At 38.1% G+C, this 57,671-nt stretch carries 59 protein-coding genes (2 of these 59 cut by a window edge); 25 read left to right on the top strand and 34 right to left on the bottom strand.

Annotated elements, in window-relative coordinates:
* The 5 genes from FS608_RS21020 to FS608_RS21000 form a co-directional block, all read right to left on the bottom strand.
* A protein-coding gene (locus FS608_RS21020; RefSeq protein ID WP_144554544.1) for a CBO0543 family protein crosses the window boundary here: on the bottom strand, window positions 1–503 show its 5' portion. 61 nt of this gene lie to the left of the window's left edge; the window shows 503 of its 564 coding nt (coding positions 1–503); it begins with the start codon at window positions 501–503; its stop codon lies beyond the left edge, outside the window.
* 67 nt (window positions 504–570) lie between these two features.
* On the bottom strand, window positions 571–1,575 hold the full coding sequence (locus tag FS608_RS21015; RefSeq protein ID WP_144554543.1) for a DUF3231 family protein: 1,005 nt from the start codon (window positions 1,573–1,575) through the stop codon (window positions 571–573).
* A 158-nt stretch (window positions 1,576–1,733) separates the two neighbouring features.
* Window positions 1,734–2,825, bottom strand: coding sequence for a DUF4179 domain-containing protein (locus FS608_RS21010; RefSeq protein WP_144554542.1), 1,092 nt, complete (start codon window positions 2,823–2,825; stop codon window positions 1,734–1,736).
* Window positions 2,826–2,840: 15 nt separating this feature from the next.
* Window positions 2,841–3,350, bottom strand: coding sequence for an RNA polymerase sigma factor (locus FS608_RS21005; protein ID WP_144554541.1), 510 nt, complete (start codon window positions 3,348–3,350; stop codon window positions 2,841–2,843).
* A gap of 142 nt (window positions 3,351–3,492) precedes the next feature.
* Complete coding sequence (locus FS608_RS21000; RefSeq protein WP_144554540.1) at window positions 3,493–4,725, bottom strand: aminopeptidase; 1,233 nt, start codon at window positions 4,723–4,725, stop codon at window positions 3,493–3,495.
* 262 nt (window positions 4,726–4,987) lie between these two features.
* On the opposite strand from FS608_RS21000, the gene FS608_RS20995 reads away from it, so the two are divergent.
* The gene (locus FS608_RS20995; RefSeq protein WP_144554539.1) at window positions 4,988–5,491 is read left to right on the top strand and encodes an RrF2 family transcriptional regulator; all 504 of its coding nucleotides are present in this window, start codon (window positions 4,988–4,990) and stop codon (window positions 5,489–5,491) included.
* Window positions 5,492–5,707: 216 nt separating this feature from the next.
* On the opposite strand, the gene FS608_RS20990 is transcribed toward FS608_RS20995, so the two are convergent.
* The 3 genes from FS608_RS20990 to FS608_RS20980 form a co-directional block, all read right to left on the bottom strand.
* Window positions 5,708–6,154 carry a carboxymuconolactone decarboxylase family protein gene (locus FS608_RS20990; protein WP_144554538.1) on the bottom strand — a complete coding sequence of 149 codons (447 nt, stop codon included), beginning with the start codon at window positions 6,152–6,154 and terminating at the stop codon, window positions 5,708–5,710.
* Window positions 6,155–6,482: 328 nt separating this feature from the next.
* A complete protein-coding gene (locus FS608_RS20985) occupies window positions 6,483–7,268 on the bottom strand; it encodes an SDR family oxidoreductase (RefSeq protein ID WP_144554537.1) in 786 nt (261 codons plus the stop codon).
* A gap of 125 nt (window positions 7,269–7,393) precedes the next feature.
* On the bottom strand, window positions 7,394–8,131 hold the full coding sequence (locus FS608_RS20980) for an SDR family NAD(P)-dependent oxidoreductase (RefSeq protein WP_144554536.1): 738 nt from the start codon (window positions 8,129–8,131) through the stop codon (window positions 7,394–7,396).
* Between the two features lie 197 nt (window positions 8,132–8,328).
* Here FS608_RS20980 and FS608_RS20975 point away from each other — a divergent pair, with 197 nt between their 5' ends.
* The 5 genes from FS608_RS20975 (at window position 8,329) to FS608_RS20960 (ending at window position 10,916) form a co-directional block, all read left to right on the top strand.
* Complete coding sequence (locus FS608_RS20975) at window positions 8,329–8,937, top strand: TetR/AcrR family transcriptional regulator (protein WP_144554535.1); 609 nt, start codon at window positions 8,329–8,331, stop codon at window positions 8,935–8,937.
* Between the two features lie 194 nt (window positions 8,938–9,131).
* Window positions 9,132–9,590, top strand: a complete 459-nt coding sequence (locus FS608_RS20970) for a 2-thiouracil desulfurase family protein (protein WP_144554534.1) — start codon at window positions 9,132–9,134, stop codon at window positions 9,588–9,590.
* 29 nt (window positions 9,591–9,619) lie between these two features.
* Window positions 9,620–9,901 (top strand): dienelactone hydrolase family protein, encoded by a 282-nt coding sequence (locus FS608_RS31665; RefSeq protein WP_313958726.1) that lies wholly within the window; start codon window positions 9,620–9,622, stop codon window positions 9,899–9,901.
* A complete protein-coding gene (locus FS608_RS31660; RefSeq protein ID WP_313958725.1) occupies window positions 9,898–10,221 on the top strand; it encodes a dienelactone hydrolase family protein in 324 nt (107 codons plus the stop codon). The genes FS608_RS31665 and FS608_RS31660 overlap by 4 nt, the downstream gene beginning before the upstream one ends.
* Window positions 10,222–10,517: 296 nt before the next feature.
* The gene (locus tag FS608_RS20960; RefSeq protein ID WP_144554533.1) at window positions 10,518–10,916 is read left to right on the top strand and encodes a (deoxy)nucleoside triphosphate pyrophosphohydrolase; all 399 of its coding nucleotides are present in this window, start codon (window positions 10,518–10,520) and stop codon (window positions 10,914–10,916) included.
* Window positions 10,917–10,942: 26 nt separating this feature from the next.
* Here the strand turns inward: FS608_RS20960 and FS608_RS20955 are convergent, their stop codons facing one another.
* The gene (locus tag FS608_RS20955; RefSeq protein ID WP_144554575.1) at window positions 10,943–13,846 is read right to left on the bottom strand and encodes a DEAD/DEAH box helicase; all 2,904 of its coding nucleotides are present in this window, start codon (window positions 13,844–13,846) and stop codon (window positions 10,943–10,945) included.
* A gap of 170 nt (window positions 13,847–14,016) precedes the next feature.
* Between FS608_RS20955 and FS608_RS30450 the strand changes: the two genes are divergently transcribed.
* Window positions 14,017–14,172 (top strand): hypothetical protein, encoded by a 156-nt coding sequence (locus tag FS608_RS30450; RefSeq protein WP_186328834.1) that lies wholly within the window; start codon window positions 14,017–14,019, stop codon window positions 14,170–14,172.
* A gap of 286 nt (window positions 14,173–14,458) precedes the next feature.
* Complete coding sequence (locus FS608_RS20950) at window positions 14,459–15,361, top strand: DMT family transporter (RefSeq protein WP_144554532.1); 903 nt, start codon at window positions 14,459–14,461, stop codon at window positions 15,359–15,361.
* Window positions 15,362–15,637: 276 nt separating this feature from the next.
* Here the strand turns inward: FS608_RS20950 and FS608_RS20945 are convergent, their stop codons facing one another.
* The 3 genes from FS608_RS20945 to FS608_RS20935 all read right to left on the bottom strand — a co-directional run bounded on the left by FS608_RS20945 (window position 15,638) and on the right by FS608_RS20935 (window position 18,613).
* Window positions 15,638–16,036, bottom strand: a complete 399-nt coding sequence (locus tag FS608_RS20945) for a DoxX family protein (protein ID WP_144554531.1) — start codon at window positions 16,034–16,036, stop codon at window positions 15,638–15,640.
* Between the two features lie 79 nt (window positions 16,037–16,115).
* The gene (locus FS608_RS20940; protein WP_144554530.1) at window positions 16,116–17,951 is read right to left on the bottom strand and encodes a DHA2 family efflux MFS transporter permease subunit; all 1,836 of its coding nucleotides are present in this window, start codon (window positions 17,949–17,951) and stop codon (window positions 16,116–16,118) included.
* Between the two features lie 8 nt (window positions 17,952–17,959).
* Complete coding sequence (locus FS608_RS20935) at window positions 17,960–18,613, bottom strand: HlyD family secretion protein (RefSeq protein ID WP_144554529.1); 654 nt, start codon at window positions 18,611–18,613, stop codon at window positions 17,960–17,962.
* 281 nt (window positions 18,614–18,894) lie between these two features.
* Between FS608_RS20935 and FS608_RS20930 the strand changes: the two genes are divergently transcribed.
* Together FS608_RS20930 and FS608_RS20925 are read left to right on the top strand one after the other, a co-directional pair.
* The gene (locus FS608_RS20930) at window positions 18,895–19,515 is read left to right on the top strand and encodes a TetR/AcrR family transcriptional regulator (RefSeq protein ID WP_144554528.1); all 621 of its coding nucleotides are present in this window, start codon (window positions 18,895–18,897) and stop codon (window positions 19,513–19,515) included.
* A gap of 44 nt (window positions 19,516–19,559) precedes the next feature.
* Window positions 19,560–20,015 (top strand): CBS domain-containing protein, encoded by a 456-nt coding sequence (locus tag FS608_RS20925; protein ID WP_144554527.1) that lies wholly within the window; start codon window positions 19,560–19,562, stop codon window positions 20,013–20,015.
* A 252-nt stretch (window positions 20,016–20,267) separates the two neighbouring features.
* Here FS608_RS20925 and FS608_RS20920 read toward each other — a convergent pair whose 3' ends face one another.
* From FS608_RS20920 to FS608_RS20905, 4 genes are all read right to left on the bottom strand, one after another.
* Window positions 20,268–21,161: a DMT family transporter gene (locus FS608_RS20920; protein WP_144554526.1), complete on the bottom strand. Its 894-nt coding sequence runs from the start codon at window positions 21,159–21,161 to the stop codon at window positions 20,268–20,270.
* A 160-nt stretch (window positions 21,162–21,321) separates the two neighbouring features.
* Window positions 21,322–22,113, bottom strand: a complete 792-nt coding sequence (locus tag FS608_RS20915; protein WP_144554525.1) for a putative hydro-lyase — start codon at window positions 22,111–22,113, stop codon at window positions 21,322–21,324.
* Between the two features lie 32 nt (window positions 22,114–22,145).
* Window positions 22,146–23,384 carry an NRAMP family divalent metal transporter gene (locus tag FS608_RS20910; protein WP_144554524.1) on the bottom strand — a complete coding sequence of 413 codons (1,239 nt, stop codon included), beginning with the start codon at window positions 23,382–23,384 and terminating at the stop codon, window positions 22,146–22,148.
* A gap of 1 nt (window position 23,385) precedes the next feature.
* Window positions 23,386–24,156 carry a LamB/YcsF family protein gene (locus FS608_RS20905; protein ID WP_144554523.1) on the bottom strand — a complete coding sequence of 257 codons (771 nt, stop codon included), beginning with the start codon at window positions 24,154–24,156 and terminating at the stop codon, window positions 23,386–23,388.
* A 269-nt stretch (window positions 24,157–24,425) separates the two neighbouring features.
* Here FS608_RS20905 and pxpB point away from each other — a divergent pair, with 269 nt between their 5' ends.
* From pxpB to accC, 4 genes are read left to right on the top strand one after another with little or no spacing between them, the layout of a single operon-like run.
* Complete coding sequence (gene pxpB / locus FS608_RS20900; RefSeq protein WP_144554522.1) at window positions 24,426–25,160, top strand: 5-oxoprolinase subunit PxpB; 735 nt, start codon at window positions 24,426–24,428, stop codon at window positions 25,158–25,160.
* Window positions 25,157–26,152, top strand: a complete 996-nt coding sequence (locus FS608_RS20895) for a 5-oxoprolinase subunit C family protein (RefSeq protein WP_144554521.1) — start codon at window positions 25,157–25,159, stop codon at window positions 26,150–26,152. The genes pxpB and FS608_RS20895 overlap by 4 nt, the downstream gene beginning before the upstream one ends.
* A 14-nt stretch (window positions 26,153–26,166) precedes the next feature.
* Window positions 26,167–26,637 (top strand): acetyl-CoA carboxylase biotin carboxyl carrier protein, encoded by a 471-nt coding sequence (accB, locus tag FS608_RS20890; protein WP_260871754.1) that lies wholly within the window; start codon window positions 26,167–26,169, stop codon window positions 26,635–26,637.
* A 1-nt stretch (window position 26,638) separates the two neighbouring features.
* Complete coding sequence (accC, locus tag FS608_RS20885; protein ID WP_144554519.1) at window positions 26,639–27,994, top strand: acetyl-CoA carboxylase biotin carboxylase subunit; 1,356 nt, start codon at window positions 26,639–26,641, stop codon at window positions 27,992–27,994.
* Between the two features lie 74 nt (window positions 27,995–28,068).
* Here accC and FS608_RS20880 read toward each other — a convergent pair whose 3' ends face one another.
* Both FS608_RS20880 and FS608_RS30880 read right to left on the bottom strand, forming a co-directional pair.
* Window positions 28,069–28,824, bottom strand: coding sequence for an IclR family transcriptional regulator (locus FS608_RS20880; RefSeq protein WP_144554518.1), 756 nt, complete (start codon window positions 28,822–28,824; stop codon window positions 28,069–28,071).
* Between the two features lie 226 nt (window positions 28,825–29,050).
* Window positions 29,051–29,281, bottom strand: coding sequence for a hypothetical protein (locus FS608_RS30880; RefSeq protein WP_222127385.1), 231 nt, complete (start codon window positions 29,279–29,281; stop codon window positions 29,051–29,053).
* Between the two features lie 462 nt (window positions 29,282–29,743).
* Here FS608_RS30880 and FS608_RS20875 point away from each other — a divergent pair, with 462 nt between their 5' ends.
* The 6 genes from FS608_RS20875 to FS608_RS20850 all read left to right on the top strand — a co-directional run bounded on the left by FS608_RS20875 (window position 29,744) and on the right by FS608_RS20850 (window position 34,766).
* Window positions 29,744–31,195, top strand: a complete 1,452-nt coding sequence (locus FS608_RS20875) for a sensor histidine kinase (protein WP_144554517.1) — start codon at window positions 29,744–29,746, stop codon at window positions 31,193–31,195.
* Window positions 31,192–31,878: a response regulator transcription factor gene (locus FS608_RS20870; protein WP_144554516.1), complete on the top strand. Its 687-nt coding sequence runs from the start codon at window positions 31,192–31,194 to the stop codon at window positions 31,876–31,878. Before FS608_RS20875 ends, FS608_RS20870 begins: the two co-directional genes overlap by 4 nt.
* A 173-nt stretch (window positions 31,879–32,051) precedes the next feature.
* Entirely contained in the window at window positions 32,052–32,759 is a 708-nt protein-coding gene (locus FS608_RS20865; protein WP_144554515.1) for an ankyrin repeat domain-containing protein, read from the top strand.
* Between the two features lie 105 nt (window positions 32,760–32,864).
* A complete protein-coding gene (locus FS608_RS20860; RefSeq protein WP_144554514.1) occupies window positions 32,865–33,824 on the top strand; it encodes a DUF4822 domain-containing protein in 960 nt (319 codons plus the stop codon).
* 339 nt (window positions 33,825–34,163) lie between these two features.
* Window positions 34,164–34,580: a hypothetical protein gene (locus tag FS608_RS20855; RefSeq protein ID WP_144554513.1), complete on the top strand. Its 417-nt coding sequence runs from the start codon at window positions 34,164–34,166 to the stop codon at window positions 34,578–34,580.
* Between the two features lie 42 nt (window positions 34,581–34,622).
* Window positions 34,623–34,766, top strand: a complete 144-nt coding sequence (locus FS608_RS20850) for a Fur-regulated basic protein FbpA (protein WP_144554512.1) — start codon at window positions 34,623–34,625, stop codon at window positions 34,764–34,766.
* 95 nt (window positions 34,767–34,861) lie between these two features.
* Here FS608_RS20850 and FS608_RS20845 read toward each other — a convergent pair whose 3' ends face one another.
* Window positions 34,862–35,428: an MOSC domain-containing protein gene (locus tag FS608_RS20845; RefSeq protein WP_395947800.1), complete on the bottom strand. Its 567-nt coding sequence runs from the start codon at window positions 35,426–35,428 to the stop codon at window positions 34,862–34,864.
* Between the two features lie 157 nt (window positions 35,429–35,585).
* On the opposite strand from FS608_RS20845, the gene FS608_RS20840 reads away from it, so the two are divergent.
* A complete protein-coding gene (locus tag FS608_RS20840) occupies window positions 35,586–36,212 on the top strand; it encodes a histidine phosphatase family protein (RefSeq protein ID WP_186328833.1) in 627 nt (208 codons plus the stop codon).
* Window positions 36,213–36,364: 152 nt separating this feature from the next.
* Here FS608_RS20840 and FS608_RS20835 read toward each other — a convergent pair whose 3' ends face one another.
* Window positions 36,365–36,505 carry a hypothetical protein gene (locus FS608_RS20835; protein ID WP_395947799.1) on the bottom strand — a complete coding sequence of 47 codons (141 nt, stop codon included), beginning with the start codon at window positions 36,503–36,505 and terminating at the stop codon, window positions 36,365–36,367.
* Between the two features lie 194 nt (window positions 36,506–36,699).
* Between FS608_RS20835 and FS608_RS20830 the strand changes: the two genes are divergently transcribed.
* Entirely contained in the window at window positions 36,700–37,506 is an 807-nt protein-coding gene (locus FS608_RS20830) for a C40 family peptidase (RefSeq protein WP_144554508.1), read from the top strand.
* Window positions 37,507–37,754: 248 nt separating this feature from the next.
* On the opposite strand, the gene FS608_RS20825 is transcribed toward FS608_RS20830, so the two are convergent.
* The gene (locus FS608_RS20825; RefSeq protein ID WP_144554507.1) at window positions 37,755–38,633 is read right to left on the bottom strand and encodes a LysR family transcriptional regulator; all 879 of its coding nucleotides are present in this window, start codon (window positions 38,631–38,633) and stop codon (window positions 37,755–37,757) included.
* A 119-nt stretch (window positions 38,634–38,752) separates the two neighbouring features.
* On the opposite strand from FS608_RS20825, the gene FS608_RS20820 reads away from it, so the two are divergent.
* The gene (locus FS608_RS20820; protein ID WP_144554506.1) at window positions 38,753–40,039 is read left to right on the top strand and encodes an NCS2 family permease; all 1,287 of its coding nucleotides are present in this window, start codon (window positions 38,753–38,755) and stop codon (window positions 40,037–40,039) included.
* Window positions 40,040–40,341: 302 nt separating this feature from the next.
* Here the strand turns inward: FS608_RS20820 and FS608_RS20815 are convergent, their stop codons facing one another.
* Complete coding sequence (locus FS608_RS20815; protein ID WP_144554505.1) at window positions 40,342–41,226, bottom strand: LysR family transcriptional regulator; 885 nt, start codon at window positions 41,224–41,226, stop codon at window positions 40,342–40,344.
* A gap of 156 nt (window positions 41,227–41,382) precedes the next feature.
* Here FS608_RS20815 and FS608_RS20810 point away from each other — a divergent pair, with 156 nt between their 5' ends.
* Entirely contained in the window at window positions 41,383–42,279 is an 897-nt protein-coding gene (locus FS608_RS20810) for a PhzF family phenazine biosynthesis protein (protein WP_144554504.1), read from the top strand.
* Window positions 42,280–42,741: 462 nt separating this feature from the next.
* On the opposite strand, the gene FS608_RS20805 is transcribed toward FS608_RS20810, so the two are convergent.
* Together FS608_RS20805 and FS608_RS20800 are read right to left on the bottom strand one after the other, a co-directional pair.
* Window positions 42,742–44,817: a sigma-70 family RNA polymerase sigma factor gene (locus FS608_RS20805; RefSeq protein ID WP_144554503.1), complete on the bottom strand. Its 2,076-nt coding sequence runs from the start codon at window positions 44,815–44,817 to the stop codon at window positions 42,742–42,744.
* Window positions 44,818–45,068: 251 nt separating this feature from the next.
* Window positions 45,069–45,401, bottom strand: a complete 333-nt coding sequence (locus FS608_RS20800) for a YciI family protein (protein WP_144554502.1) — start codon at window positions 45,399–45,401, stop codon at window positions 45,069–45,071.
* 165 nt (window positions 45,402–45,566) lie between these two features.
* Here FS608_RS20800 and FS608_RS20795 point away from each other — a divergent pair, with 165 nt between their 5' ends.
* Window positions 45,567–46,637 (top strand): sulfite oxidase, encoded by a 1,071-nt coding sequence (locus tag FS608_RS20795; protein WP_144554501.1) that lies wholly within the window; start codon window positions 45,567–45,569, stop codon window positions 46,635–46,637.
* A gap of 49 nt (window positions 46,638–46,686) precedes the next feature.
* Here FS608_RS20795 and sdaAA read toward each other — a convergent pair whose 3' ends face one another.
* The 10 genes from sdaAA to FS608_RS20745 form a co-directional block, all read right to left on the bottom strand.
* The gene (gene sdaAA, locus FS608_RS20790) at window positions 46,687–47,586 is read right to left on the bottom strand and encodes an L-serine ammonia-lyase, iron-sulfur-dependent, subunit alpha (RefSeq protein ID WP_144554500.1); all 900 of its coding nucleotides are present in this window, start codon (window positions 47,584–47,586) and stop codon (window positions 46,687–46,689) included.
* Between the two features lie 55 nt (window positions 47,587–47,641).
* The gene (gene sdaAB / locus FS608_RS20785) at window positions 47,642–48,301 is read right to left on the bottom strand and encodes an L-serine ammonia-lyase, iron-sulfur-dependent subunit beta (protein ID WP_144554499.1); all 660 of its coding nucleotides are present in this window, start codon (window positions 48,299–48,301) and stop codon (window positions 47,642–47,644) included.
* Between the two features lie 124 nt (window positions 48,302–48,425).
* Window positions 48,426–49,823, bottom strand: coding sequence for an amino acid permease (locus tag FS608_RS20780; protein WP_144554498.1), 1,398 nt, complete (start codon window positions 49,821–49,823; stop codon window positions 48,426–48,428).
* A gap of 192 nt (window positions 49,824–50,015) precedes the next feature.
* Entirely contained in the window at window positions 50,016–50,996 is a 981-nt protein-coding gene (locus FS608_RS20775; protein ID WP_144554497.1) for an L-threonine 3-dehydrogenase, read from the bottom strand.
* An 80-nt stretch (window positions 50,997–51,076) separates the two neighbouring features.
* Window positions 51,077–52,267, bottom strand: coding sequence for a glycine C-acetyltransferase (locus tag FS608_RS20770; RefSeq protein ID WP_144554496.1), 1,191 nt, complete (start codon window positions 52,265–52,267; stop codon window positions 51,077–51,079).
* 459 nt (window positions 52,268–52,726) lie between these two features.
* The gene (locus FS608_RS20765; protein WP_144554495.1) at window positions 52,727–53,911 is read right to left on the bottom strand and encodes a sulfite reductase subunit alpha; all 1,185 of its coding nucleotides are present in this window, start codon (window positions 53,909–53,911) and stop codon (window positions 52,727–52,729) included.
* Window positions 53,912–54,124: 213 nt separating this feature from the next.
* Window positions 54,125–55,426 (bottom strand): MFS transporter, encoded by a 1,302-nt coding sequence (locus FS608_RS20760; RefSeq protein WP_144554494.1) that lies wholly within the window; start codon window positions 55,424–55,426, stop codon window positions 54,125–54,127.
* 98 nt (window positions 55,427–55,524) lie between these two features.
* Window positions 55,525–56,316, bottom strand: a complete 792-nt coding sequence (locus tag FS608_RS20755; protein WP_144554493.1) for a 2-keto-4-pentenoate hydratase — start codon at window positions 56,314–56,316, stop codon at window positions 55,525–55,527.
* A gap of 103 nt (window positions 56,317–56,419) precedes the next feature.
* Window positions 56,420–57,310 (bottom strand): alpha/beta fold hydrolase, encoded by an 891-nt coding sequence (locus FS608_RS20750; RefSeq protein ID WP_144554492.1) that lies wholly within the window; start codon window positions 57,308–57,310, stop codon window positions 56,420–56,422.
* A 27-nt stretch (window positions 57,311–57,337) separates the two neighbouring features.
* On the bottom strand, window positions 57,338–57,671 hold the end of the coding sequence (locus FS608_RS20745; RefSeq protein WP_144554491.1) for a DODA-type extradiol aromatic ring-opening family dioxygenase. 647 nt of this gene lie beyond the right edge of the window; the window shows 334 of its 981 coding nt (coding positions 648–981); the start codon falls outside the window, past its right edge; the stop codon is at window positions 57,338–57,340.

Genomic DNA, 57,671 nt, shown 5'->3' with positions numbered 1-57,671 from the left:
AGAGTAAAGAAAATAATAAAATCATATAGAGTGGACCAATTTTTAGCGTCATAAAAGTCGATTGCATCAAAGAAATTCATTCCTCCAAAGGCAGCAATTGCAGCGAATATGACTCCTTTTAACAAGCTATTCATTTTTGGCTTTATTTGTAGAGCGAGCATGACCCCAACTGGTGCTAAAGAGAAGTGATAAGGTAAAAAAAGAAAGGGGGCTAGAGGAATAATCACCATTGGGTAAGACCACAACCCTAGAGATAAGGCAGCAAGATCTATTGTAAGTGATAATATGATGGTCATTAAGCCTGCTAAAAGAAGGCGTCCTGTACTATCTTTTTTCCTAAATATAATCCAAACAATCCATGGTACAATAAATAGGGCCAGTCCAAACCACCATTGCCATGTTGAGAGAAAATCTTCTTTCACTATTTTAGCAAATAAAGAACTTACCTCAGTGAACTGGTTATAAGCTTTTTCTGATCGGGCGAGTCCTTCCTCAAATGCCATTTTTATAACATCTCCTTAAAACATAGTTTTAAAAAAATATACCCCTCACAAATGAGGGGAGGATATCTTATTTATCTTGTGCAAGTTCTTTCCTATTGGGAGCAAGTGGCGGCTGTTCTAACCACTTGTTTTTCACCATAATATCGAACCATTTTTTTGTCATTGCTAATGTTTTTAGAATTGTTTTTTCATAAACGACAGCTAGGTCGGTTCGCATAGCTCCTGCTAGACCTGTCCCGTAATATACTTGTGCAGTTTGAGCCAAGAAACCCATATGATACAACATTAATTTATCTGAAAAAGGAGAGTCTTTGGAGGTTGTAACCTCTGATTCCCACGACATTGGAACTGGCAAATTATCCTTGTGCAAAATTTTTGTAAGGGCTTGTATGTTTTCATCTGCCTTTTTTTCTAATTCCTCAAAGAACTTTCTTATTTCTTTCGATTCAGTGACTTGACTGAATCCAATGGAAAGAGTTTTTGCCATAATGCTCTTTTTAATGTTAAGAGAAATACTGATTATTTCTGTAGCAGATAAAAGTCTCCCTTTTCCGAAGAATCCATCAGTAAAATCATTGGTAGAAATAAATTCAGGTCCCTCGTTAGGATAAAAATAGGGATCTCTTTGGAATTTTCCTTTTTTAAGCAATAACTCAATGGTTAAATCGTACATACTTTTTGCATCATTATCACATGAACTGTAAAATTCCCGTAGGTCCTTTCTGACAGAAACACATAAAGCAGTTGTATGGCCCAACAAACCATGTAAAGTCATAATATGTAAATAATTCAAGCAGAATGTGTCAGAAAACAATCTCTCTGCACCTTTATTAAGGTCGGACTCAGTAAATCCAATGGGTACTGGAAAGCCCTCTTTCTCAATGAAGGAAACAAGCTGCTTCTTTTGCCTTTCCCATATCTCAATGGCTATTTCGAAAACTTTTTTTATTGATTCGTCTTCCAAAATAGAAATCATATACTTATTTACTATCTCGGCCATAGTTCCGTTTACATACTCCCCCCATAGTGTTCCTATTTCGGAAGATGTAAGTTTTAAATTATCAATTTTCATTTGTTCTCACCTCTTCCGTATTTTTTACTGACATAGAAATAGTTATGCATGAGGGTAAAGGTTTAACTACGGAAGCGGCAACGGAAATAGTAAAGTTCGGCAAAAAGGGTAATTATCAAAAAAAGCTGCCCCCAAATACTGTGAGACAGCTTCCCATTTTATCTTAAATTAATTTTTAAATCGCCCACTTGAAGGACACAGTTTTGGCGGTCTTTGACTGGAGCGAAGTAAAGAACGTATTGATCACGCGGTCCGTCTGCTTCCGCCTTGCTGAAGATTGGGTCGGCCATTTGGCCGGCCGAACTCAAGAATACACCCGACTTTTTGTAATCGACCGTATACCCTTTTTCTTTATCAATTTTTCTGGCATTTAAGAGTTGCAGCTGGAGTTTGCTGAACACATCGTAGTCGACACCGTTTTCGAAATGCGGTTTAATGTCCGTGCCAGTAACGACCACTCTTGTTTCAAGTGGCGAAAATTCCACTTGCTTTACATGATAGGTTTCATTTTTAAATGTAAATTCTTTACTCACTTCAAAGGTTTCGCGACCACCAACCGCTTCTTTCGAGAGCTTGAAATCAAGAGGCCAAACGGTTTCCACTCGGCTTGCCCCATTTTTTCCATCAAAGGTCAAGTCTTTCAATTTTAAATGGACTTCATCCCCTTGGAACGTGCTGATGGATTCGAACGAGAGCGCTTCTGCTACTTTGTTCGCCTTCTTATCGTAATAACGGCTGCCCCAGCCAATATTTTTCAATTTCTTTACCTTATTGTCTAACACTATGTTCATGGAAGTATAGCCTTCAAACATATCAAGGTAATAGTTTTTCAAATTAGTTTTCTTGCTTTCATAGGTAACCAAAAGCTTGGCTTCCTTGTCATCCATCAGGATACTATTAAAATGAACGGTAATATCGTGATCTTTATCATAGTAGGTTTTGTTGATTTCTTGGCCCATTCCATTTGTAAGGGCGGATTTTAATCCACTATCATCGATATGCTCGCTAGAGAAAATTTTATCGTAAACGTTTTGGATCGCCGCTCTTACTGGTGAAAAAGTCAGGGAAGATGCCGCGATCAAACAGGCTGCAGCTGTAAGTAATATCCTTCTTGGAAAAGATTTTTTCTCTCTTATGGTCATAGGATTGTCTCCTAACTGGTCGATTTTTTTATTCAACTCTTCCCATCCATCCGGGACCTGCTTTTCCAACGCAGTGTCTAAATGCTTTATGATTTTTCCATTTTCCATCCAAAAATCCCCTCCTTACTCCAGACCTTTTTTTAGTTTTTTCAAGGCCATTCGATATTTCCAGAGAACGGTTCCCAAAGGCATCTCCATGATTTTGGCGATTTCTTTATGCTTTAGCCCCGAGATATCCTTCATGATGACGATCTGCCGCTCTCCACTATCCAGGAGTGCAAGGTATTTGGATAACACGATTTTGTCGACAGGGTCCTCAGATATGTACTCCAGGCGTTCAAAATATTGGTCATCAAACCCGGTCAATTCGCGCTTTTTTTTCCGGTAAAGGTCGAGGGCCGTGTTGCGCGTGACCCGAATCAGCCATGCTCTGACATTAGTCACTTGATTATACTTTGAATGCTGGTAAAGTTTGATATACACTTCTTGCAGTACATCCTCGGCCAATTCAAAATCTCTTAAAATCGATAATGCCATCGCAAAAACATGCTTTTTATGGTCAATATATAATTGTTTAAATTCATCCCGGGGATCCACCGGGGTCTTTAATTGATGCAAACTAGTTTGATTCATCTTTGGCCTCCTTTCATATAGTAGACGGCCGACTTTTGTTTTTTATTGGTAAAAAATTTATTATGACAAAAAAAAGTGGTGCCTGACCCCCAGCGTGTTAAAGCTTTAACGCATCAGGGGTCAGGCACCTATTTCGATGTAATTAAAATGCCCAGTTCCCATTTCGGAAAATGGGTTCGATCCTTCCGTCTGGAAGCATTCCATCAATATCCATTTCACGAGAGCCAATCATAAAATCTACGTGTGTCATACTTTCATTCAAACCGACTTTCGCAAGTTCTTCTTTAGACATCGTTTTTCCTTCGTCTAAACAAAACGGAAATCCTTCGCCAATTGCTAAGTGATTTGACGCATTTTCGTCGAAAAGCGTGTTATAAAAAATGGTATTTGATTCTGAAATAGGCGACTGATGCGGAACGAGAGCTATTTCCCCAAGATACCTGCTGCCATCATCTGTTTCAATTAATTGTTTAAGAGTGTCATACCCGTTTTCACAGATGAAATCTACGATTTTACCTTCTTTAAATGTTAAGGTAAAGTTTTCGATAAGGTTTCCTGAGTAACTTAACGGTTTTGTACTTGTAACGACGCCGTTTACCCCGAATTTATTAGGAGAAGTGAACACTTCTTCTGTAGGCATATTCGCTATGAAAAGTGTCCCTTTTTCATTATGATTTCCTGCACTCATCCATTTATGTTTTTCTGGCAGTTCCACGGTTAAATCAGTGCCTGGGGCACGGTAATGTAGTGATTTGTATTTTCGTCCATTTAAATAATTAGCTTTACTATCTAAAGCTGCTATATGTTCTTTCCATGCACCAATTGTATCCTCATGGTCGATTCTGGTTGCAGAAAAAATAGCATCCCATAGCGCATTGATTCGTTCCATTTTATCAATATTCGGGAACACTTTATCGGCCCATGCCTGATTAGGATAGGCAACAATCGTCCAGGCAATTTTATCACTTAACATATAGGTTCGAAACTTGGTAAGGGCTTTACCTGATGCTTTATTAAAATTAGCGATTCGCTCTGGGTCAATTCCATTTAATAAATCAGGGTTTCTTGAATCGATCAAGATAAAGGCACCATTCTTTTCAGCTAGCTCTTCACGCTGCATGACACGGTAGGATGGGAAATCATTAAAAACCTCATCGGCTGCCGATTCATATTTCATTCGGGTTAAAGCGTCATCATTCCATTCATAAATGACTTCGCTTGCACCGATTTCATAGGCTCTTTTTGTTAGTAATTTTACAAGCTCATAACTTTCAATAGAAGCTGAAATAAATAAAATTTGCCCCTTTTGAACATTTGCTCCGATTTCAACTGCCAGAGCAGCATATTTCTCTAATTTTGCTTGAAAAGTTCTCATATCATTTCCCCTTTGTATTAAATTTCTTGCAAATACAAATAATAAAGTTCTTTTAAAATGTATAAATACCTTCAATTCTTAGACGGAATAATACCGATTTTGTTTCTTCTTTATTCAAAAAAGTTAACTCATCTTTGATTCAAGGTGTCTATTGAAATAGCCCCTCTTGTTTATTGAAGACAAATTAGCAAGTTTGACAAAAAAATTAAAGATACCTAATATTAATATTAATCTCTTTATTCAATAGGAAGCAGGTGTTTTCATGCAGTATAGTATTGGAGTTGAATATGGCCTGCATTGCCTTGTTTATTTAATTGATATTCCTCCAGATTCAAGTATAGGAATAAAGGACCTTTCTGCCTTTCAAGGCATTTCAGAGACATATCTCTCAAAAATTTTTGCCAAATTAGCCAAGGCAGGTATCGTAAATTCAGTACCAGGAGTTAAAGGCGGCTATAGATTATCAAGGTCCCCAGATGAAATTTCTTTTTGGGATGTAATTGAAGCAATAGAAGGGAAAAAGCCCATTTTTCAATGCAAAAACATAAAAGATAATGGCCTTCTGGTTCGAGATAACGAAAACTCCAGCTGCTGCTCCGAAACTTCCGCTTGCACCATTAATCTAGTCATGCTTGAGGCCGAAGAAAATATGCGCAATTTTTTACGTAAAAAGACCCTATCATGGCTGAATGAAGAGCTTGATCTTGTTTTATCGAAACAAATACGTCAAGATACACGGGCATATTTTGAGAAGAGCAACAGTTAATCATGACACCCCTTACCCCTCTTTCCCGCAAGTTAAGGGGGTCTTTATCCAATTACCGATAAATTTCAAAAAAAATGCTCCGAAAACATACATCCTATCCCGATTCATTTCCCCTCCTAAACCTATTTCACTTATCTTTTGATAATCCTATATTACAAATCAAGCGCTAATCCCTTTTTAAGGTTAGCGCCCGATTAATGTATAGACATAAAAATTCTATTTTGCTGCAGTTGCGAAATTTCCCATTGAAATCGAGAGTCGATTCCAACTATTAATTTGATTAATCAAAATAATAAGATCTACATAGTCCTTTTCACTAAAGTGAACACGTACTCGATTATAAAGCTCATCAGGTACTCGCTTAGTTGGTACTAACGTCACATGTTCAGTTAGTTCTAATGCTGCTTTTTCAGCATCCGTGTAGAAGTCACAATCTTCCCATGCGCCAACGCAGTATAAACGCTGTTCCGTTTCACCCATTTTTCGAGCATCAGCAGTATGCATATTTATACAAAAAGCACAGCCATTAATTTGAGAAGCTCGGATTTTAATTAGTTCACGAAGTTTACGGTCTATTCCAGTAGTTTTAGTGTACTTCTCCATTTCCATCATTATATTAAGTGCTTCAGGTGCTATATCATAATAATTCATACGAAGTTCCATTTCCATTCCCCCTACAATTATAGATACAATTAATCGTCGATTAACTGTATCTTTAATTTACACCTATAATTAGCTTTTGTCAAACCAGGATTATGGTTGTTGTCCTTAGAATAGACCTTTAAAAACTAAGCCTAGATATGTGGACTGCTAATCTAGTGTTAACAGTTTCCGCTAGGTAAAAAAAGAACCTTGCTTTATTCAACAAGGTTCATTGAGGTATAAAATGAGCACGGGATGGTTCCCGTGCTTCTTTGTTTTGTATATCTACTCATTGGAATAGGAATTCACGGTTAGATTAGTTGAAACAGGAGAACTTTCTTCATACTCCTTAATATTTATAGGATTGTCCACCATCAATTGGAATAACAGTTGCGTTGATGAAGTTGGCTTGATCAGATAGCAGGAATGCTACCAAATAGCCCACTTCTTCTGGTTTACCAAAACGTTTCATTGGGTTTGGCTGAACAAATTGTTTTCCTACTTCTTCCCAGTTGTCTGGATCCATTTGTTTTAATGAACCTTCGACCATTGGTGTCATGATTGCGCCTGGCGCAATGGCTTTGATACTGATTCCGTATTGACCATATTCAATTCCAGAGTTTCTAGTTAAACCTACCACACCGTGCTTACTAGCTGCATAACCTGATTGGTTTCCTACTCCACGAATACCACCAACAGAAGCAGTATTAACAATAGAGCCAAAGCCTTGTTCTCTCATGACTTTCAAAACGTGTTTCATTCCATAAAACACACCATTTAAATTGACACTGACTACTTTTTGAAATTCCTCAATGCCAAAATCCTCTGTTAGGTTTTGTTTTCCTTCGATCCCTGCGTTGTTGAAGAAACCATCGATTTTCCCAAATTTCTCAACCGTTTCATTTACATAGTGTTCAACTGCTTGTTCATCTGCCACATTCGCAGTGATCAACAGCATTTCTGTGTTAGGTGTAACTTCTAACACTTTGTTTTTCGTTTCTTCTAATGAAGCAGCGTTTAAATCAACAAGTGAAAGTTTCGCTCCTTCTTTTGCCACTTGTAAGGCTGAGGCTTGTCCTAAACCAGAACCTGCACCTGTAATTAATACAACTTTTCCATCAAAACGATTACTCATTGGAAATTTCCTCCTCTGTTTTAAGGTCTAAAGCGTATTTTTTGAATTATTTTAAATTTAAATATCTCATATTTGAGATATTTACCTGTGAAATGTCATCTTTTCTACTTAGTTCACATGATTTATTATTGCGCTGTATACCCGCCATCCACAATCAAACTATTACCAGTCATGAATGAAGAATCATCAGATGCCATGAATAGTACTGCTTTTGCCATTTCTTCCGCTTTACCCAGACGTTTCATCGGTGTGACTGCAGCTAAAGCTTGCTTGCTTGCTTCCGGAATAATTGGTGTGTCAATAAAACCAGGGCATAATGAGTTAATACGAATATTTTGTTCTGCATATTCAAGTGCAAGGGAACGAGTTAAGTTAATCACGCCGCCTTTTGCCGCGTTATAGGCTGCTGAACCTGGTGATCCAACCCAACCGTACATAGACGCCGTATTAACAATCGTACCTCCACCTGTTTTTAGCATTTCACGGATGGATTCACGTGCTACTAAAAAGACGCCATCTAAGTCAACATTTACAGTGTTGCGCCATTCTGAATACTCTAATTCATGTGAAGGATGAACACGGCCAATCCCCGCATTGTTGAAGACTACATCCACTTTGCCGAACGTTTCAACGGTTTGTTTAAAGATATTTGCAACTTCTTCTTCACTCGTAATATTTGCTTTTATAAAAAGAGCTTCGGCATTAAGCGCTTTCAACTCTGCCTCAAATGCTTTTCCTTTTTCCTCATTTAAATCAACAAGAACCACTTTGGCTCCTTCTGAAACAAATAAACGTGCTGTTGCTGCCCCAATACCAGATGCTCCACCAGTAATCACAGCTACTTTGTCTTGTAATTTACCCATCTTAAATCCTCCTCGTAGTATCAAGAATTCTTTAGCACATTCTAGAGAAAAATAATAGATAAATCTACTATCTGTGCTTTATTGTTCACAATTTAATTGTACTATTTTGTTCACAATTAACAATCATTAAGATATCATTAAGTGTCTACTGGTTAGACACTTATGCTAAATCTGTCTATATTGAGGAAGGTTTTTTCATGAATAATGAACAAAATACGACGTCTCAACGACAAAATCGGACAAAAGCGCATTTAAAACAAGCATTGATTGAACTTATAAAAGAGAAGGGGTACCATTCCGTTACTGTAAAAGACCTCGTCGATTACGCCGCTTATAATCGTAGTACCTTTTATATCCATTACACAGATAAAATTGAATTAGCTGAGGATTTACTTGTTTCCATGCTTCAGGAATTAGAAGATTCTGTAGGCAAGGCCTATGTACCTGGTCAAAAGGTTAATACAGCTAAGCTAAATGCACCTTCTTTTAATATCGTTTCTTACATCTATAAAAACCAGAGTTTTTTTACATTAATAAACTACGATGACACGCTACCAGGATTGCATACAAGGTTCCCTCAAACAATCTTAAAAATCTATAATGAACAATTTATTTTTGAGACCATCAACAATATCCCAGTTAATATGGATTATTTTAAACGTTATACAGCCTATGGCTTTTATGGCCTCCTTCATACTTGGATCCAAAATGGCTTCAAAGAAACGCCAGAAGATTTTATCCAAGAAGTCATTGATCTAACGAAAACTCATATTCACTCATTTCAATATATTGGACATAACAAATAAATATCTGCACCAGGGCGGAGAAAATATAGCTAGGCTGATTACACTGAAAAAACTCGTAAAAGTCGTTGCTGCTATTGAAAACGAACAGCGAGAAATTTTATGCGCGTTAAGCAACAACAAAGGAGAAGCTGCCGCCACGCCTTCCTTAGCTTCGTTACAATGTAATCCTTTATAATTTTGAAGGAGGTTAGTAAATGATATTGGTGAGTTCGTGTTTAGCAGGTTTGGAAGTGCGATATAACGGAACACATAGTTTAAATATTAAAATTAGGAAACTAGTAGAAGAAAATAAAGCTATTACAATTTGTCCAGAATTACTTGGCGGCTTTTCAACGCCAAGAGCGCCTGCTGAAATCATTGGAGGCAACGGAGAAGATGTACTGGATGGAAAGGCCAAAGTAATGGATCAAACTGGAAAAGATGTTACGCAACTTTACCTAAACGGAGCCTATGCTGCTCTAGAAAAAGCGAAAGAAATAAATGCGACTATTGTGGTTCTTAAGGAAAACAGCCCGTCCTGCGGCAGTTCAATGATTTATAACGGCAAATTTATTGGTAAAAAGATAGAGGGAATGGGAGTTACTTCTGCATTACTAAAAAGAAATGGATTTAAAGTGATTTCTGAGGAACAATTTGCGGAAACCTTTCTTTAAACTTGGAGGTTTCTGATTTCAAGGGGGATATGATTCTGCAAATACTGAAGAATTCAAGTCATCTTATTATTGTCATACACGAAATCTATGGTATTAATCAACATATGGAGAACTTTTGTAATTTATCATCTAATCAAGATTTTGATATGATCTGCCCGAACCTATTAGAGGGAGAACAACCTTTTAATTATTCTGAAGAGGAAATTGCCTACCTACATTTCATGAAGAATGTAGGTTTCTCTGAAGCTGTACACAAAATAAAGAATCTATTGTTAGACGTTAAAATTGAGTACGAAAAGAAATATATTTGATTGGATATAGCGTTGGCGCAACTGTTGCTTGGTTGTGCAGTGAGGAAGACTGTCTGGATGGGGTCATGGCATATTATAGTTCTAGAATTAGAAATTACCAACAGATAGTGCCGCAATGCCCTACGGTTTTATTCTTTCCGGAGGAGGAACCATCCTTTCATGTGGATCAGTTAATTTCAAATCTTGATCAAAAAAATATCGAGATCCATAAATTTAAGGGACAACACGGATTTAGTGACCCATACTCTTCTAAATTTAATGAAAAATCCTCCCAGAATGCCTTCAAAGAAATGTTAAGCTTTTTAAAGAAACATCATTGATAAACTTAAGTAGTTCTAAACTAACTTGCCTTACGTTTTTTTATAACCCGGCCAAGAATACTTCAGTAACAAATCTAAGTAATAATCTACTGTTGCTTCAGGTCCAATACCGCCAACAATTCCAACCTTTTTTATCCTATCAGTCCCCTATAATGTATTAACTTTTTGTTTATGTGAATGAGAATTTTGTTTAGAGTCAATTTTTGAAAAGAATAGTTATCAAAAAACAACCAATGCAGCATCTAACCACCAAAAGTGGTATTATAATGGCTAGTGAAATGTAGAGGAGGGTTATCTTGAAAAAGCTTGTAAAAGTTGTTGCAGCCATTATTGAAAATGAACAGCAAGAAATTCTGTGTGCTCTTAGATCTCCAGAAATGTCGATCCCAAATATGTGGGAGTTTCCCGGAGGAAAAGTGGAGGAGAATGAGGACATTTTCTCTGCACTTGCAAGAGAAATTGATGAAGAACTGGATTGTAAGGTAGAAACATTTAAAGAAGTTTTTAATGACAACACCCATGAATATGACACATTTATTATTAATTTGATCTCAATCAAATGTAGAGTAGTTAAGGGAACACCGACGCCAAGTGAGCATTCCAAGTTAATCTGGTTAAAACGGGAAAACTTAGATTCCCTAAAGTGGGCACCCGCGGATGTTCCTGCAGTTGAGCAATTGATCCAAGAAAAATAGTCTTCTCGATATGAGAAGACTATACTTTAGTCATCCGTACCATTAATAATATAGTTGTAAAGTTTATTTTCAATTGGATTTTCCATTACCAAGTTCATATGAACAACTGGCAGCTTTTTCCCTTTACTATCTTCCATGATTGCCTGTTCGATATTATTTTTATCCGGGGTTGCTTTTCCTAAATAATAAAAATCAGTTCCTTCATCATCATCTTTCTTTACAAAAATATGAAGGTCAATACCTTTTTCTTCAGATTCGATGATTGTTTTAACTTCTTGAGATTCTAACGTTCTATTACTCCTTGTTGACCACTTAAGGACCTCAGGGCTTAGGAATTCTTCCACATAATCTATACTAGATTCGACATCTTCATTTTTGTGATAGGTCACAAAGATTGGACATGTACCGTGTTTTGTTTTGTAGCCATATAAGGTAGAGCTTTCATCGTTAATCCAATTCAAGAGTTTACATGCATCTTTTCTTGAATATTTCTGATAGAGGGTTAGTGGTTCCTCAGATTCGTATAGCTTAGATTTTTCCTTGGTGCTGTTTAGGACATCTGTAACTAGAAAGTTAAAATACGGATTACCCAATAAATTCTCTCGAACCAAATTATTAAATCTAAAGGTACCATCGTCTACTAACATAATAATTGGCTGATTCCCATACTTTTCTTTATAACTTTGTGTAAAAAATTCCAAACTAAATATACGCAAAACTGAAGAAATAGTCTCTTCGTCAACTGGACAATTAAAATGAATTAAATTCTCTATAAAATCATCATATTTTACTGTTTCTTGTTTTAAAAGAAGGTCTAATAGAATAATCTCATGTTTCCTTTTGCCATTTAAGATCTCAGTAGAAAACATAGTTAAAACGCTGTTTTGATACTTCGTCAATAACGGTATTTCTTCCTTTAGCTTTAATAAAAATTGATAATAGTTCGTGTATTTATCGACTATTACTTCAGGGTCAATGGAATGGTTCGTTTCAAAATCATATAAATAAGGAGTTCTGCCAATTCTATTTTTCAACTCAACAAATGCTTCTTTTAAAACTTTTAACGCTGTTAGATTACTGTTGTTAATCGCTTTAAAAATCTGCTTTTTAGCAATTTCCTCAAAATTAATCGTAGATACCCCTTTTATATAGCTCGTATCCTTAATATAGCGACGGATATTATCCTTGTTCTGTGATTTGTCACCTGAAAGTGCAATGGGAATTAAATAGTTATTTTTATAATTTCCAATAAAATCAATGATCGTTACAAAGTCTTTAGTTGAATGTTTACGAAGTCCCCTGCCAAGTTGTTGAATAAAAATGATACTGGATTGGGTTTGTCTTAGCATGACTACCTGATTAACACTAGGAATGTCGATTCCTTCATTAAAAATATCTACAGTAATGATATAGTCTAACAAGCCTTCTTCAAGTTGTTTTACACGACGTTCGCGTTCATCCTGATTGTGATCCCCTACTAAAGCAACTGTTCGTAGCCCTTTCTCATTAAAAGCATCGGCTAATTTCATTGCCTCCTCTTTCCTACTACAAAACATTAACCCTCTTACCTTTTCTCCTGAAAAGCCATAGTAATGGATTTTTTCAAGAATATGATTAACGCGTTCCTCGGTAACAAGCTTTGCTAAAACAGCTGTCTCATCAATTATCTCACCATTATATTCTAGGTCTGTAACTCCAAAATAATGAAAAGGACACAACATATCTTCTTCCAGAGCTTCTTGCAAACGAATTTCATACGCAATGTTATAATCAAAAAGCTCAAAGATATTAAAATCATCCGTACGTTCCGGTGTAGCAGTCATTCCCATTAGAAAACTGGGTTTAAAATAATCAATTACATTTAGATAAGACTTGGCGCCCGCTTTGTGGACCTCATCAATAAGAATATAATCAAACTCTTCAGGGTCAAATTGGGTCAAATAATCATTCTTTGAAATAGTGTGGATTGTGGCAAACAAATATTTTGCATCTGTCTGTTTGGTAGTACCAGAAAGTATTCCAAAATCCGCATCAATTCCTCCAAGTATTCTTTTAAAATCTTCTTTAGCCTTTTGAAGTATTTGTTCCCTGTGCACAATAAAAAGCATCCGTTTTGGTCTAAACCGTCTTACATCAAAAGCAGACAAATACGTTTTACCTGTCCCAGTTGCAGATATGATTAATCCTTTTTTTGCTCCCGCATCGCGAATAGCCTGGATTCCTTGTAATGCCGCTTCTTGCATATTATTCGGTTTAATTTTTAGGGCTTCTTCTATAGTATTAATATTATATTGGGACGGTAATTCTATCACCTGGTCTAAAGCTTTTCTGTTAACAAGAGGGGTATATTTCTTCTCGTACTTTTCAATCCATTCTTCATTTAAAGGACTTGCATCATTCCATACTTCTTCAAATTGAGAATTAAAATGATTAACAATTTCACCGTCTTCATGTGAAGTTAATTTAACATTCCATTCATAATTTACTTTTAAAGCATGGGCTGTTAAATTAGAACTTCCAACAATTAAAGAATAATGGTTTCTTTGATTAAAAATGTATCCTTTTGAATGGAACCCTTCTAAATTAGTCGTCCTAACTTCAACATTTTCAATTTTCATTAGTTCCTTAAAAACTTTTGGTTGATTAAAATTTAGAAAGGTTGAGGTTAAAATGCGACCTTTTACCCCTTTTCGATTAAGGTCAAGAAAATGGGATTTAAGAGTTGCCAGGCCGCTTTCAGTAATAAACGCTACTGAAAAAATAAATGAGTCGCAGCTATCTAATTCATCAAGTAAGGTATTTAATACATTTTCGCCTTTTTTTGCGTTATTCACTAATAACTTCGGCTTATAAATTCCGGTTTTATTATACTTTTGGTCAATAAACCCCTTATGTAAGGAAACTCTTAGATTATCAACAAAATTGCTCATATGATCACCATTCATTACCAATTTATATGTCAATTGTAATACTCACTGATAAGTACTGCAACCTTATATTAGCTTGAATAATTCTATTGCTGTTTTTTAACTGCGTTAAAAAATGTAATTAACTTTGCAGATACACCATTAAGAATGAAGAAAAAAGGACGCCACGTAAGTTGACTTCCATATTAGCTTCCATCACTGGAGCTTTACCTCTTGGTCCTACTGGCCATTCTCTGCTTGCGCTTGGCCATGACCGTAATGGTACTCATGCGTTTCATATTGAGTTGCGTAGTAACCATTCTAAAAGAAGAAAGAAGTATACCGGATAATGTTACATATTAAATTAAGTAGTATGAAAGATTAAATTTTGAAAACCGCCCAGTAGATTAATATAAAAATAGAAAAAACGCTTGAATCCAAAAAAGATTCAAGCGTTTTTTCTATCGGCGTAAAACAGCTTCCAGATTTTTATCCAAGATTTCTTAATTGAAATTTTTTACATAGGGGCGTATTCTATTAAAGTTAGTTTTTTATAGAAAAATAGATGTTAGGCTCAATAATCTAAGGTCTATGAGCCAGCAGTTAGTTCAATTAAACTGAGGGAGAAAAGATCTGATGAAAATAAAATGGTTTTTAATGATGGCAGGCTTAATTATAATTTGGAGTGTCTCTTGGCCAATTTATAAAGTTGCATTAGTATATACCCCTCCTTTGCTTTTTGCCGGGATGAGGTGTTTGTTTGGCGGCGTACTCCTAGGTGCTGTTATTTGGAAAACACGGGACCGGATCCAATGGCGAAAGAATTGGAAAATATATGTCGTCACCGGCACTTTAAATATTGCTTTGTTCTATGGGCTGCAGACTGTGGGGCTTAAATTAGTACCATCAGGCTTATTCTCTGTTATTGTCTATTTTCAACCTATTTTAGTAGGTCTGCTTGCATGGCTATGGTTAGGCGAATCGATGACCCTACCTAAAGTATTGGGCCTAATTCTTGGGTTTCTCGGAGTCATTTCTGTAAGTGCAGAAGGATTTTCCGGCCATGTTTCCATTTTAGGCATTATACTCGGCATATTAACCGCGCTTTCCTGGGCATTAGGTACAGTTTACACCAAAAAAAATTCTCACTCGGTTGATTCTCTTTGGATGGTGGCATTCCAGTGTTTAATTGGGGGATTTTTTCTGATGATAGCCGGACTTTCGTCTGAGAATTGGTCCAGTATTGTTTGGAATGATACATTTATATGGGGTCTTTCCTTTGGTACGATTCTAGGGATTGCGTTATCATGGATTCTCTACGTTATACTTGTGAAAACGGGAGATGCCAGTGTTGTGGCAACATTTACATTCTTGGTTCCAATGCTCGCAGTTATCATCGGAACTGTATTATTAAATGAACCCTTTACGAAACTTTTATTCATAGGAATTGTACTGATCGTGGCCAGTATCTATCTCGTAAATAAGAAGCAAAAGCAGGCGTCGGAACAGATTGTCATTCAAGGGAAAATAGGAGTTTAATACTTATAAAGAAGATACATTCACTTTTAATTCACTAATAAAAGGATAGTGGAGCAGAATAAATGCTCTATCTATCCTTTTTTTGTACACTTTCATGTAACAATCTTCCAGACTTTATTACTGGAACCGCTCTGACTTCTGCAGTGGCTTCTTTTCTTTTTCCAATATGAAGTTCGATTTCTATGAAAAATCTGAGCAGGAGCAATGAAATGGCCTTCACCATGTGATGAAGGCCATTTCTTACACCCAAAAAAACTAGCAGAACCGTCCCTTGGACTATGCCTTATAAATTAATACATAATCCCCCGGTCCAATGAGCGCCACCCCAAGGACTACAGCGATCAAAATAAAGTTATATTCAAAACCGCCTTCAGTCAGCCAAAAGCCATTCTTGCCATGAACGGTGAAGATGGCATCTATCATAACGATAACGATAAGGATTGCACCTAGCCAGGTGAGCAGTCCCGCTGAAAACAGCAGTCCGCCAGCCAATTCGAATAATCCTGCTAAAATCGCCCATGTCTTGCCGCCTGTCTTGATTCCAATCGAACCTAAATATTCACCAAACTTGACTACACCTGGACCGCCAAACCAGCCAAATAATTTTTGGCATCCATGCCCCACAAACGTCATTCCAACCGCCAATCGGATAATCAAGAGCCCTAAATTAATCATTCCTACCCCTTCTTTCAAAGACGATAGCCCAACATTATTAAAGCCGGACAACTAAATATCCCATTTAACTTACTACTTTTTACTGTTGATTTACCCGGGACCGTTTGATAAAGAACGATAGCACTAAAGCTACAAATGCGATTCCGGTTGCAACAATAAAGGCATCATTAATCCCATCAATTGTAGCTTGCTGCATGGTTTGGCCGTAAATTAAATAAGTTGAAAGCTCTTTTCCTGTTGAAACCGGCAGGTTCGTGAAAACTGACAGACCTTGAGCTAACTGCGATAAACTGCTGGTTATAAAAGAATTGGAACTTGAGATTGCATCCCCATACTCACTATAATGGAACCCTTGTCTTGTCGTCATGACTGTAACTAGGAAGGCGGTCCCTATACTTCCAGCGACTTGCCTTGCTGTATTCGAGGCAGCCGTCCCATGAGCGCCAAGGTGACGTGGTAACTGATTCAGTCCTTCTGTCATGACGGTCATCATGATAAAGGACATTCCAAACATCCGCATCACGTATAAAAACAGAATATGGCCATAACTGGTTGTCATACTCAGGCTGGTAAATCCCCATGTGGTAAGTACAGTAATCGCTAATCCAGTAACGGCTAGCCATCTTGCGCCGATTTTATCAAAAAGAGCTCCTGAGATAGGGGACATTATGCCCATCACGATGGCACCCGGAAGCATCAACAGACCTGATTGTAATGCTGTATACCCTCGAATGTTTTGCAGATAAATCGGAAGTAAGATCATGGCGCCAAACATAGCCATGTTAACAATCATACTGATAACCGTTGTTAAGGCGAAAATATCATATTTAAAGACCCGTAAATCAAGCATTGGCTTTTCTGCCGTCAGTTCACGCCAAACAAAACAGATTAAAGAAATTATTCCTATGATTAAGGAGATAACCACTGTTTTGCTGGACCAACCATCATTACCCGCTTCACTGAATCCGTATAACAAGAAACCAAAACCTAGGGTTGAAAATAAAAATCCTGAGAAATCAAATTTAGGATTTGTTACTTTAGTAACGTCCTTCATCCACATGAAGCTAAGAATTAAATCGAGTACACCGATTGGGATAACAATATCAAACAATAACCGCCATGAAAAATGGCCAATGAGCCACCCGGATAATGTTGGACCGATCGCAGGAGCAAATATCATGACAATCCCCATAATCCCCATAGCCTTGCCTCGTTTTTCCGGAGGGAATAAGGCAAAAAATACAGTCATTAACAGGGGCATAATAATACCTGCACCGCAAGCCTGAATGACCCTTCCAATCATGAGCATACTAAAGTTTGCTGACACTGAACAAACTACCGAACCCAATGTAAATAAAAAAATGGCGCTAATGAACAGTTTTCTTGTTCCAAACTTCTCTATTAAAAAAGCCGTTATAGGAATCGCAATTCCGTTTACTAACATATATCCTGTGGAGAGCCATTGTACGGTATTTGCAGAAATACCCAAATCATTCATAATATGAGGAATCGCCACATTCAGTAAAGTTTGATTAAGAATGGCAACAAATGCACCAAGCATTAAAGCCACAAGAATTTTTCCATCTCCTGATTCTTTTCCAGTATCTGAAGAAGATGGTTCTTTCGGCTGAACATCCTCCTGTGCAGATTCCGATTCTGCTTCCATTTCTGCAGAACTTTTCAGCACTTCCTGCGAGGTAATCTCTTCAGCCTTTATGTCCTTGTTTTCATTCAGCGGTAAAATTTGCTCAATCTCCTCATCCTTTATCCCAGAATGAACAGCCTTCTCAATTACCTCTTCATTCATCTTTTCTGTTTGTGCTCTACGCGACTTCCTTTTATTGATGATAATAAAATTTATTAAAAGCAGCAGCAAAAGGCCTAAGACAACATAAGCAGTGATATAAATTAACATGTTATCACCTACTTATGAATCCGTACTGTTACGTTCATACCGGGAACGATGGCTACACCTTTATTATCATCAATAGAAATTTTTACCGGAATCACTTGAGTCACTTTGGTGTAGTTCCCTGTATTATTCGAACTTGGTAAAAGAGAAAATGTTCCAGCCGTCGCTAAACCGATTTGCTGTACTTTTCCTTTTAGCGTGTTATTTGGAAAAGCATCCACATAGATATCGACATCCTGACCGATTGTCACTTCATCAATTTTGGTTTCCTCAATATTTGCTGTAACCCAAAGATTATTAAAATCATATTCTTTCGCTAATGGTGTTCCTGCAGCCACAAATGAATTTTGAACTCCACTATTCTGAACAATCGTTCCGTCTGTTGGCATTATCACCCTCATGTCTATAGGTTTACCTTCTGCATCCGTTGTTTTAATGGCTCCGACTTTAGAATCCTTTGAAAAATGATCACCAAGATTGACTTCCCAATTGGTCAATTTGCCATTGGCCGGAGCCGCAATCGTTACTTGTTGACCTGCTATTTGGGCATTATCCGTCGATAAATAATTTACTACTCCATTATAGTAGGCATATCCTCCGACACCGCCCCCCACTAATATAAGCAGAATAATTATGTTCAATAAGAGCAATTTTTTAGTGCTCATTCATTTTTCCTCCCTTAATGGATGAAACGTTTAAAGAGTACAGTTTCGTGATCTCCAATACATTATTTTGTCCGCCCATCACACTCTCCCTTCTTTTGCTTTCCTTATTTAACTCTGTATAGAGCAGCACTTTCAGAATAAATTATAAATAATCTATTTTTGACCGTCAATAAATAAAATGACATATTGTCATACCGAATATTGACATATAAACATAGGAATATTATCATATTTCTAAATTATATTATGACATGTTATCATTTCAAAAAAGGAGTTCGTCAATGCCAAAGCAAACCTTCTTTAATTTAACAAAAGAAAAACAAGGAGTATTAATAAATGCTGCTAAGAAGGAGTTTTCGAGGGTTCCTTTACATGAGGCATCCATATCGAATATTATCAAGGATGCTGGAATACCCAGGGGAAGTTTCTATCAATATTTTGAAGACTTAGAAGATCTATTCTATTTTTTATTACATGAGCATTCGCAACGAAATTATGAGCGCATGATTGCAATCATCAAAATGAACAATGGAGATTTATTTGAGACCATTGTGGATTGGTTTAAAGGCATTCTTATTATGTTTGAAGAACCAGAAAATCGACAATATTTTAAAAACGCCTTTTTAAATATGAATTATAAAATCGAAAAAACATTTACTCAGAATATGTATGGGGAAAAAAGAAAAAGCAAGTTTTTTGAGATTATCCACTTAATTAACTCCGATAATTTAAACATATCGAATGAGGAAGAACTCTACCACATCTTTAAAATTCTGATGGCCGTTTCGTTTCAAAATCTCGCCCATGCATTCGCGAAAGAGCTTACGATTAATGATGTGATGAAAACTTTTTCGTTAGAGATTGAATTACTAAAAAAAGGTTTTTATAAGGAACCTAAATAAACTTGAGATAAATGAACAAATCTTAGTGTTTAGGATGGAGAATGATGCAAGCTTATGAGATAATGATCAACCCCGTGATAAAAGTAAAGGAAACAGACACAGTTCGTTATGTAATCGAAAGATTCATTGAAAATCGTATCAGTGGACTACCAGTAGTCAACGAAAGAAATGAAATTGTGGGCTATATTAGTGATGGAGATATCATGCGGTATATCGGTAAGCATCAGTATCGATTCATTGATTCCCTCCAATTCGTTACCGTTATCGATGGTGATCATGAAGATTTTGAGCAAAAAATCCAAAAGTTGCTAGAATTAAATGTAATGAGCATTGCCAAAAGAAAGGTTTACAAAGTGTCCTGGGATGAAGACATAGAAACTATCGCTTCAATTTTAGGAAAAAAACAAATAAAAAAACTACCTGTTGAGCGGAACGGAGTATTAGTTGGAATCATTAGCCGAGGCGATGTTATAAGACATTCCTTTAGAACAGTACTTTAACATCTCAAATGGAGAAAGGCTGAAGATCCATCTACAGCCCCTTATTTATGCGCTTGAATTTTCCTTGGACCTGTAATTCTATTAAAAGTACAAGGTCACCGTATACACCCCAAAGTTTTTATTCTGCTTAATTAAAAAATAAGAACCCATCGTCACTGACTTAACTAACACACTCCACAAAAAAGGATGCATTCAAGCATCCTTTTTTTATTAAAGATACGTACGATATGGCGGTGGTCGGTATACAAATATTTAATTCTTACTGATTCCTTTTTTGTATTTAGGTTTATACCGGAAATTCACAAAATGAATGCTAATTCCTACTAGCAGCATTCCGATAATCAGTGGATATGTCACCGTTTCTCCTAAAAATATCACTCCGAGAAGAACAGCAACAATAGGAACGAGAAACGTATAGGAACCAACTTTGCTTGCCTTACCAGCATTGACAAGACTGTAGTATAGGATATATGCCAATGGTATGCCAATGGTCGCACCGAAGCCCAGGCCAGATATGTAAAATCGATTCCATTCGATGGCAGACCAACTTTCGAACACTGATCCGATACCTAGGAGGAATATACCGCCGATGATACATTGTAGCGCCACCATCCAAAACGAATCTACTTCTCTGCTTACTTTCTTAACGTAGATCACTCCGAACGCCCAACTTACAGCAGTTAGTAACCCGAGCATAACTCCGATTGGTGATATATGAACTGCCAGACCATCCACACTAACGACCGCTATCCCTACAAATCCTAGCAGCAAACCAAGTATTTGGACTGGCGATAAATATTCACCAAGTAACAGCCAAGCGAAAAGGCCCAGTAAAATTGGTTGAAAATAGACAAGAACGGAAAACAATCCACCCGGTAAATAGAGCAATCCTGCCGTCTGAAGCCCGAAAAAAAGGATCGTATTAAAGAAAGCTGCTATAAAGTACTTCTGCCAATTTTTCCGCCAATTTATCGCTTTCCTTGTCTTCCAAATAATAACTGTCAGCAGGATTCCTCCTAAAAGTGCACGCAGTCCTGCATAAAGCAATGGCGGTGAGTAGGGTACCGCTAATTTATTGATTGGCCAGCTTGCGCCCCAAATTAAAATAAGGACGAGAAGCGCAGCAGTTGATTTTGTAAACACCATCTACATCCCCTTTTTAACGACAAAAAGCATGTCGAAATTGTAACTGCAAAGTCCGAAGAGACGATGCACTAATGCATCGCCTCACTTTAGTAAGATAATTTGCACACCCTACTTTTAGAGTTACATTTCTATTTTACTATAAAAATATTACTAATACGTTTTATAAAACACTCAATTCTTCATCCTTTATATCACTGATGAACATGCATCCTGGTGCATGCGTAATCATGATCGAGGGCTTACTTTCCATCGCAACCGCTTGAGGAGTTACACCACATGCCCAAAATACTGGAATCTCCCCTTGTTTAAATGGTACAGCATCTCCAAAATCAGGTTTTGAAATATCCTTGATGCCAATTATGCTAGGATCCCCAATATGGATTGGTGCACCGTGTACTGCTGGAAAACGCGAAGTAATCTGAACGGCACGGATTGCATCCTCTGGTGTCATTGGCCGCATACTAACAACTGTCGGACCCTCAAACATACCCGCTTTTTGGCAATTAATATTCGTTTTGTACATCGGAACGTTACAGTTTTCTTCGATATGTCTGATTGGAATACCGCCCTCAAGGAGTGGTGTTTCAAATGTAAAGCTACAGCCTAACAGGAAGCCAACCATATCGTCTTCCCAGTACTCAGTAATATCTGCGACTTCTTCTGTAAAAACACCGTCTCGGTAAATACGATATTTCGGGATGTCTTTACGAATATCTGCACTTTTGGCAATCATTGCAGGAACATAGGAGCCAGGCTCCGTCACGTCCAATAAAGGACATGGCTTCGGATTCCGCTGGCAAAAAAGCAAAAAGTCAAAGGCATGCTCTTTTTTTAAGATAACCAAATTCGCTTGTGTATTCCCTTTTGACATTCCTGCCGTCGGTCCAGTAATCTCTTGCTTCCGAATCAACTCTCTTATTTCTTGCGGCTCCAACATTTCATAATTCCCCATTAAGCTACCTCCCATATTGGATTCTTATAAAATTACTTAAAAACTAATGGTAATTGTTCAATCAATGTCACTACACTTAAATAGCCCATGACCACCACCACAAAACCGCCCGTAATCGTCAACCATAGCGGATGCTTATACTCACCAACAATACTTTTCTTGTATGCAGCAACTAATAATGTACCTAAACCTATTGGCAAAATAAGGGCATTCAACGCTCCAACAATAAGCAAGATCGTTACTGGTTTTCCAACAACGGCAAACGTGGCTGTTGAAATAACGATAAATGCTATAATGATCCAATTTTGGTATTTCTCAATGGCAGGATGAAATGTGCGGATAAATGAAACCGACGTATACGCCGCCCCTACAACAGATGTTACCGCCGCAGCCCACATGATTACACCAAACATACGATAACCGACATTACCTGCAGCTAGTTGGAACACAGAAGCTGGCGGATTCGCTGGATCAATCGCTAGTCCTTTTGTTACAACCCCAAGAACAGCCAAGAATAATGCCACACGCATAATACCAGTAACGAGAATCCCTGTAACAGAGCTTTTCGTCACTGCTGGCAATGCTTCAACACCTTTGATACCCGCGTCTAATAGACGGTGTCCGCCTGCAAACGTAATATATCCTCCTACCGTACCTCCAACAAGCGTAACGATCGCAAACATGCTAATCTTTTCCGGCATAACCGTATTCACAATCGCCTCTCCAACTGGCGGTGCAGTCGTGAATGCCACGTACAGCATGAGGAGGATCATTACTAACCCTGCAGCCTGAGCGAATTTGTCCATCGCTTTACCTGCTTCTTTCACGACAAAAATAAAGATTGCTAACAGTGCACTAATAACGGCACCTGTAACTGGATCCCAGCCAAGCATGGCATTCAGACCCAATCCAGCTCCACCTACGTTTCCGATATTAAATGCCAAACCGCCAATTACAATAAGTATGGCCAAAACAACTCCGAGTCCAGGGAACACTTTGTTGGCAATCTCTTGCCCGCGCAACCCTGAAACGGCAATGATTCTCCAAATGTTCATTTGCGAAAAGATATCTAGTAATAATGAAATTAAAATAACAAATGCAAAACTTGCAGCCAATTGTTGTGTAAATACAGTCGTTTGTGTCAAAAATCCAGGTCCAATCGATGATGTCGCCATTAAAAACGCTGCACCGAGTAAGACACTTCTACTTACCTTCTTTTTCCCTGTCACTTTGGCATTTTCTTGTATAACATCAAATTTAGGATTTTCCATATTAAACCTCCAAGTTAGAGATTGCAGTTACAGTAATATTCTTCTTATCTAATGTTTCGTTAATATATTTTGCAAAGGCTAATGCGTGTGCTCCATCACCATGAATACAAATGGTATCTGCACGAAGCGAAACTTCTGTTTTTTGCTGAGATATTACTTTTCCTTCTGTCACCATTTTCACAATTTGCGCGACCGATTGTTCTTGATCGGTAATCATCGCATCCTTCTGTGAACGCGACGTCAAAGACCCGTCGGCTTGGTACGTGCGATCTGCAAATACCTCATGTGCCGTTCGTAAACCGATCTTCTCTCCTGCCTTTGTCAATTCACTGCCGGCAAGGCCGAATAATATCAATGAGGGAGATACATCATAAACCGCTTGTGCAATGGCTTCGGCAAGTTTTGGATCCTTTGCCGCCATATTGTACAAAGCACCATGGGGTTTGACATGCTGCATTTTTTCATTGAACGTCATTAAAAACCCCTGCAATGCCCCAATTTGATACACGACCATGTCATATCCTTCTTGAGGAGTAATCGCCATTTCCCTTCGCCCGAATCCGTTTAAATCTGGCAAACCAGGATGAGCTCCAATTTTGACACCATTGGAAATGGCCATCTTCACCGTTTCTCTCATAACACTTGGATCTCCACCATGAAAACCACAAGCAATATTTGCAGATGTAACGTATTTCAATATTTCTTCCTGTTCCCCAAGCTTGTACCGGCCAAAACTCTCCCCTAAATCACAATTCAAATCCACTTGAAACATATTTCTCCCCTCCATTGATCACTCGTCTACTGATTAAGTGCTTTTATATGTTCCGTATTTCGGAACTTTAGTTTTGAAACTTAAACCCATTCTAGCATAAATATTTTTAGTTGAATATATAGTTTGCAAAATTATATGAAAATTGTAAATATCATAATATTCTATATTTCTAGACTTGCTTTTAAATTTGAATGTAAACTATAATATTTGTAATATCCGTTTAACAGAACTTAAGTACCGAAATTCGAAACTTCGAGGAGCTGTTTATTATGGCCCATCAGAAAAATAATACGAACATAAGGCCTTTAGGGGATTCTGCGCTAGTCATTCAGTTAGGCGACGGAATCAGCCCAGCCATCCATGAAAAAGTGAAAAACCTTTCCAACTTATTAGAAAAAGAGCCATTTACAGGATTGATAGAATCTGTGCCTTCTTATAATAGTTTGACAATATATTACAATCCTGTTGCCGTCTATTTGTCCCGCACAGACAAAGAAGCATCAAGTCCTTACAAAAAAGTCAGCTCTTTTATATTAGCGTTACTGGATAAATTAGGGACTACTGAAACACCCGAACAACGGCTGATAACAATCCCAGTCCTGTACGGAGGAGAGTTTGGTCCAGATTTGGAGTATGTAGCAAGTTATCATGGACTTTCTGTTGAACAGGTAATTCAAATTCATTCTTCAAATGATTACTTAGTTTATATGATTGGCTTTGCACCGGGGTTTCCGTTCATGGGTGGAATGGATGAAAGAATTGCCACACCACGTAAGGATTCACCCCGTCTTGCCATCGCGCCGGGATCTGTTGGAATTGCTGGTAAACAAACAGGCATCTACCCGCTGGAAACACCCGGGGGATGGCAAATTATCGGCCGTACTCCGCTTGATTTGTTTCTTCCAGAACTTTCACCTCCAACGATGTTACAGTCTGGAGATAGAATCCGCTATGTACCGATAACGCCTGAAGAGTATGCTGCCTATAAGGAGATGAAACAATGAGCATTAAAGTGCTTCATCCTGGATTATTGACTACGATTCAAGATTTAGGGAGATACGGCTCACAAAAATTTGGGGTAATCGTCAGTGGAGCTATGGATCCTATTTCTCTTAGAATTGCAAATTTACTTGTCGGAAATGACGAAGGCGAAGGAGCACTTGAAATTACGCTTTTTGGGACAACTCTTCAATTTGATTCTGATGAGTTAGTTGCCATTACAGGAGGAGACCTGCAGCCTACCATCGACGGAGAAATAGCACCCATGTGGCGGCCGGTCCTGATTCGCAAAGGATCTATTTTACAATTTAAATCCGCAATTAATGGGTGCAGGGCCTACGTGGCATTCGCCGGCGGAATAGAGGTTCCTGAAGTTATGGGAAGTAAAAGCACTTATCTTCGTGCTGCTATTGGAGGACTTCAAGGCAGAGCATTACAAAAAGGGGATGTGTTCGAATGTGGAGACCTCAATCTACTAAGTCAGACATTCGTTCATCAGCTAGAAAGAATGTCTACCCATTTTAAATGGTTTGTAAACTATACAGAATTTTTGACATTCAATAAAACACAAACAATTAGGGTTTTACATGGTGCTGAGTTCGATCGTTTCGATAGAGACGGTCAACAAACTTTTTTTTCAAAGCACTATAGATTAACAACTCAAGCTGATCGGATGGGCTATCGGTTGGAAGGCGAATCACTCAGCTTATCAGAAAAATTTGAGTTGTTATCAGAAGGGGTCACATACGGTACCATTCAAGTCCCTTCAAACGGACAACCCATTATTTTAATGGTTGATCGACAAACGACAGGAGGATATCCAAAAATCGGTCAGGTCATTTCTACTGATCTACCTTGTTTAGCACAGATGCAGCCAAACGCTAACATCCAATTCAAGGAAGTTTCGCTTGAACAAGCAGAATTAGAATTAATAAAGCAAGAGCAGATGCTACGGAAATTATCGATGGGCATTCATTTTAAAGCATTTCATAAATGAGAGGACATGAACAGATGAAAATCGACGAATTAAAAGGATTCTTGGAAATCATTGAACAATCTTCTATTGACATTATGAAACTAGAAAAAGGAGATTTTAAGCTTTTTTACCAAAAGCAAGGGGTAGAAAACTTGGCTGCAAACTTTGAAAATCAGCACATGATTGCTGATAAGGCATTGCCACATCTCCCTCTAGAAGTTGCTAATCCTACAGTAAATACCGCTGACCAGGACGATAGCAGCTTACATGTCATTAAATCACCAATGATTGGAACATTCTATGCGCGTCCAAATCCAGACGCAGAGCCTTTCGTCCAAGTAGGATCAATGGTTTCCCAAAGCGAAACTGTATGTATTTTAGAAGCTATGAAACTATTAAATGAAGTCCATGCTGATGTCAACGGGGAAATCATCGAAATTTTAGTGAATGACGGACAAATTATTGAATATGGGCAGCCATTGTTTACCGTGAAGGTGAGTGAATGAGATGCTTACAAAAATATTAATCGCTAATCGAGGAGAGATTGCTGTCCGAATTATCCGCGCTTGTAAGGAGCTTAACATCAAAACGGTTGCTGTCTTTTCGGAAGCCGATCGGGATGCACTCCATGTGAAAATAGCGGATGAAGCCTATTGTGTGGGACCTGCACCTTCTAGAGACAGTTATTTAAACATCGAAAATATCATTAAGATTGCAACGTTGACTAATGTCGATGGCATCCACCCTGGCTACGGATTTCTTGCTGAAAATGCTGAATTTGCTGCATTATGTGGTGAATGTGGCATCGTCTTTATTGGTCCATCACCTGACTCCATTCGCAAGATGGGTATTAAAGACGTTGCGCGGCAGACGATGAAAGATGCCGGTGTTTTAATCGTCCCAGGGTCTGACGGAATTATTAAGGATTTTGAGGAAGGCTTGCAGATTGCTAAAAAAATTGGATTTCCAGTGATTATTAAGGCAACAGCCGGTGGCGGTGGAAAAGGCATCCGTGTTGCACGTGATGCCGATAGCTTAAAAAAGGGAATTGAAATTACACAGCAGGAAGCTGCAACTGCCTTTGGTGATCCAGGTGTCTATTTAGAAAAATTTATAGAGGATTTTCGTCACGTTGAAATTCAAATTTTGGCTGATATGGCTGGAAACGTCATTCATCTCGGCGAACGTGATTGCACAATCCAACGAAGAATGCAAAAGCTAATTGAAGAAACTCCATCCCCAGCAGTTTCATCCGAGACGCGCGCGAAAATGGGGCTGGCAGCTATTCAAGCAGCCCAAGCAGTCAACTATGTTGGGGCAGGTACGGTTGAATTTATTTACGATTATACAAATGACACATTCTATTTCATGGAAATGAATACCCGTATCCAAGTCGAGCACCCAATTACCGAGATGGTCACAGGTGTCGATTTGGTTCAGGAACAGATACGCATTGCTTCTGGTTTACCGTTACAACTTCAACAGAAAGATATCATGCTAACGGGCTGGTCAATCGAGTGCCGGATAAATGCCGAAAATTACCTAAATGACTTCATGCCTTCGCCTGGAAAAATAACAGAGTATACCCTTCCTGGAGGTCTTGGTGTCCGCATCGACTCGGCTGTTTATACAGGGTACACCATTCCACCCTTCTATGATTCTATGATTGCAAAATTGATTGTACATAGTAAAACGAGAGAGGAAGCCATTCGTAAAATGAAACGTGCACTTGAAGAACTTGAAGTAAAAGGGGTTTATACAACCATTCCATTCCACCAAGGCTTGCTGCAAAACGACGTGTTTTTAAGCGGCAACTTCAACACGAAATTCCTTGAAAAATATACTGTAACACCAAAAGTTTAAAATGTAGATTATATAGAAGGAACGGGGCGGTCTCTACATCAAATTGCATTGATGCAGAGACCACCCCGTTCTTTTTATTCTGTATACCCTAAACGCATTGATATTTCCTTTGCAACGTTTTTTACTTTCTTTGCATAGTTCTCAATGTTCTCCCCCTGATAATTTGCTTCGATACCAGCGATACTTATACCCGCAACAACTTCTCCTTTGTGATTAAAAATCGGAGCGGCAATGGCGGATGTATGATTTTCCAATTCAGAATGACTGATTGTAAATCCATCTATTCTTGCCTGTTTTATCGATTCATAAATTTTATCTTTGTCAGTAATTGTACCAATTGCAAACGATTTCGGCTCAATTGATTCGAGGTATGCCTGCACTTCCGAATCAGGTAAAAAAGACAAGATAGCACGTGGACAAGCACCAGCATAGAGTGGGCTTTTCCTTCCTATCGCAGTATAGAGACGAACCTTTTGTTTTGTGTCAATTTTCTCAATATAGATCGCTTCATTTCCATCTCTAACAATTAAGTTAATTGCTTCCTTCACATCATTATGCAATTCATTCATAAACGGATAGGAAATCTTACGCAAATCAATCCTACCCAAAACCAGATGACCAAATTTGAGAAACAAGAGTCCAAGTCGGTATTTCGAATCACTTCCTTTTTCCAAGAACTCCATTTCCTCTAACGACCTGAGCATTCGATAGACTGAAGTTTTCGGAATCCCCGATAGATTAATAATTTCTTGAAAGGATAATTCGGTATGCTCAATAAATAGATTTAATACATCCATCGAACGGACAACCGTTTTATTTTTGTTGTTCATTAATAGTAGTCTCCTTCCCATTCACCATTTCGCTTTTCGCATCGTAGTTACTCCTGCGATGAACTTTTCTATGTATTCATTAAGCTTTTCTTCCATACAACTTAAATATACTCCTACCATAAAAATTGACAAGCAAGGAAAAGGGAAAATCTCGCTTGAAATGAGATTTCCGAGGGATTTTTGAGATAACAAAATGAATGCTAAAATCAAGGCACCCTCTCATATATTAACAAATCCGTCTCGTGTTGGTTTTCATCTCACTTCCATTTAAATAAGAAGTCATGTCCTTGATTAAGTAAACAGCAGAAGTAAAATAAGCGGAGATTTTCCGGTTAGATACAGAATGGAGCTCGTTTCGGGGTAAATAAGGGGAGGTTTTCCGATTATGCAAAGCAAACTCCCCCCTTTTCATGTTTTTCGATTCAATAGGCGGAATCTCTCCGTCTATTGAAGCCATTTTTTATACTTTTCACAAATTAAGCGAAATTTCTCCGTCTATTTATCAAATCGGATGCTTAACCTGTTCCCCACCCTTAAGGAGAGGCATTGGGCTAACATCCTCATTTACTTATGATAAGGTTCTCAGTGACGTATCTAAATGAGGTTTATCCCTTCCAAAAATCACACCTTAATAATCAATTTTAACAAGAAAAAAAATGCATTTTCAATGTAGAAGCAGTTTTCTAAAATAAGAAATTATGTTCTTGGAAAATTTTTTAAAAATAATCCCGTTTCTAAACCATTATTATTTAAGCCGTTTATTGTTAAATGTTTTAAGGATTTTTCATATTTATTTTAGAAAGTTTTAAGGATTATATGATATGGTACATTTGCAAACAGTATCTCTCATTCAAGAACAAGCCAAAATGTTGAACTTCTACTAAAGAATGAGGAAGAGATGTACACTGGAGTGAATATGATGTCAATTAAAATGAGGTTTCTGCTGTCTTATGTTGGGGTAATCCTTATTTCTATCATTTTATTTTTAGCAGCCGGTTTTTTACTTATTTTTTCGATCACAGGTGATGTTAAATCCATCGAGCATTTTTACAAAAAATCCTATGTTCAAAAGCCATTAACTCCAATAGAGGAAAGTGTGTTTCTTGATTTAAAGCTGTTGGCTAAGAATAAACCTACGCAGCTTCTAATTCAAGAGAACCTGAAAAAGATTGACCAACAAGGCATTAAAATTGTCGTAAGAAAAAATCAAAACATAGAGTACGCTTCCCCCACTCTTGATCGGCATGCATTACTTAAATCTCTTCCCGGATTTGAAGCAACGAATATTAACACACGAGATACGATTAAAATTGAAGATTCCTTTTTTACGTATGTGAAGTTTGATTTCTATTTTCCGGATAATAGTAAAGGAAGTATCTTTGTTTTAAGAAAGGTAAGCTCCTATGCCGAATTGACTCGGGAGTTGTTTCCAATTTTATTCGGCCTATTGCTAATTCTGTTTATCATGATTATTGGACTTTTGAACTATCTAGTTTCACGCAGCATCATCAAGCCCATTTCAGTTCTTAGAGAAGGTGCAGAGAGAATAAAATCAGGAGATCTAAATTTTGAAATCAAAGCTGCTTCGAATGATGAAATCGGACAATTAAATAAAACGTTTGAGGATATGAGAATTAAATTAAAAGAGTCCGTAAATCTCCAGATTCAGTATGAGGAAAATCGAAAAGAACTATTGTCCAATATTTCGCATGATTTGAAGACTCCTATTACTTCAATTATTGGGTATGTTGAGGGGATAAAAGATGGCGTAGCTAATACTCCACAGAAGATGGACAAGTATTTATCAACTGTGTACCAAAAAGCTAGATATATGGATTCATTGATAGATGAACTGTTCTTATTTTCCAAGCTAGATCTAAAAAAAGAGCCCTTTACTTTTGAAACCATCGAACTGGATAAATATTTGAGAGACTACGTAGAAGACCTATATCTTGATTTACTCCAACAAGGGATTCAAATTGACCTTCATCTTTTGGACAAACCGATAAATGTAATAGCAGATAGGGAGAAGTTAAAACGCGTATTGGCCAACCTAATTAGCAATTGTGTAAAATATATGAATAAGGACCAAAAGAACATTACCATTTCTCTAAATGAAGGAATTTCTGACATAACTGTTCAAGTAAAGGATAACGGACAAGGGATCGAGCCGGCTGCTTTACCTTACATTTTTGATCGCTTTTACCGGGCAGAACAATCTAGAAATTCTCAGACAGGCGGAAGTGGCTTAGGACTTGCGATCACAAAACATGTCATTCAAGAGCATGGAGGGGAAATGTGGGCTAAAAGCAAGCTAGGTAAAGGTACAAGTATCTTCTTTTCCTTAAAGAAGAAAGGAGATGTATGGTGAAAAAGATATTGCTTATTGAAGACGATGTTAGTATTTCAGAACTGCAAAGAGACTATCTAGAAATTAATCATTTTAATGTTGAAATTCATCATGATGGTGATTCAGGTCTCCTACTAGCTCTTCAAAATCATTATGATTTAATTATTTTGGATGTCATGCTCCCAGGTGTAAATGGGTTTGAGATATGTAAACAAATACGTGCGGTTAAAAATATTCCTATTTTGTTTGTATCCGCTAAAAAAGACGAGATCGATAAAATTCGAGGTCTCGGTTTAGGGGCGGACGATTATATTACCAAACCTTTTAGTCCAAGTGAACTGGTAGCTAGGGTGAAAGCACATTTAGAGCGTTTTGAACGTTTAGCAGGAAATCAAGCTAAATCAAATACCATTTTCGTTCATGGAATATCCATTGATAAGTCAGCGCGCAAAGTTCATATGAACGGAGAAGAAATTCCGTTCACAACAAAAGAATTCGATTTGTTTGTGTTTCTTGTCATGCATCCAAATCAAGTATTAAGCAAAGAACAGCTATATGAAAATATATGGGAGTTAGAATCAGCAGCAGATGTTTCAACAGTGACAGTTCATATCAGGAAAATACGAGGGAAAATTGAAAGGGATCCTTCACAACCCAAATTCTTGGAAACTGTTTGGGGAGCCGGGTATCGATTCAATGTGTAAATTAATTAATCTGTTTTAGATACCGTCACTAAGGTGGCGGTATTTTTTTTATGGATATATTAAGAAATTTTCTTAAAAAGTTTATCTTTTTTTAAGAAATTATTTAGAGGGAGTTTAAGATTAAGCATTAACATAACTTAAGTAAAGATTAACGATAGGCTGGTGAGCTTGTGATGTGGAGGTGGCTGACAATAATCATTGGATGTATTTTCATTCTTCAGGGATGTGCCTCTGAAAACGCTGGAGATCCAAATAAACAGCAAAATGAGAGAAAAGGAGAGATAGAAGTGAATCAACAACTATTTCAAGCTGCAGAACACAAAGAAACGGACACCATAAGAAGACTAATTGAGGAAGGTATTGATATTAATTCACAGGACTCCCAAGGTCGAACTGCCACGATGATTGCGACTTATAACAATGACGTAGAGAATGCAAAAATCCTAATTGACGCGGGGGCAGATGTCAACATCCAGGACAACATGAAAAATAACCCCTTCCTGTATGCTGGCGCTGAAGGATATATAGATATTCTTAAACTTACGATTGAAGCAGGTGCCGACCCATCTGTAACTAACCGGTATGGAGGAACTGCTTTAATCCCTGCCTCTGAACATGGATATGTGGATGTTATTAAAGAACTTCTTACCAGTACTGATGTTGATGTTAATCATGTAAATAATCTAGGTTGGACAGCTTTACTAGAAGCGATTTTTTTGGGTAACGGTGACGAAAAACAGCAGCAAACAGTGCAATTACTAATAGATCATGGGGCAAATGTCAATATTCCTGATAATAAGAATGTGACACCTTTACAACACGCACGAGCAAAAGGATTTAAAGAGATTGAACAAATTTTGTTAAAAGCACGAGCGAAATAACAGGATCGTATAAGCCTCACTAAGTAAAAATAAGCCATATTTTTTCTATAAATTATAGATACTATTATTAAATACACTACAATAATGAAATAAGGAGACTACAAAATGAATAAAAAAGTAAAAACATTTTCCTCAATACTACTCGGGTTCACATTATTACTAACAGGTTGTAACACCATTGCACAAGCAAATCAAAGTGAACAGAAGCAAGAACAAAAAGCTAAAGATAGTATAAAGGAAAATAAGGTAACTAAAGGGCAGAAATTGGCTAGTATACTAAGCAATACAAACTGGCAAGGAACAAAGGTATATGATAAAGATAATAATGACTTAACAAAATATAATGCAAACTTTATTGGTCTTGCCAAATATGACGATGAAACATCGAGATATGAATTTTTTGATAAAACCACCAAAGAAAGTCGTGGCGATAAAGGAACTTTCTTTATCACCAACGATGGGAAGGTTAGAGTATTAATTTCAGAATCGATGGGTTACCAGGCTGTTGTCAAAATAACAGAGCTAAATAAAGATATGTTTACCTATAAAAGAATGGGTAAAGATGCTAATGGTAACGATGTAGAGGTATTTGTTGATCATATTCCTTATAAAGAAACAGAACTTTCCTTTACTGATCCGGATAAAAAGTTGCAATCGACTACAGGAGAAGTAGTGACAAACATTGATGGGGATAAAATATTAGCAGGTACCCTATGGCAAGGAACCGTGGCATTAGATGAAAATGGCAACGATGTATCCAGTTATAATTCAAATTATTTAGGTCTTGCCAAATATGATGATAAGACAAATAAATATGAATTTTTTGATGCCAAGACTGGTGAAAGCCGCGGTGATTATGGCTATTTCGATGTCGTACATGGAAATAAGATAAGAGCCCATGTTTCCCTAGGGATGAAGTATGGTGCTGTTCTTGAATTAACAGAGCTTAATGAAAATAAATTCACCTATAAAAGAAAAGGTAAAGATAAAGATGGGAAAGATATAACCATAACTGTTGAGCATATACCTTATAATGGTGATATTAAACTAAAATTCACTAAGTAATTAAATACTTTAAGAGGCATCAGCATCTAGTCAAAAAGGGAACGGTTTTCTCCGTTCCTTTTTTGTTTTTTTTATAGTAAGGGAATAATAACTAGTACCACTAAACTCCTTTTTATGCATGTGGTGTGGGTATATCAATGAAAGAAAGCTCGTTGAAAATGATTATGACAATCATTATTCTACCTGCCCTTGCTGTAACTTGGATGTTGTAGAAATTAATTAAGAGATTTAACGTTTAAATCAACTCTATAAAGGGAAAATACGTTTGTGTAGCTATAAATAAATTCAATTAAAATCTCAAAAATATTCCATTACGCTTTTTTTCGGGGAGGTAAAAGCATGATTCAGTATTTCATCGCAAAAGAAACGTTTACACATCAAACTGACTGTTTTTGTCCAGGTAGTATACATGCAACTACCTTAACTATTAACAAAATGGATATAATTGAAGTCTCTAATGAACAAAACTTTACTTTTAATAATGGGTGGTATGTTCTAGCTATCATCAATAACCAAGGACATTTCTATATAGCCCTTGAAGATTTGGACCATTATTTTTACCAAGGAAGGCTTGTAACTGACTTTGACTTAGAATTGAACTTAAACTATTTGCAATTTCAAATAGATCTGGCACTAGAAATAAGGGATGAAGAGTTATTTTTAAATCATACAAAAAAATTAATAGAATCTAGTGACCTTAAGGTGAAATTAGAGAACTATTTAAATAACTCAGTCATGAACCATTATTATCAATAATCAGGTACTATAAATCACATTTCTGAAGGAGAGCAATCCAGAGTGAGAGGTAATGAAAAACAGTTAATCATCCAGCAGTTACTAAACATGGAAATTTATAAATCAACTGATGATCGTCAGTTATATGAGTTAACATTACAAGAATTAAGACATGAATATTATAAATATGTGGAAACAAATTTGTGAGAATTAGAACTTCATCCATAAAACACCAGGCGAACAGCACCTGTCAATGTTCGCCTAGTATTTTTAAATTTATGTACGTTGTTATTCCCAGCCAATTATTGCATTGGATTTTTAAAATTATTAACCAAAATCTGCACTTCATCATTTTCGTGAATGATTCCAGGCCTTTCTACTGCACATACAATCCCCCGCCGCTTATAACCTGCACGCACAAAACGGACGGATAACTTTTCGTAATCTTCATAATGCTTTTGGATTTCATCCCCGGGCAAGGTGCAGGGCTGGTTTTCCCCCATACATATTAATCCTGCACCACTTGGGAAAAGGATTCGTGAACCCATGGTGAGTTTTGTTAATTCCGGAAATTCCTTTACCAAGAGATTAGCCCCTAACCACTCTGGCAGAACAGATTCAACACCTAATTCTTCTGCAATCCTGTCTAATTCCTCTACGGACACAATCGTTATTTGGCGGCGGTTTAGAATCTCTGTTCCTCTTGGATACATCGGCTGCCTTGAATCAGCCTTACTGGTTACACCAAAGTGCCGGTCCCCACGAATCCCCCCGAATTCAAGGTTTGTTTCTGATATTCTTCTAGTTACAAATGTCTTTGGATCATCTGCGATTAAAACTGCATTTATTTTTGCCCATACTTTTTCCAAAACGAAAGCTCCTATCCATTCAAACATTTCCTATAAAAATACCTCCCACTCCTGGTTGGATTGGAAATGCTTGGTTTATTTAGTTACTAACTACTCGAAGGTGTGGTAAAATTCATTTTATCATCAATTAAATCCAATACAAAGCAGGTGGTTACGCGTGTCCTCTGAAAAAGAAGTGAACCTTTATTTTGTCCGGCATGGGGAGACCCTTTTTAATGTAGAGAAACGATTGCAGGGATTTTGTGATTCACCTCTTACGGACAAAGGAATTGAACAGGCTAAATCTGTAGGAATCGGTTTATCTGATTTCGAATTTAAAGCAGTATACGCAAGTGAAAGCCAGAGAGTAGTAGATACGGCTAGGTACGCCATTGGCCATCGCAACATCCCCATCATTACTGATCCACGTCTAAAGGAAATGAACTTTGGTATTTTGGAATCTCTATTACAAACGGACATTCTGGATCAACATGGGAATATCCTAGAGACATTGTTTAGTCTTAAAGATTTAAATATGTCAGCACCTGAAGGGGAATCCTACCTACAGCTTTTTACACGAACAAGTTCCGCTATCGATGAAATCATTCATAAGCATAAAAATGATGGTGGAAATGTTCTAGTATTTTCACATGGGGTTACAATAGGCAACTATTTAATGCAATTAGCAAAAATGAGCAGGTATATTCACCATGATAATTGCAGTGTTTCTGTGGTCAAATATTTGAACGGTGAATTTTATGTAGACAAGATTGCTGACACTTCTTTTAGAGATAATACAAATTAAGATATTTAGATGGACTAGTATAAGTACTAATAAGCCATATAGTATGAAATTCTTGCAAAAAGAATATCCCAAAATCACAATGAAAAAAGGCTCTGACGACTCCCTCTTGGTCAGAGCCTTTTCTCATTGGGGCTTTCCGGTAACGCACCCCCTTATAAAAGTGAAACATAACCAACTCTATACTTAATTTCATCAGCCTTTCCTTCAGGAAGAACCTCAGCAATTTCATTTTCTATACCTACTTGTCCAGCTATTGCTTTTGCTGTCTGATGATTATCCCCGGTAATCATCATTCCCTCTATTCCCATACCTTGTAGGCGGCTTATGGCTATTTGAGGTTCCTTTTAACAAACTATCAATATCTGATTAACTACAATTTATTACAAAGTCATTACATTAATTTTACGATTTCGACAAATTATAGCAAATTATTCAAGTGATAGGTAAACTAAAATTAGTAAAAGAAACGATTACTAAGGGGATACAAATGAAAAAGAAAATTATAGCATTCGTTACAGCTACCGTATTCGGGACTTCTTTATATAGTACGTCGGCCATGGCTGCAACAATCAAAGTTAAAAGTGGGGATACTTTATCAAAGTATTCAAAGCAATATAAAGTATCAGTTTCAGAGATTAAGAAAGCTAATAAATTATCAAGTGATAGAATCAAAATAGGTCAAAGTATATACATACCTGAAAAAGGCAAGGTCGTGACTAAATCTAGCACTAGTTCATCTTCATTAGTATATACGGTAAGATCCGGTGATAGCTTGTCATCAATCGCGAAGAAGTATAGGACAACTGTGACACAATTAAAAGCGGGGAATCGATTGAAATCGGATCTAATTAGAATAGGTCAAAAATTAAAAATTAGTAGTGGTACTGTAACATCACCTGTTGCTCCAGCTCCCGCAGCAAATAAACCTGCAGTGTCTACCATTAATAAAAACAAGTTGATTCAAAACGCTAAAACTGTGGTTGGCAGCCCTTACAAGTGGGGAGGAACTACTCCAAGCGGTTTTGATTGCAGTGGATTTATTTACTATGTGATCAACAAACAAAAATCCGTATCTCGTCAGACTGTTGCTGGATATTGGAACAAGATGAAACCTGTGTCTACTTTATCCGTTGGCGATTTTGTCTATTACGAAACGTATAAAAAAGGTCCTTCACATATGGGAATCTACGTGGGAAATGGTAAGTTCGTTCATTCTGGTTCCCGAGGAGTTGAAATTTCCAATATGAATATCTCTTACTGGAAATCTCGCTATCTTGGAGCAAGACAACTCTAGTTTCAAAAGTCCTTATGTATCGATAAGGACTTTTTTAATTTATTTAGAATGGTGAATTTTATGTAGACAAGATTGCTGACACTTCTTTTAGAGATAAATACTACCTAAAATAACTTCTCCCCCTGGATAAACCCAGGGGATTCTTTTTTTAAACACTCATCATCATCAAATGCTAAAGATATCAAATCTATTGTCAAATTTGATCACTTTTTGATTATTATTTTTCAGGATAATCAGATAAAGATGTCTTAAAGCTGTGAAAGCCTATATGATTCCTTGACCAGCTCAAAAAAATTTTTTACAGGTGCTGAGACAAAATGATGTTCAAGCCAAATGACTCCTAGAGAAGAGGTTAAATTAGCATCCTTAATCGGTGTTGAGTAGAGACTTGTGTTTCCATAGACATCTAAAACAGATTTTGGCACGATTGTTGCTCCCATCCCTCCCTTAACCATCTCCATTAATACTTGCATATCAGAGCATTCCGCAATACTTATTAGTGGAAGCTTCTGTCTAGAAAATGCCTCATGAATAGTGTTATAGATGCCTAGGCCCTCAGAACTTGGAATAATTAGGGGCATATGAGAAATTTCTTCCAAAGATTGTATATTTACCTCCTTCTTACTCACGAAAACAAAGGGCTCATTAATTAGATGATGATAAGTCAAACCACGATGTTCAAGTGGAAGCCGTACAAATGCCATTTCAATAGCCCTCGTTTTTACCATTTCCGCTAAATAAAGAGAATCATTTTGAACAACTTTTACAGAAACAAGGGGATATTTTTTGTGGAAGGATTGGAGCATTTCTGGAAACCCCGTAACCGGTAAGGTATTGATCCCCACAGAGAGAACGCCCCTTTTCCCCTCATCTGTTTCCTTTAACTCATTTTTTAGTTCTTCCACACTGTTCACAAGATGCAAAGCACGATTATAGAGCACATTTCCTTTATCAGTTAACTCCATACTCTTACCCTTTCGCTCGATTAATCTAACACCTAGCTCATCCTCCAATTGTTTCAACTGTATGCTGAGCGGTGGTTGAGACATATGCAGCCGATTAGCAGCCGCCGTAATATTCTTTTCCTCAGCTATTGCTATAAAATACCGTAATTGTTTAATGTCCATTGATTTCTCCTACTATATAAAAAATGTATGGTTTCTATATAAATTATATATTTTTCGTATAGTGTAAGTCCATGATATGATAACTATCGATTTCATCGGTCGTTAGAAAGGGGATTGAAATGGAACGATTTTTTAAATTACATGAACATGGTACGACAATCTCAACCGAATTTTCTGCAGGTTTTATTTCATATATAACCGCGGTCTACATTATTATTGTTAACGCAACGATTTTGGCAGTGGCTGGAATTCCAATGGAGGCGGGAATCATTGCGACAATATTAACTAGTTTTTTGGGATGTATACTTGCAGGATTATGGAGTAATACACCGCTTCTTCTCATTCCTGGTATGGGGCTCAATGCCATGTTTACCTATACCATCGTTCAATCAGGGGGATTTACATGGCAGGAAGCGTTGGCGATGACTTTTGTTTCAGGGTTGATCTTTGTTGCTATTGCCTTTACACCAATGGCGAAAGTAATTACATCCGCCATTCCTAATTCCTTAAAAGAAGCCATTACGATTGGTATTGGAATTTTATTGATTTTAATTGGGTTTGACAATGCTGGTATTATTACGAATTCTGAGCACACCCTGCTTGCCATTGGGGATTTAAGCAGTCCCTCAGTCATCACGACATTTATTGGTTTGATTATTACGGTTTTTTTATTTATTAAAAATGTGCCAGGAAATCTTTTATTAAGTATTATGATTACCTCGTTATTATCGATTTGGCTTGGGGGAGCCACTTTTGAGGGAGCTTCTTTTTCAAGGGCATCATTCCATGAATACTTTGACGTGTTTGGGAAGGCTTCGTGGGCACAAGCAGGTAATATCGTATTCTGGCTAACATCCATTTCATTTGCAATGGTGGTTTTGTTTGAAAATATCGGCTTGATCCATGGGCAGAGCAAGATGTTAAACCGCCCTGAGAGCAGTAAAAAATCACTCCAGGCAACTGCTGTTTCGGTTTTATCTGCTGGAATCTTTGGAACGAGTCCTACCGTTTCATCAGTGGAAGCTGCAGCGGGGATTACCGCTGGTGGAAGAACAGGCTTAACCAGCGTTGTTGCCGGGTTTATGTTTCTTATTTCGATCTTGTTTATTCCAGTGATTAAAATGGTTCCCGCCAGTGCGGTATCGCCCATTCTAATCTTAATCGGTGTACTCATGCTGCAGAACATTGTTCATATTTCAATGGACGATTTAACAGAGAGTTTCCCAGCACTTCTAATTATTGTACTGATTCCATTGACGTATAGCATTGCAGATGGCATGGCTATCGGCTTTATTCTATACCCATTAATGAAGCTTTTAATGGGGAAAGGGAAGGAAGTTCACCCTGCGCTATATTTGATTGCTATTCTGTTTATAAGCAATTTTGTAATTCCATATGTATTTTAAGAGTAGGAACTCATTAAGTGGGCGCAAAAAAGTTCTCTACTATATCAAAAGTACCCTTACCCTCAAGTATTTTGTAGGAAAAGAATTTAATCAAATGAACCAACACCTGATTATCTTCTTAAACAATGATCTGTACAAGCCAAAAATTTACAAGTATTTCTAACTTGTTCATTTTTGGCTTTTTAATTTTTTAATAGAAAAACCTCATTTACATACGGTAAGTTTCACCTTAACGGATCTTAGTTGGCTGCTCCTGCCTCTTCCTATTTTTTAAAAGTTCCTGTCCTTGGATTCTAGTATTCCTAGAGAGAGTTTCCACTATTTATTTCCACAAATTTTTGCGAGGCAATGATAAATTCTTTTACAGCAGGCGTACAATCCTTAATAGACTTTACTGCTAATCCAATAGAACGATAGGTTTCAGGAACAAGTTCAACAGTAGAAATTTGTGTCAACCAGTTTGGTAATGTTAATCGAGGAACAACGGTTAGCCCAAGTCCTTCTAGGACCATTGAGATAATGGTTTGATTATCTTCTATCTCAAATTGAATATTAGGTTTTAATCCTTTGGATTGAAACCTTTCCTTGATCAGTACCTCACAGCCTGCCTTTGGCAAGATAAAGGGTACCTGCGATAACTCCTCTATGGTTAAGGACTTATGCTCATGGAAAGGGTGACCGCTAGGTACTAGCACAACTAATTTATCTTTTAAAAGAGGAATCGTCTCCAACCTTTTAACCGGCAGCGAAACAAATCCAATATCGACCACTCCACTTTCTACCCATTCAGTAATTTTGTCATAGCTCCCCTCATATAGCTCCAACTCAATCCCTTCATACCTGCTTTTGAAATAAGAAATAACGCCAGGCAATAATTTAGCTGAAGCGCTTGGAAAACTTCCGATCTTAACTTTACCCAATTCTATCCCAAGAATTGCAGCCGTCTTTTGTTTAATCTGTTCCGACTCTGACACAATATTCCTCATATGACCAATCATCCGTTTTCCTGCATCCGTCAATGAAACCCCATTTCTGCCTCTATTTAATAGAATTATCCCCAGTTCTGACTCCAAAGCAGATATATTATGGCTGACACCAGATTGAGTGAGTCCTAAATTTTCGCCAGCCTTCGTAAAATTCCCTGTGTCTACAACCTTAAGAAATACTTCATATTGAAAAACAGTCATGGTTCCCTCCTCCGTTTCCTAAAATAAGGGCACTTATTTATTTTTGAGGTGAATTTACATTAAAATTTCTCATGTATTCGATTCATAATATTCATTTTACTTATACATAAGTAGTGCATATGATTAAAGTACAAAAGTTCAAGGAGGAGAAATAACATGAAACAAATCCCAGTTTACCATATTGATGCTTTTACCGATGTATCGTTTGGTGGAAATCCTGCGGGGGTCATTCCCCATGCGGAAATTTTATGTGCGGAAGAGATGCAAAAAATTGCCAATGAATTGAACCTTCCAGAGTCCGTTTTTTTATTGCCTTCGTCTCATCCTGAGGCAGATTTTAAAGTGCGATATTTTACACCGCTGGAGGAAATTAATTTTTGCGGCCACGCAACAATTGGTCTATCATGGTTACTTGGAACCAAATACAATTGGTTAGAAAAAGCTGATCAGATTGTTTTTGAAACCAATGTAGGATTGATTCCGGTAAAATGGATAAAAGAAAACAATCAATTGATTAGTGTTTCTATGACCCAGGTAGCTCCAAGGGTGAAAGAAATTGAAATCAATAAAGACACACTTGCCCAACTAGCCGGTATTCAAACAACTGATCTGGATGAAAGATATCCAATTCAACTAAGCAATACCGGAAACTGGCATCTGCTTGTTCCAGTAAAAACACGTAAAGCGATTGATTTAGCTGAGCCGCAACTAAAAGAGTTAGGCAGCATGAATCGGGAGTATAATATTTCAACCACTCATTTATTTACCTTTGATACAAATGGGGAGTTTGATATTTATACAAGAGATTTCGCCCCTGGCATCGGAATCAACGAGGATCCTGTAACTGGTGCAGCAAATGGCGCCTTAGCCGGGTATTTGTTTTTAGAAGGATTTCTTTCAAATAAACAAACTCATCATCTTAAAATAGGTCAAGGCCACGCAATTGGCAGACCAGGTACATTATATATAACGGTTCATTCCGAAAATAATGCACCAATCATTGAAGTAGCTGGAACAGCGGTAATAACGATCGAAGGGAATATCAACATTTGATAGAGAAACTATCGCAAATGCCCAATTAGAGTCATTTCCTCTAAAAAATAGGTTCATATTATTGATTGATCTTTCAAAGCTGGTCGATAAAAAGCTGCTGATTTCCGCATCTAGGAACAGAGGTCATTTATCGGTTGGGGAATCAGGTTAAGCCCCCCGCTGATAAATAGACGGAGAGATTCCGCTTAACTTGTAATTATTATTAAAAAAGGCTTAAATAAACGGAGAGATTCCGCCTATTGACTCGAAAAACGTAAAAAAGGGAGATTTTGCTTTCCGTAGTCGGAAAATCTCCCCTTATTTTCCCCGAAACGAGCTCCATTCTACATCTAACCGGAAAATCTCCGCTTATTATACTTTTGATGGTTACTAAGACTAAACTTCCCCACTAATACAAAAAGAAAAAGCTGCCAAAATGACAGCTCTAATCTTCATAGTCTAGCGCCCGTTATAGCAATTAGTTTATTTAAAAGAAATCTTCACAACATCATCCAAAAATTTCGTTGAACTATATCCAAAAATCTGCAGCCTTTTGGGAATCACTTTCTCCCCAGCGCCGTTACCGTCTATCTTCATGGTTTGAACGGTAACAAAATAGCGAGGCCGCTCGATTTCTTCAAATGGGACAGTCATTTTATCTGTATCGTATTCCATCCCGTTTTTATCAACAAGCACTCCATCCGTATTCATCTCCATCGAAACAGACTCATTTTCATCCTCTCCCACAATATTGAAGTTAAGCGCCTCATACGCTCGATTCTTAATTTCATGATCGCTTATGACAATAATGGAAGGCTGTCCAACCTCCAGTTTGTCGATAGAGATTGTACTGCCTGCATATTCAAAAGTTTGAGGATATTGCTTAGTAGCATCCAGTTCGATGGTTTTTGGGTCTTGAAACGTTAAATTAATAGATCCGAGTTGAACGTTAACCTCTTTTGGCTTTTCTCCAAAAAAAGGGTCAAAGTTTGTTTGAAAAGTAGTCCAATTCATGTCTTGTTGTGAGTCCATAAAAGAGCTGCCATATATATCAGGTTTCACTTTTTTATTGTTCACTTCCAGATTGTCAAAATTAAGAACATCAATCATTTTCTCTGGCTTTTCATTATTAATCCCATATTGCAGAATCGTGGCTGTTGGAGCTATGGTTAGTTTATCAAATCGAACCGGGACTCCCTCGACTTCTATTTGTTCATTCAAGGCATATTCAACGGAAGGCTGTTTTGTCACAGGAATCTCAAAGTTCCATTCCCCTGTTTCATATCCTATGTTCTCGTTAGCGCTAATATCATTCCGGTCAGAGGAATCACGAATCAATTTCAGGAGCTTTGTGATCTTCAGTTTGATCGTCCCATTTTCCGTTTTGAGTGGCATCAGACTAATCTTCCCTTGAAACACGTTCTTTTCTTTATTATTTTCTTCAGACTTAAGGTCAGGAGGATAATACCTAGGATGGCCTTCAGTATTCATGATTTCAAGTTCATTCTCCACAAAAACCCCATCATCATAATTCATCATATATTGATTTTCATCATTTGTATCTTCGATTTCATAAAATACGAGCGTCTGAATATCATCAGCAATCGCACTTCTGATCTTAATTTTCACCCCAGCGCTTTCCGTTTCTAGGTTCAGCCTTTCACCAAGGTCCCGTTGCAGAAAGGGACGCAATTCCTGATCTTTTTCTGTCCATGTATAGTAAAGGCTGGTAAAAGTCCCTGTAAAAACTTCTATCCCTATTAATAATGCAAAAAAACTTGCCAAAACAATTCCTATTCTTATACGTTTCTTGTTCTTCTGTTGTCTGAGCTTCTCCTTTTCTGCCATCCTAGCTTTGACGTTCACCATGAGATCTGCTGGCACATGGAAATTCTCTATCCCTTCAGTAAGATTTAACATGGTTAGCATGACATCCTGAAAGACAGCTAAATCATCCTGGCAGTCTTGACAATGATAAATATGTATCTCAAAATCAATCTTTTTCGACCGATCCAGGGTTCTTTCTAAATAATCAATGTAATCCTTATGATATTCCTTACAGCCATTATAGTGTGATCCGTACCCCATTTCTTTTCTAAGTGACTGAATTCCGGAAAACAAAAGCTCTTTCATCTTTTCCACTGAAACTTGGAGAAGATGTGCCGCTTCCTCATGAGACAGTCCTTTTACATAGGTAAGGACCATCGCTTCTTTCTCGTACTCTTTCAATTGATCAAGTGCTTTAAAGATATCCTGACGTGGTTCACTTTCTTCTGACACTTGTACACTTCTTTCTTTACAAAGCTCACGGCAGGTATGTATGAAAATGGATGTAACCCACGTTTCGAATGATGTTTCACTTTTAAATCGAGGCAATTCCTTGTGGACTTTTAAAACGGACCGGTAAAAAAGCTCTTCCATTTGCTGCTGATTACTAAGAAAGGACCAACCAAGTGTATAGAACGTTTGTTTATGGTGATCGAACCAATCGAAGATGGATTCCACGCTTTTTTTGCTAATTGTAGTAATTGAAAAAGGATCTATTTTTGCTGGGATCATTCATGTGTTTCCCCCTTCAACATTCTCTTTATACCAAATGGTATTTACATCATGAATTTCTATTAATCTCTTTTAATTATAATATAATAAACTTAAAATTGGTCTATATTTCCTTTTCTTGAATTATATATAAAATCCAAAAGTCTCTATTTTGTTATATTTGTATTGATAAAGTAAATGGCTCAGTCCAATACTGAGCCATTTACTTTTGTTTATTCAAGTTTCATTTTTAAGTAACACTGCCTACAGGGTCAAGCGTGTTTCGGCAGCACTGCTTTCATAGGGTAAAATTCAGTTTCCATTATACCAGCAATTACAGCTGGGTCTTCTTCGACAAGTTTTGGTACTTGAGCTTCATTTTCAACTTCAATTATGGCTAGTCCATGCGGAGCTGAAGGATTTAAAACAGGACCGAAGACCAGAGCAATCCCCTGATTTTGTTTGTTTGTCCAATAGTCAATATGTTTTAACATAATATCCCGTTCTTCAATTGACATATCCTGATGAAAAGTTGTTCTCGGCGGAGTAGATTTTAGCATAAAGTGGATTTTAGCTGTAACTTTACTTGCTGTATTGTCCGACATCCTCATTTACCTCCATCAAATTAAATTTCTTAATCCTAGTTACGACACTAATAATTATTCCATAAACCCCTTTCGGAATACAATGAATCCCCGACAGATTAGGGTCTAAAAAGAAAAAGAACATCATATTTATTTATATTGAATTTTTTTGTTAGGAGGGAAAGGATGCCCAACTCTCAATATCCAGATATGAAGCCTCATCTAACGACACGTAGTTTACATCCTGAAAGTCAGGAAACACCCATTCAGTTTATAGAAACTGATATCATCCATAATCGTTTATTTTATAGACAAAACCACTTTTCTTATCCTTCTCTTTCTTATTCCAACTATTGGCTTCCTATAAATGGCTTTGTCTTAACTCAAAAGCTGCTCTCCATGCAAGATCTCCTACAACTCCCATCGAAAACGGTTAAAGTAATCCTTGAATGCGCAGGAAACAAACGTAGTTTTTTTGACCCTAAAGTATTTGGAGAACAATGGGAAAAGGGTGCCATTAGCCAAGGGTATTGGAAAGGAGTTCCGATGCGAACCCTTCTTGACCTAGCGGGAATAAGAGTAGGGGCAAAAGAAGTGATCGTGGAAGGGTATGATTACGGAAAAAGAACTGACTTAGATTCCATTTATACTTATGCTCGGAGTTTACCTTTGGAAAAGGCACTACATCCTGATACCATTATTGCTTATGAGTATAATGATCAACCAATTCCGTTTAAACATGGTTATCCATTAAGATTGATCGTTCCACAATGGTATGGTATGGCTTCTGTTAAGTGGATTAAGCAAATAACCATTACTGATTCTAATTTTAAAGGGCCATTTCAGTCCATTGACTATGTTTATTATCCACATAAAGAGAGTAACAAAGATACTAAGCCCGTCACAAATATAAATGTTAACTCTACCATACAAAAACCGTTAGATATGGATGTTCTTAATACTGGTAAGCACCTAATTAAAGGTATCGCTTGGACAGGGAAAGGGTATATAACAAAGGTAGAGGTCAGTACTGATAATGGGAAAACGTGGTTAAATGCGAAAATCGAAAATGAAAATTCCAGTGGTTATGAATGGGTTTCTTGGTCATATGAATGGTCTATAGTAGAGAAAGGGGAATACACGATCTTATCAAGAGCAACAGATTCTACAAATAGAATTCAGCCAACATCACCCTTTTGGAACAAAAAAGGCTATGGATACAATGCAATAGATAAAATCAAGGTAAAGATAGAATAGAAACCAATAAAGTAAGCTGCCAGGAGTAACCGGCAGCTTTTTGAAGTAGTTATACTAAATAATCAACCAGTTTTTCCTTAGGCTGCCCAAAGATTTCCGCTTCGAGCCTCCGTCCGGTCGGGGTAGCGGCCAGTCCACCTTCGGCTGTTTCCCTTAACGCAGAAGGCATTGACTGTCCAATTGCATACATGGCTCCTATGACTTCATCACATGGAATTCTGCTAGTTATCCCGGCAAGCGCCATATCCGCTGCTGTCAAAGCATTCGATGCACCCATTGCATTCCGTTTCACGCAGGGCACTTCAACGAGACCGGCAACCGGGTCGCAAACAAGACCCAGCATATTTTTTAAGGTGATGGCCATTGCTTCAGCTGATTGCTTAGGCGTACCACCAGCCAATTCAACAATTGCAGCTGCTGCCATACCTGAAGCCGAACCCACCTCTGCCTGGCAACCGCCTGCAGCGCCTGAAATGGATGCATTGTTTGCAACGACAAATCCAAACGCCGCTGCCGTAAATAAAAATTCAATCATTTCCTGTCTAGTTGGATTGAGTTTATCCTTTACCGCAAATAACGTACCAGGGACAACTCCCGCCGAACCGGCAGTTGGCGTCGCACAAATGATGCCCATCGCAGCATTGACTTCATTCGTGGCAACCGCCTTGCTAACAGCATCCAAAAGCAATGAGCCCGTCAGAGACTTTCCGCTCTTAATATAGTTTTGCAGCAATACTGCATCTCCGCCTGTGAGTCCTGTGCGTGATTTTACTCCATTTAAGCCCCGTTCGATAGCCCGTTCCATTACGGTCAGGTTCTGGTCCATTTTGGAAAACACTTCTTCACGGGAAAGACCTGTAACTTCTACTTCCTGCCGAATCATGATTTCGGCTATTTTTACCTGATGTTGTTCCGCCAGCGAAACAAGTTCAGCTACATTACGAAACATAACATTTCCCCCTGCTGTCTTCTATTAATCTAGTGTTCAACCCTGAAAACACCGATTAGTCAACCATACGGATGACACTTATAACGTTGTCAAGCTTTTGCAAATCGTTTACCAACTGGTCATTTATCTTTTCATCGGATTCAATGACCATGATGGCCATGTCGCCTTTATCTTTCCTGGCCACTTCCATATGACCAATATTTATTTTATTTTGCGAAAAAATGGATGTTACCGAGCTGATTACTCCAAAACGGTCATTATGCATGACTAGTATGGCGGGGTCACCCGATAACTTTAGCTTGAAGGAGTTGATTTCTGTTATTTCAATCGATCCTCCACCGATAGAGATACCAATGATCTCCATCTCTTTATCCTCCGCAAAAAGATTAATCTTTACTGTGTTTGGATGTTCTGTAACGGCCTTTTCCTCTTGAAAGATGACCTCCATACCCGATTGTTCCGCTATCGCCAATGCATCAGGAATCCGCTCGTCGAACGTATCAAAGTCTAGTAAGCCCGCTACAAGGGCTAAGTCTGTTCCATGCCCTTTATATGTTTTTGCAAAGGAACCATAAAGCGAGAGAACTGCCTTTTTTGGCTGTCTCTCGAACAGGGTTCGGGCAACGCGGCCAATGCGGACGGCACCAGCTGTATGTGAACTAGAAGGCCCAATCATAACCGGACCAATAATTTCAAATGCTGATCGATACTTCATTGTTATCACCTGAGTTTCTATATTAAGATTCTCTACATGTTATTCCATTTGCTTACTTAGCAACACGTCTTTAAGAAAAAATAGGGACAATTTATAGAAACTGTCCCTATCCTGCTATTAAAGTTTAAACTGCTTTCTTATCTGTCATATCCTCTGCTTGAAGATCCGCAGGTACACGCTTGTTTATTCCAAAAGCATAAAAGCTGATTACCACAATAGCCAGGAAGACGATACCCGCAATAAGTGAAATACGAGTGTCTTCGTTGAACCACATACCAACAAGCACCGCTGTCAGATAGGCAATTGTCACATAGTTAGTGACAGGCGCAAAAGGCATTTTGAATGGATGGCTGGCCATTTTATCAGCATGGACTTTCCTGAACTTGATTTGGCTGATCAGAATGACAAACCAAGGAACCATCCCTGGTAGAACACTTGAAGCATAGACGTACACAAACAGTTTTTCTGGTGCAATATAACTTAACACAACGCCAACGCCAAGTCCGATCAATACCCCTATTGTACCGAATAAAGGAACTCCGTTACTCGAAACCTTCGCAAACGCTTTTGGCGCTTGTCCATTGACACCAAGAGTATAAAGCATACGCCCTGCGCTGTAGATACCGCTGTTGCAGCCAGACAATGCAGCAGTGATAACAACAAAGTTAATGATTCCAGCTGCAGCTGTAATACCAATTTTTGCAAAAGTTGCTACGAACGGGCTTCCGATAGCATGCAATTGATCCCAAGGATAAACAGTAACAATAACAAAGATGGCACCAATATAGAAAACGAGGATACGCCAAATGGTACTTTGAATCGCATTCCTGATTGTTTTCTGTGGATCTTTCGCTTCACCAGCTGTAATCCCGATAAGTTCTACACCTTGATAAGCACCAACAACAAGTGATAGGGCAAAAAGGAACCCTTTCAGTCCGCCAGTAAAGAAACCGCCGTTTTTCCAAAGGTTTGATAGGCCGATCGCGTCTCCGCCATTACCGAAGCCGAAGAAAATTAGGCCGAAACCTGCAACAATCATCAAGATAATTGTAACGACTTTAATCAAAGCAAACCAAAATTCAAATTCACCAAATGATTTAACAGAAATAAAGTTTGCTGCCCCAAGAATGGCCATAGCAATAAGACCAGGAATCCAAGCAGGAAGATCTGGATACCAATAATGCATATATGTGCCAATTGCGATAACTTCTGCCATGCCGACAACCACCCACTGGAACCAGTTGCTCCATGCAGTCATAAATCCGGCTAGTGGATGGATATACTTATAACCAAATGTTGCGAACGAACCTGTACTTGGTTCCAAGTAGAGCATTTCGCCCATGGCGCGCATAATTAAATATAGAAAAATACCTGTAATTCCATAGGCGAGCATAACGGATGGCCCCGTCCATCCAATTGTGCTGGAAGATCCCATAAATAGACCTACACCAATCGTACCGCCTAAAGCAATCATTTGAATATGACGTGAACTTAAGCCCCTATTCAATTCCTTGTTTGCCATTTCGTTTCCTCCCCTATATTGCTTATTGTTAAATATTAAGCAAGATTCATATAACCCTTTGTTCATATTTTGTTATTGTAGTATAACTTACGATAACATAATTCCTAGGAAGCAGTCCACCCGAAAAATACAATTGTCTTTTTCATAAAGATGAATTATAATAGATTCATAGACGGATGATTATTCCAGAAACTAATAGGCTAATGCAAGTTCCCTAAAAGGGATGCCTAATTTGTCGGATAAATTTTCCAGCATATCTTTTGTCATACGATCCAAATCGTATTGTGGATTGAAATCCCATTCTTTACGTGCAGCAGAGGCATCAATGCTATTCGGCCATGAATCTGCGATGCCTTGGCGTACAGGGTCAACATTATATGAAATTTCGAATTCAGGAATGAATTTCTTAATGGATGCAGCAATTTGTTCCGGCTCAAAGCTCATCGCCGTGATGTTAAATGCGTTACGGTGCTTCAATCGTGAAGGGTCAGCCTCCATCAATTGGATAATTGCTTCGATTGCATCAGGCATATACATCATATCCATATAGGTTCCTTTACCAATGAAAGATGTATACTTCTTGTTCTTAAGAGCTTCATAGTAAATATCTACTGCGTAGTCAGTTGTTCCCCCGCCTGGAAGAGTCTTGTATGAAATCAGTCCAGGGAACCTTACTCCGCGCACGTCAACACCATATTTAGTAAAATAGTAGTCGCATAGTAATTCTCCGGATACCTTTGTGACGCCATACATAGTAGTTGGCCTTTGTACCGTATCCTGTGGTGTCATATCTGCAGGTGTTCCTGGTCCGAAGGCAGCGATGGAGCTCGGTATAAAGAGTTTTAGATTTAACTCACGGGAAACTTCAAGGGCGTTCATCAGGCCACCCATATTCAGGTCCCATGCGAATTTTGGTTTTGCTTCTCCTACTGCCGACAAAAGAGCTGCAAGATGCATGAGGGTGTCGACTTCATATTTTTTGCAAAGGCCCAGCATTGCTTCGTAATCCATCACATCAAGGATTTCAAATATACCACCTTCGATAACTGGATTGCCTTCAATATGGCGAATATCTGTTGCAATAACATTTTCTGTTCCGTACATTACTCTGAGACGATGTGTCAATTCAGAACCGATTTGGCCGAGACAGCCAGTAATAAGAATTTTTTTCATAATAAACGGGACCTCCTGAAGTGTCTTTTACTAATATTAAACTGAAGCAAAAACTCTAGTATTCTTGGTGAAATTATTAATTAGATAATAGACAATTCCTTACCTATTTTTTCATAAACTGCTAGAACCTCATCAAGCATTTCCTTGGTGTGTGCAGCAGTAGGCATATTCCTAACCCTGCCTGTACCTCTAGGAACGGTTGGGAAAGTGATTGATTTGGCATAAACGCCTTCTTCCATCAGCCTGCGCGAAAATAATTGGGTCAGATCTTCTTTCCCTATGATGCATGGGGTAATTGGCGTTTCGGAATGGCCAATATCAAAACCAAGATTCTTTAAGCCTTCTTTTAGATATCTTCCGTTTTCCCAAAGCTTTTCAACCTTTTCTGTCGATTCGGACATGATATTGATTGCTTCGATACATGCAGCCGCATCTCCAGGAGTCAATGATGTTGAAAATAGGAATGGACGTGCACGAACTTTCAGCCAGTCAATCAGCTGTTCTGTACCTGCTACATAACCGCCTACGACACCAATCGCTTTTGAAAGGGTCCCAATCTGAAGATCAATGCGGTCTGAGAGTCCAAAATGCTTGACTGTACCAGCACCATTCCCCATTACCCCAGAACCATGGGCATCATCTACGTACGTGATCAACCCAAACTCTTCAGCAATTTCAACGATTTCTGGAAGTTTCGCTACATCACCGTCCATTGAGAAAACTCCGTCCGTGATGTACATGACTTTTTCGTATAAACCACTTTCAATCGTTTCTTTCGCAACGCGGCGCAAATCGTCCATGTCCTGATGTTTGACGCGGATAATTTTCGCTCCTGATAATCTGCATCCATCAATGATTGATGCATGGTTCAATTCATCGGAGAGAATGGCATCCTTCTTTGTCATCAAGGCTGAAATAGCACCCATGTTGCAATTGAACCCGGATTGGAAGGCAATGGCCGCTTCGGTATGCTTGAACTTTGCAATTGTTTTCTCCAATTCATTATGAATGGTCAATGTACCATTGATTGTACGGACCGCACCGGCTCCTAACCCATACTCGTCAATTGCTTCATGCGCTTTTTGCTTCATTCTTTCATTATTGGCAAGACCAAGATAATTATTGGATGACATATTGATTAATGCTTTGCCATTGATAGTAATTATTGGGCCGTTTGGTCCTTCTACAGTATCAATGACATTGTAGAGGCCGTTTTCCCTCAACTCGTTCAGTTGGGGTATTAAGAAATCCTTTAAAACTTTTTTTGCCAAAGTAGTTCCTCCTTTAAAATTACCTCACTAGATTCTTCACATAACACCTACTCGCGTTTTTCATCAGGAAAATTATTATAAGATCAACTAACTGAAAGCGATTTCAAGTAACTACCAAAAAAGAAGCAGTTATATCTCGAAAAATAATTGCTCCCGAAAATTTTCAATCCTACTTTTGAACGTGTGATGCTATGGAATTGGAAGTGTGGTAATAAGCTGTTTAGTTGATCTTTCTCTCAACCGTATTAAAATAATAGATTTATATATTTCAGTGTTATTCTATAATTATGTTGAAAAACTGTCAATACTATTACAAAAAACTAATCATTCAGACAAATGACCTAAATTCTCTTTAGGTTGTTAGAAAGTCTTTAGCAGACCATGTTCACTTAAATTCTGACATAGTAAAAAAACCTTTGTACCACGGGACAAAGGTTTTTTTTACTATTCACTTACCTTTTAATACACATCACGCTGATAACGCCCTTGCTTTTGCATATCTTTTAGATGGGTTTCTGCTTCTTCGCGGCTCATAGAACCTTCTTTTTCAATAACGTTAATAAGTGTTTCATGGACGTCTTTCGCCATGTATTCCTTATCTCCACACACGTAGAAATAAGCACCTTTTTGCAGCCAGTCGAATAGTTCTTTACTGTGTTCCTGCATTTTATGCTGAACATAGACTTTTTGAGCTCCGTCTCGGGAGAAGGCCGTATCTAATTTAGACAGTACCCCATCTTGTTGATATTGTTGCAGCTCATCTTGATAAAGGAAATCTGACGCTTCATGCTGGTCTCCAAAAAATAACCATGACCGGCCTGTTCCTTTATTCACTGCACGTTCCTGTATAAACGAACGGAATGGTGCAATTCCTGTTCCTGGTCCAACCATAATTATATCAATATCATGAGACTCTGGCAGATGAAAATGTTTATTGGCTTGAATAAAGACCGGTAGCGTATCTCCTTCATTTACACGTTCAGCACATAGTACAGAGCAAACCCCTTTACGATCGCGTCCATGAGCTGTATAACGCACAGCACCGATGGTTAAATGAACTTCATCCGGATTTGCTGCAATGCTGCTTGCAATCGAATAAAGGCGCGGCGTCATTTTCCTTAAGATTGAAACGATTTCCTGAGCAGTAGCTTTCCATGGACCGAACTCACGTAACATATCAAGCAAATCACGGCCATAGCAATATTCTTTCACTTGGGCTGCATTTTCAACCAAGAGAAGTTTTTGTAGCTCTTCGTTCTCTGTGAACACTGCTGCCTGCTGTAAAACCTTTTTTGATAGCAGGGTAATTTCAAAATAGGTGGTTAGCGCTTCCTTCAGCGCAAGTGTCTCACCTTGCTTATTGATCGTTACAAGCGATTCTTCATCCCAATGCATTTCCTCAAGAATCGAGGACACAAGTTCTGGATCATTTGAAGGAATAACGCCAAGGGCATCGCCAGGCACATATGAAAGGCCTGATCCTTCTAACGATAACTCAAGGTGCCTTGTTTCTTTACTAGAGCCTGCACCATTTATATTAATGTTTTTAAGAATTTTTGCTTGAAACGGATTTGTTCGTGAATATGTTGTTGGAACATGGTTGTCTTTTTGGTCAGTCTTCGTGTTATCCAATGTTTTTTGCATGGTTCTTAACCTCCAAAAGTAATATATACATTTTACCATTTATTTTGGAAAATACGATGTGTATTTTTTCACAATTTTCTATCCAATTTCGATTGAATTTACCATTCAACGTTTAAATGGGACACATAAAAAGGTGCCTGACACTCAATATTGTAACACATTGGGTGTCAGGCACTCACTATTTATTATTACACCAGTTCAGAATTGGAAATTTTAAATAATATTTGATGTACTTGTTTTTAATGAGGCAGAATTTTCGTACCTTTTCGGACGAACCGCCAGCCACACCAAACTTCCAAATACTAGAAGAATCAGTCCGCATAGCTGGAATGCGTAATGAAAACCTGCTGCCTGGTTTGCCGAGTGTCCAATCATCCAGCCAGTTACATATGGACCCACAATACCTCCTAAAGAGGTAATGGCCATAAACCAACCTTGAACTTTCCCTTGATGCTTTGGTGAAACCAAATCCACTAGAATGGCTGGCCCCATAACTAAGGTAATACAGCCAAACGTTAACCCAAGTGACAATAAGACAATGGCTAAAATATTAGAGCTGACAATGGCCCCCAGGAAGTAGCTGACGGCACCAACTGCCATAACAGGTCCTAGGACAAAAATCCGCCCTTTGACCATGCTCTTCGTCTTTTTATAAATTCGGTCGGAAATCGTTGAGAACGTAATCTGCGATAGAGTAATCATAATCCAAGGCAGCGCAACAACAATGCTCAATTTTTCTTCACTAAGTTTACGGACATTTTCCAGATAGTTTGGAAGCCAGTTTAACCCAATTGTAAACGACCAATAAGTAGCAAACCCGCATAAAGCAACGAAAATAAAGTTTTTAGAAAATAAAACAGAGGTGAATTTTGTATCATTCTGAACGGCAGATCCACCCACATCGCCTTTAGCTTTAACAGTTTCTTCCTGTGTAACCGCTTTCTCTTTTGCGGCCCATAACCACACCATAGTCCATATAAACCCGACTACTCCGGTTGCAATAAATGCTGAACGCCAGCCATAATTCATAATAAGATGCATTAAAACGGGTGCTGAAATTGCGACACCAAGCGGACCACCGACCGATACCAGTGTTAAACCAATCCCCAATTTTTCTTTTGGAAGATACTTGGAGGCCGCAGTCATTGCTAATGCGTAAGATGGACCTTCACCGGCCCCTAAAATGATTCTTGTCACTAATAAATAAGCAAAACTGCTGACAAAGATGGTTGAAAATTGCACAATCGACCATAACACAACCATACCAACAATTACTTTTTTCGTACCAATTTTATCTGCTAGACTGCCCCCTAGTACAGCTGCAAGCGAATAAAGTAAGAAGAAGACACTGCCAACCACACCCCATTGCTCTGGTGTTAATCCTAATTCTTTAATAATAGGAACCGATGCGAATCCAATAATCGCCTTATCGGCATTACTAATTACCGTTAATAAAAATAACAAGAAAATTATGACCCACGCCTTTTTTGATACTACACTTTTCTTTTGCTCCATATAGGACCTCCATAATTTTCTCCCATTTTCGTATGAATAGAAATCATTACTCTACTTAAAGACCATTCCACTCCCCAATGGAATGATCTTTGCCCTAGTTATTTAAATGTGACTTCTACATTCCCAATATGCGAAAATCCGGCTGTAAACCAATCACCTTTTTCAGCTGCAACTGCCGCAGACAAAGCACCTGATAATATTACTTCTCCTGCTTTCAAAACGACATTGTACTCGGATAACTTATTTGCCAGCCAGGCCACACATCTGGCAGGATGGCCTAATACATCATAGCCATAACCTTTATTTATCAGTTCACCATTTTTAAACAATTTCATTTCAATCGATTGCAAGTCGATATCTGTTACCCCATACCGATCATCCCCAATTACAAAAAGTCCGCTTGATGCGTTATCGGCTACCGTGTCTTTTAAGGTAATCTTCCAATCAGTGATCCGGCTATCGACGATTTCTAACGCAGGTGAGATGTAATCTGTGGCATTAAGAACATCCTCTGCTGAAACATTCGGACCTCTTAAATCCTTCTTGAGAACAAAAGCAATCTCTCCTTCTATCTTTGGCTGGAACAAATCATCTAATAAGATTTTCCCATTATTACTTACTTCCATAGAATCCAATAGATGGCCGTAATCGGGCTGATCGACACCTAACAGTTGCTGCATGGCAATAGAAGTTAAGCCAATCTTTTTCCCGACAATTCTATTCCCGGCCTGGACCTTCTGGCTAATCATTTGCAGCTGGGCTTGATACGCCTCATCAATAGTCAATTCTGGATATACATCTGTGATCGCGGGAATAGATTTCTTAGATGTTTCAGCCTGCTGTAGCAGTTCATATACATGCTGAACACGATGAATTACTTGGTTACGCATAAAAAAACTCCTTTTAATCAAAAATAGAGCACTATCTCAAAGATTCAATATCATCTTAAACTAATGAATCAATGCAGGTAGCGCTCTTTAGAGGTCGGTCTTATTATTTTGAAACTAATGCAGGGTTATCCTGCTTTACTGCTTCTTTTCCGCTTTTTAATAAGAAGTCTATTAAAATGCTGTTAAATTCTTCCGGTTTCTCCCATTGCGGCCAGTGTCCCGCATCTTTAATAACCACTAATTCGCTATTTGGAATCATATCTTGAATTGGTTTGGCTTCCTCAACGGTAGAAGTTGGGTCATGGTCTGTCCAAGCTAACAATGTCGGAGCATTGATTTTGCCGCACCATGATGGGTCCCAGCTATATAGCTTTCTTACTTCGATGTCTTGGAGGCAAACGATATGATGAACCGCTTCTTGATAAGAGTCTTGCGTATAAATTTTATAGCGGGTTTCAATTAATTCTTCTGTTACTTGGCTTTTATCATACATTAACCATTCTAGTCTCGTTTTCACATTTTCATAGTTTGCTTCAAGAACGGCTTTTAGCGTCGAATCTTTCAGTCTTTGCATGACTTCAGGCTTGTTGTTCACATTTCCAGGAGTATTTAAAACCATTGATTTTACATATTGCGGATGTTCCGCTGCAAACCATGCAGCCACCCATCCTCCTAGGGATTCACCAGAAAGATAGACTTGCTTCAGATCTAACGCCTGAATCACCGATAATAAATGATCACTATAAAAATCAATACCGTACTGACAATCCGGTTTATCTGTAAAGCCATGCCCTACCATATCAATATTGATTACACGGAAATGCTCACTTAGGCCCTTCATATTTCTAGCGTAGGCTTCAATATGCCCACCAGTACCATGAAGCAGAATCAGAGGTTCTCCAGTACCGGCTTCCAGCACGCGTGTTTTGATTCCATTTGCATCTAAATAATATAATTTAAATTCAACGTCAGCTAAGTCTGTCCAAATTGTCATCTAAAATCTCTCCTTTTTCAAAAAAGTTTATTTACATAGTTCGTACTCCGATGCTTGACTTTTCTTTTGCTCGACTGGCTGTACGAATTGAACAACCGCCATTCCTGTCACCCATTCAGGAATTGGCTCATAACAAGCCACACTTGCATCAAAATCCTGAAGAATACCTAGCAGCACAAGCCAGTTATGAATTTCCTGACCGCCGTTTCCTAAATGTTCTTCGACATAAGCGGCACTCCAGTTTCTTAATGTCGTAAAATCTTTTTCAGTCACCAGATGTAAAAATTCGCGGTCAATCTGTTCGTTCACTGGGCCTGATTTAATTCGAGTTACATTTGTTTCCCGTAACTTTAAATATTCA

The sequence above is a fragment of the Bacillus sp. X1(2014) genome, from assembly GCF_007678255.1.
The sequence above is the reverse complement of the archived record's forward strand: the minus strand, read 5'-3'. Positions and strand labels throughout refer to the sequence as shown.

Excerpts from the sequence above, each read along its gene's own strand:
- FS608_RS20820 (WP_144554506.1), top strand. The coding sequence starts at position 38,753 with ATGGAACGATTTTTTAAATTACATGAACATGGTACGACAATCTCAACC.
- FS608_RS20990 (WP_144554538.1), bottom strand. The coding sequence starts at position 6,154 with ATGGAACTTCGTATGAATTATTATGATATAGCACCTGAAGCACTTAAT.
- FS608_RS20910 (WP_144554524.1), bottom strand. The coding sequence starts at position 23,384 with ATGGAAAATCCTAAATTTGATGTTATACAAGAAAATGCCAAAGTGACA.
- FS608_RS20765 (WP_144554495.1), bottom strand. The coding sequence starts at position 53,911 with ATGCAAAAAACATTGGATAACACGAAGACTGACCAAAAAGACAACCAT.
- FS608_RS20775 (WP_144554497.1), bottom strand. The coding sequence starts at position 50,996 with ATGAAAAAAATTCTTATTACTGGCTGTCTCGGCCAAATCGGTTCTGAA.
- FS608_RS20860 (WP_144554514.1), top strand. The coding sequence starts at position 32,865 with ATGAATAAAAAAGTAAAAACATTTTCCTCAATACTACTCGGGTTCACA.
- FS608_RS20815 (WP_144554505.1), bottom strand. The coding sequence starts at position 41,226 with ATGACTGTTTTTCAATATGAAGTATTTCTTAAGGTTGTAGACACAGGG.
- FS608_RS20905 (WP_144554523.1), bottom strand. The coding sequence starts at position 24,156 with ATGTTTCAAGTGGATTTGAATTGTGATTTAGGGGAGAGTTTTGGCCGG.
- FS608_RS21010 (WP_144554542.1), bottom strand. The coding sequence starts at position 2,825 with ATGGAAAATGGAAAAATCATAAAGCATTTAGACACTGCGTTGGAAAAG.
- sdaAB (WP_144554499.1), bottom strand. The coding sequence starts at position 48,301 with ATGAAGTATCGATCAGCATTTGAAATTATTGGTCCGGTTATGATTGGG.
- FS608_RS20880 (WP_144554518.1), bottom strand. The coding sequence starts at position 28,824 with ATGAACAACAAAAATAAAACGGTTGTCCGTTCGATGGATGTATTAAAT.
- FS608_RS20995 (WP_144554539.1), top strand. The coding sequence starts at position 4,988 with ATGCAGTATAGTATTGGAGTTGAATATGGCCTGCATTGCCTTGTTTAT.
- FS608_RS20780 (WP_144554498.1), bottom strand. The coding sequence starts at position 49,823 with ATGGCAAACAAGGAATTGAATAGGGGCTTAAGTTCACGTCATATTCAA.
- FS608_RS20950 (WP_144554532.1), top strand. The coding sequence starts at position 14,459 with ATGAAAATAAAATGGTTTTTAATGATGGCAGGCTTAATTATAATTTGG.
- FS608_RS20865 (WP_144554515.1), top strand. The coding sequence starts at position 32,052 with ATGTGGAGGTGGCTGACAATAATCATTGGATGTATTTTCATTCTTCAG.
- accC (WP_144554519.1), top strand. The coding sequence starts at position 26,639 with ATGCTTACAAAAATATTAATCGCTAATCGAGGAGAGATTGCTGTCCGA.
- FS608_RS20975 (WP_144554535.1), top strand. The coding sequence starts at position 8,329 with ATGAATAATGAACAAAATACGACGTCTCAACGACAAAATCGGACAAAA.
- FS608_RS20940 (WP_144554530.1), bottom strand. The coding sequence starts at position 17,951 with ATGTTAATTTATATCACTGCTTATGTTGTCTTAGGCCTTTTGCTGCTG.
- accB (WP_260871754.1), top strand. The coding sequence starts at position 26,167 with ATGAAAATCGACGAATTAAAAGGATTCTTGGAAATCATTGAACAATCT.
- FS608_RS20955 (WP_144554575.1), bottom strand. The coding sequence starts at position 13,846 with ATGAGCAATTTTGTTGATAATCTAAGAGTTTCCTTACATAAGGGGTTT.
- FS608_RS21005 (WP_144554541.1), bottom strand. The coding sequence starts at position 3,350 with ATGAATCAAACTAGTTTGCATCAATTAAAGACCCCGGTGGATCCCCGG.
- FS608_RS20830 (WP_144554508.1), top strand. The coding sequence starts at position 36,700 with ATGAAAAAGAAAATTATAGCATTCGTTACAGCTACCGTATTCGGGACT.
- FS608_RS20805 (WP_144554503.1), bottom strand. The coding sequence starts at position 44,817 with ATGATCCCAGCAAAAATAGATCCTTTTTCAATTACTACAATTAGCAAA.
- FS608_RS20985 (WP_144554537.1), bottom strand. The coding sequence starts at position 7,268 with ATGAGTAATCGTTTTGATGGAAAAGTTGTATTAATTACAGGTGCAGGT.
- FS608_RS20810 (WP_144554504.1), top strand. The coding sequence starts at position 41,383 with ATGAAACAAATCCCAGTTTACCATATTGATGCTTTTACCGATGTATCG.
- FS608_RS20855 (WP_144554513.1), top strand. The coding sequence starts at position 34,164 with ATGATTCAGTATTTCATCGCAAAAGAAACGTTTACACATCAAACTGAC.
- FS608_RS20915 (WP_144554525.1), bottom strand. The coding sequence starts at position 22,113 with ATGGGGAATTATGAAATGTTGGAGCCGCAAGAAATAAGAGAGTTGATT.
- sdaAA (WP_144554500.1), bottom strand. The coding sequence starts at position 47,586 with ATGTTTCGTAATGTAGCTGAACTTGTTTCGCTGGCGGAACAACATCAG.
- FS608_RS31665 (WP_313958726.1), top strand. The coding sequence starts at position 9,620 with ATGATTCTGCAAATACTGAAGAATTCAAGTCATCTTATTATTGTCATA.
- FS608_RS20980 (WP_144554536.1), bottom strand. The coding sequence starts at position 8,131 with ATGGGTAAATTACAAGACAAAGTAGCTGTGATTACTGGTGGAGCATCT.
- FS608_RS20825 (WP_144554507.1), bottom strand. The coding sequence starts at position 38,633 with ATGGACATTAAACAATTACGGTATTTTATAGCAATAGCTGAGGAAAAG.
- FS608_RS21015 (WP_144554543.1), bottom strand. The coding sequence starts at position 1,575 with ATGAAAATTGATAATTTAAAACTTACATCTTCCGAAATAGGAACACTA.
- FS608_RS20935 (WP_144554529.1), bottom strand. The coding sequence starts at position 18,613 with ATGAGCACTAAAAAATTGCTCTTATTGAACATAATTATTCTGCTTATA.
- FS608_RS20875 (WP_144554517.1), top strand. The coding sequence starts at position 29,744 with ATGTCAATTAAAATGAGGTTTCTGCTGTCTTATGTTGGGGTAATCCTT.
- FS608_RS21000 (WP_144554540.1), bottom strand. The coding sequence starts at position 4,725 with ATGAGAACTTTTCAAGCAAAATTAGAGAAATATGCTGCTCTGGCAGTT.
- FS608_RS20970 (WP_144554534.1), top strand. The coding sequence starts at position 9,132 with ATGATATTGGTGAGTTCGTGTTTAGCAGGTTTGGAAGTGCGATATAAC.
- FS608_RS20945 (WP_144554531.1), bottom strand. The coding sequence starts at position 16,036 with ATGATTAATTTAGGGCTCTTGATTATCCGATTGGCGGTTGGAATGACG.
- FS608_RS30880 (WP_222127385.1), bottom strand. The coding sequence starts at position 29,281 with ATGGCTTCAATAGACGGAGAGATTCCGCCTATTGAATCGAAAAACATG.
- FS608_RS20795 (WP_144554501.1), top strand. The coding sequence starts at position 45,567 with ATGCCCAACTCTCAATATCCAGATATGAAGCCTCATCTAACGACACGT.
- FS608_RS20760 (WP_144554494.1), bottom strand. The coding sequence starts at position 55,426 with ATGGAGCAAAAGAAAAGTGTAGTATCAAAAAAGGCGTGGGTCATAATT.
- FS608_RS20755 (WP_144554493.1), bottom strand. The coding sequence starts at position 56,316 with ATGCGTAACCAAGTAATTCATCGTGTTCAGCATGTATATGAACTGCTA.
- pxpB (WP_144554522.1), top strand. The coding sequence starts at position 24,426 with ATGGCCCATCAGAAAAATAATACGAACATAAGGCCTTTAGGGGATTCT.
- FS608_RS20925 (WP_144554527.1), top strand. The coding sequence starts at position 19,560 with ATGCAAGCTTATGAGATAATGATCAACCCCGTGATAAAAGTAAAGGAA.
- FS608_RS20800 (WP_144554502.1), bottom strand. The coding sequence starts at position 45,401 with ATGTCGGACAATACAGCAAGTAAAGTTACAGCTAAAATCCACTTTATG.
- FS608_RS20750 (WP_144554492.1), bottom strand. The coding sequence starts at position 57,310 with ATGACAATTTGGACAGACTTAGCTGACGTTGAATTTAAATTATATTAT.
- FS608_RS20835 (WP_395947799.1), bottom strand. The coding sequence starts at position 36,505 with ATGATGATTACCGGGGATAATCATCAGACAGCAAAAGCAATAGCTGGA.
- FS608_RS20895 (WP_144554521.1), top strand. The coding sequence starts at position 25,157 with ATGAGCATTAAAGTGCTTCATCCTGGATTATTGACTACGATTCAAGAT.
- FS608_RS20930 (WP_144554528.1), top strand. The coding sequence starts at position 18,895 with ATGCCAAAGCAAACCTTCTTTAATTTAACAAAAGAAAAACAAGGAGTA.
- FS608_RS20920 (WP_144554526.1), bottom strand. The coding sequence starts at position 21,161 with ATGGTGTTTACAAAATCAACTGCTGCGCTTCTCGTCCTTATTTTAATT.